This is a genomic window from Streptomyces sp. SP17BM10 (assembly GCF_036322405.1).
In the GTDB taxonomy this organism is placed as follows: domain Bacteria; phylum Actinomycetota; class Actinomycetes; order Streptomycetales; family Streptomycetaceae; genus Kitasatospora.
On record NZ_JAQYXB010000624.1, the window covers coordinates 1 to 57671 of the forward strand.

A 57671-nucleotide genomic window follows, 5' to 3' on the forward strand; every position below is an offset into this window, starting at 1 on the left:
AATAAAACGCACACGCCGAATACGCACCAGGCCGCGACAAGACAAGACGCGACCCGGCCCGAGCTGGGAAGTGGTGTTTCAGAGGATTGGCCGCCCCGGGACCGTCCGCGCCGATGCGTGTCCGGTGCTCCCTGCCAGGCAACTCGGAGAACTCTACGCGTGCCCGGCCCCCGATGCAAACGAAGTGCACGGAAGGGTGAAGCGGATGCGACGGAGCGCCGAACAACTGGGCGCCGAAGAAGAGCCGGCCGGGCCCTGGGGGGAAGGGCCCGGCCGGCTGTCCTGCGGAGCGGAGGCTCAGCTGTTGGTGGGGAAGCCGAGGTTGATGCCGCCGTGCGACGGGTCGAGCCAGCGCTGGGTGACGGCCTTGCCCCGGGTGAAGAACTGGACGCCGTCCGCGCCGTACGCGTGGGTGTCACCGAACAGGGAGGCCTTCCAGCCACCGAAGGAGTAGTAGGCGACGGGGACCGGGATCGGCACGTTGATGCCGACCATGCCGACCTCCACCTCGTACTGGAAGCGCCGGGCCGCGCCGCCGTCGTTGGTGAAGATGGCGGTGCCGTTGCCGTACGGGTTGGCGTTGATCAGGGCGACGCCCTCCTCGTAGGAGGACACGCGGACGACGGAGAGGATCGGGCCGAAGATCTCGTCGTTGTAGACGGACATGCCGGGCTGCACGCGGTCGAACAGCGTGGGCCCGAGCCAGAAGCCGTCCGCCGTCGGGGCGCCGTTCTCGTCCTCGGCGGTGATCGGGTGCTTCCGGCCGTCCACCGTGAGCTCGGCGCCGTCGGCGAGGCCGGACTCGACGTAGGAGGTGACCTTGTCCCGGTGGACGCCGGTGACCAGCGGGCCCATCTCGGAGTCGCCGTTGCAGCCGGGGCCGACCCTGAGCCGGGCCATCCGCTGCTTGATCTTGTCGACCAGCTCGTCACCGACCGGGTCGACCGCGACCAGGACGGAGACGGCCATGCAGCGCTCGCCGGCCGCGCCGAACCCTGCGTTGACGGCGGCGTCGGCGGCGAGGTCGAGGTCCGCGTCCGGCAGCACCAGCATGTGGTTCTTGGCTCCGCCGAGGGCCTGCACGCGCTTGCCGTAGCGGGTGCCGGTCTCGTAGACGTAGCGGGCGATCGGGGTGGAGCCGACGAAGCTGACGGACTTGATGTCCGGGTGCTCCAGCAGGCGGTCGACGGCCACCTTGTCGCCGTGCACGACGTTGAAGACGCCGTCCGGCAGCCCGGCTTCCTTCCACAGCTCCGCGAGGAAGTTCGCGGCGGACGGGTCCTTCTCGGACGGCTTCACCACCACGGTGTTGCCGGCCGCGATGGCGAGCGGGAAGAACCACATCGGCACCATGGCCGGGAAGTTGAACGGCGAGATGATCGCGACCGGGCCGAGCGGCTGGCGGATCGAGTAGACGTCGATGCCGGTGGACGCCTGCTCGGTGAAGCCGCCCTTGAGCAGCTGCGGGATGCCGCACGCGTACTCCACGACCTCCAGGCCGCGGGCGATCTCGCCGAGCGCGTCGGAGTGGACCTTGCCGTGCTCGGACACGATGATCCGGGCCAGCTCGTCGCGGCGGGCGTTGAGCAGCTCGCGGAAGGCGAAGAGCACCGTGGTGCGCTTGGCGATCGAGGCGGTGCGCCAGTCCGCGAAGGCCGAGGCCGCGGCGGCCACGGCCTGGTCGACCTCGGCGATCCCGGCGAAGTCGACCTGGCCGGTGACCTGGCCGGTGGCCGGGTCGAAGAGGTCGCCGCGGCGGGGGGCCGCGCCGGCGGTGGCGACGGGCTCGCCGCCGATCCAGTGGGTGATGTGCTTGCTCAAGGTCCGTCTGCCTCCGAAGTCCCGGGCGGCGTCCTGCCGCCGGTCCCTTGTCTGGCGCCGCCCGCGAGTGGGCTGGGCGACGGGAATCACGGGGCTACCGCGCTCGTCACCCAGTCTGGTGGCCGCCGGGCCCGGCCTCAACGAACAGGCTGACGGGGATCCGGGATTCAGCCTTACAGGTCGTCCGGTCGCTGGGCCGGACGGGGGAACCGGTCGGTGCGCGGAAGCGCTCAGCCCTCGTCGTCGGGCAGGTCGTCCAGGTCCGCGGTGTCGACCAGCTCCGGGTCCTCCAGGTACGGGTCGTGCAGCCCGTCCGCGGCCTCCTGCGTCTCCAGCAGGTCCAGCCGCAGGTCCTGCGCCCACTCCAGTGCCCACCGCTTCAGCCCGGGCACCGCGTCGACGGCGTAGCCCCGGGCGCGGAACCGGCCGTCCGCCGCCTCGGCCAGCGTCTCCAGCCGCTCGGCGAGCGCGGTCGGCTGGAAGTCGTTGTCCAGCGCGCTCGCCAGCGCCACCAGTTCGCCTGGGCGGTAGTTGGCGGTGAGGGCGTGGACGTCGATCAGGTCGCGCGGCATGCCCCGGTCGACGAGAAGCGCGGTGGTCAGCGCCGCTGCGTCCTCCAGGGCGACGACCGGCAGGACCACCGGCACCGGCACGTCCAGCGACGGGGACGCACCCGGCTCCCCCTCCGCACCCGGCCCGAGCACCAGCCGCACCGCCCGGTGCGCGAGCGGCTCCTTGCGCAGCTCGACCGAGTGGATCCGCCCGCCGAGCCCGAGCCGGACGGCGAGCTGTTCGAGCCGCGGTGTGCCGGGCCGCTCGGTGGCCTCGCCGCCCGCCGCCCGGTAGGCGGCGGCGAGCACCGCGGCCACCTCCGGCAGCCCGGCCCCGCCGCGTTCCGTGCCGTCGGTCACCAGGGTGAGCCCGTCCTGGTCGCAGGCCGCCACGCCGTGGGCGCGCAGCGCGTGACCGCCGGCCAGCGCGAGCCCGTACCGGTCGCACAGGGGCGCGGCCAGTTCGGCGAGCCGCAGCTGGGCCGGGCCCGGTCGGAGGACGGGATCGAGCGCGTCCGGGGCGGTGGTCACGCCTCCAGTCTGCCGCGACCGCCCCTCGCCCGCGCCACCTGCCGGGGCGCGGGGCCGGCCGGGCGGCGCCCGTCACCAGTCGCTGAGCCCCGCGGCGGCCTCGTGGAGGGCCAGCTCCAGCAGCACCGGGTCGTTGAGCCGTCCGGACCCGTCGGGCGGGACCAGCCAACGCACCCCCCGGCTCCTGCGCTCGGGGTGCGGGACGACGATCCAGGTGCCCTCCCCCGCGCACCGCACGCCGGTGCCGACCCAGCGCGCTGCGGTACCGACCGGGACGAGGAAGCTGACGTGCTCGTCCCCGAAGTCGGCGAGGGCCGGCCCGCAGAGGCCGCCGTCGAGGATGTCCAGGGCCGGGCGCCCGAGCCGGGCCGGGACGGACAGGACGTCCCAGCGGCGGCCGGCGGGCAGCAGCATCAGGCCCAGTCCGGTGCGCTCCCATTGCGCCCGGAAGCCCGCCGGGTCGGGTGCCGCCTGGGCGAGCCAGTGCAGTCCGGTGGTGCTTTCCATGTCTGTCCCCGCTTCGTGGCGCTCGTGCTGTCCAGGGCACGGCGGGGATACCGAGACCCGCCGCCACCAAGGAGAGGTGGACGGCGGGTCTCTCTTACACCGACTCGGACGGAAATCCGTGGATGTCGGCTCCGAGCGGGGTCAGCTGTCGAAACCGAGCCCCAGTCGGTCCAGCGTGCGCAGCCACAGGTCGCGGTGGCCGCCGTTGCGGTCCGCGCGCTGCAAGGAGCGGGTGGTGATCTCGATGCCGGCCCAGCGGACCGGTTCGGGCGGGAACGGCAGCGGCTTGCGGCGCACCATCTCCAGGGAGGTGCGCTCGGTGCGCTCGCCCGCGAGCAGGTCGAGCATCACCTCGGCGCCGAAGCGGGTGGCCCCGACGCCGAGGCCGGTGTAGCCGGCCGCGTAGGCGACCCGGCCGCCGTACGCGGTGTCGAAGAACGCCGAGAACCGGCTGCAGGTGTCGATGGCGCCGCCCCACGCGTTCGTGAAGCGCAGGCCCTCCAGCTGCGGGAAGCAGCGGAAGAAGTTGTGCGCCAGGGTCCGGAAGGTCTCCGGCCGCTGGTCGTACTCGTGCCGGACGCGTCCGCCGTAGTGGTAGACCGCGTCGTAGCCGCCCCACAGGATGCGGTTGTCGGCTGAGAGCCGGAAGTAGTGGAACTTGTTGGCGCTGTCGCTGAGCCCCTGCCGCCCGCGCCAGCCGATCGCGGCGAGCTGCTCCGCGCTGAGCGGCTCGGTCATCAGCGCGTAGTCGTACACCGGGACGACGTACGGGCGCACCCGCTTGACCAGCGACGGGAAGACGTTGGTGCCGAGGGCGACCCGCCGGGCGAACACCCGGCCGTACGGCGTGCGGACGGCCGTGCCGCTGCCGTACTGGCGCAGGTCGGTGGCCCGGGTGTGCTCGAAGATCCGCACGCCCTGGCCGAGGCAGGCCTCCTTGAGGCCCCACGCGAGCTTGGCGGGGTGGACCATGGCCACGCCCTCGCGGTCCCAGAGCCCGCCGAGGAAGGTCGGCGAGTCGACCTCGGTGCGCAGCTCGTCGGCGTCGAGGACGGTGAGGTCGATGCCGTGGGCACGCACGGCCTCGGCGATCTCGTGCAGTTCCTCGACCTGGTGGGGCTGGGTGGCGATGTCGATCTCGCCGGTGCGCTCCCACTCGGCGTCGATGCCGTAGCGCTTGAGGGTGTCCTCGATGCCGTCGAGGTTGGCGGCGCCGAGGCGTTCCAGCTGCGCGAGTTCGGCGGGCCAGCGCTGCAGGCCGTTGCCGAAGCCGTGGGTGAGGCTGGCCGCGCAGAACCCGCCGTTGCGCCCGGACGCGGCCCACCCGACCTCGTGTCCCTCGACCAGGACGACGTCCAGCGAGGGGTCGCGCTCCTTGGCGATGAGCGCGGTCCACAGGCCGGAGTAGCCGCCCCCGACGACCAGCAGGTCGCACACGGTGTCGCCGACCAGGGCGGGCTGCGCCGCGGGCCGGCCGGGGTCCTCCAGCCAGAAGGGGGTGGGCCTGGCGTCACTGAGTGCGCGGGCGGAGTCCATGCATTATCAGCCACTTTCTACGGATAGGTGATGGTTTGACGGGCCACCGCTGTCCGAACCCACGTCAGCGGTGGCCCTCCCCGCGTCAGGCGGTGGCCTTCCGGCGGTTGCCGAGCCACTGCCCGCCGACGGTCAGTGCGACGGCGGCGATGAACATCGCGGTGCCGATGACGTTCACCTGCACCGGGATGCCGCGCTGCGAGGCGCCCCAGACGAACATCGGGAAGGTGACCGTGGTCGGGCCCGAGTTGAACTGGGTGATGATGAAGTCGTCGAAGGAGAGCGCGAAGCTGAGCAGCGCGCCGGCCGCGATGCCGGGGGCGGCCAGTGGCAGCGTGACCCGCAGGAAGGTCTGGACGGGGGTCGCGTACAGGTCCTGGGCGGCCTGTTCGAGCCGTGGGTCCATGCTCATCACGCGCGCCTTGACCGCCGTCACCACGAAGCTGAGGCAGAACATGACGTGCGCGATGAGGATCGTGGTGAAGCCGAAAGGGATCCGCATGTTGAGGAACAGCGTGCCGAGCGAGGCGGCCATGACGACCTCGGGCATGGCCATCGGCAGGAAGATCATCGCCGTGGTGGCGGCGCGGCCGCGGAAGCGGTAGCGGGCCAGGGCGAAGGCGACCATCGTGCCGAGGACGGTCGCGCCGACGGTGGCGAGCACCGCGATCCGCAGGCTGAGCGAGAGCGACTGGCACATGTCGGCCACGCCGCAGGGGTTCGTCCAGGCGTCGGTGGAGAACTCGTTCCACTCGTAGTTGAACTTGCCCGCCGGCTTGTTGAACGAGAAGGCGAGCACCACGAGGTTGGGCAGCACCAGGTAGGCGAGCGCCGCCAGCCCGGCCAGCACGACCAGGTGGGCGCGGATCCACGTGAAGATGCGGGACATCAGACCAGCTCCTCCGTCCCGGCCTTGCGCATGTAGACCGTCACCATGACCAGGATCAGGGCCATCAGGATGAAGCTCAGCGCGGCGGCCGTCGGGTAGTCGAGCACGTTCAGGAACTGCTTCTGGATGCCGTTGCCGACCATCTGCTCGCTCGGCGAGCCCAGCAGCTGCGCGTTGATGTAGTCGCCGGACGCCGGGATGAACGTGAGCAGCGTGCCCGCGACGACGCCGGGCAGCGAGATCGGGAAGGTCACCTTGCGGAAGGTGGTGAACGGCCGGGCGTAGAGGTCGCCGGCGGCCTCGTGCAGGCGCGGGTCGATCCGCTCCAGCGAGGTGTACAGCGGGAGGATCATGAACGGCAGGAAGTTGTAGGTCAGGCCGCAGACCACGGCGAGCGGCGTGGCGAGCACGCGGTCGCCGGAGGTGAGCCCGAGCGCGTTGGTGACGTCCAGGACGTGCAGCGCGTTGAGCGCGCCGACGACCGGGCCGCCGTCGGAGAGGATCGTCTTCCAGGCGAGCGTGCGGATCAGGAAGCTGGTGAAGAACGGCGCGATCACCAGGATCAGGATGACGTTGCGCCAGCGCCTGCTCGCCTTGAACGCGATCGTGTAGGCGAGCGGGTAGCCGATGACCAGGCAGAGCACGGTGGCGACGGCGGCGTAGGAGAACGAGCGGACGAAGTGCCACTTGTACTCGACCAGGGCGTCCCAGTAGGTCGAGACGTGCCAGGTGACCTTGAAGCCCTCTTCGAGCGAGCCGGTCTGCAGCGAGGTGGACGCCTGGTACAGCATCGGCACGGCGAAGAAGACGACCAGCCAGGCGATGCCGGGCAGCAGCAGCCAGTACGGGGTGAGCTTGCGCTTCGGCTTCGGTCCGGGGTCCTTCAGCGGGATCGCGGCGGCCGGGGTGGTGGCGGTCACGCGGCCTCCTCCGCGGTGCCCGCGTCGATCGCCTGCGCGGCGTCCAGGGCGAAGGAGTGGGCCGGGTTCCAGTGCAGGACGACGGGGGCGCCGGGGACGATCCGGGCGTCGCGCTCCATGTTCTGCTCGAAGACCGTCACCTCCTGGCCGCCGTCGGTGCGCACGACGTACTGGGTGGAAACGCCGATGAAGCTGGAGTCGAGGACGGTGCCGGCCAGCCGGTTGCGGCCGTCGGCGACCTCGGCCGAGCCGTGCTCGATGGTGATCTTCTCCGGCCGGACGCCCAGGTGGACCTGCCGGGCCGCGGTGGAGCAGCGCGCCTTCGGCACGGCGAGCCGGGCGCCGGCGACGGTGAGCAGCAGGTCGTCGCCGTCGCCGCCGGTCACCTCGGCGGGCAGCAGGTTGGACTGTCCGAGGAAGTTGGCCACGAACGTGGTGGCGGGGTTCTCGTACAGGTCGGCGGGGGCGCCGAGCTGCTCCACCCGGCCGCCGTTCATCACCGCGATGGTGTCGGCCATCGTCATGGCCTCCTCCTGGTCGTGGGTGACGTGGACGAAGGTGATGCCGACCTCGGTCTGGATCCGCTTGAGCTCCAGCTGCATCTGGCGGCGGAGCTTGAGGTCGAGGGCGCCGAGCGGCTCGTCGAGGAGCAGCACCTGCGGGTGGTTGATCAGGGCGCGGGCGACGGCGACGCGCTGCTGCTGGCCGCCGGAGAGCTGGTGCGGCTTGCGCCGCGCGTACGGGCCGAGTTCGACGAGTTCGAGCATCTCCTCGACCTGCTTCTTCACGTCCTTCTTCCCGCGGCGGCGCAGGCCGAAGGCGACGTTCTCGAAGATGTCGAGGTGCGGGAAGAGCGCGTAGCTCTGGAAGACCGTGTTGACCGGCCGCTTGTACGGGGGCAGGGCCGTGACGTCCTGGCCGCCGATCAGGACGGTGCCGCTGGTGGGCTCCTCCAGCCCGGCGATCATGCGCAGGGTGGTGGTCTTGCCGCAGCCGGAGGCGCCGAGCAGGGCGAAGAAGGAGCCCTGGGGCACGGTCAGGTCGAGCGGGTGGACGGCGGTGAAGGAGCCGTAGGTCTTGCCGATGCCGGTGAGGCGGACGTCGCCGCCGGCCGCGTCGCGCTGCTGGTCTGTCATCTGGGGTGTCTTCCTGGTTTCTGCGGTCTCGGCCGGGGGCTGGTCAGGCACCGATGAGCTTGGAGAACTTCTCCTCGAAGTCGCTCTCCTCGCCCTCGGTGAGGGTGCGGAACACGTGCGCCTTCGTCGCCATCTCGGGGGTGGGGACGACCAGCGGGTTGGCCGCGGTGTCCGGGGCGAGCGTGGCGAGCTCGTCCTTCATCCCGGTGACGGCCGAGACGTAGCCGATGCCCGCGACCAACTGCGCCGCGATCTTGGGCTGATAGTAGAAGTCGATCAGCTTTTCCGCGTTCGCCTTGTGCCGCGCCTTCGCCGGGACCAGCAGGTTGTCGGTCGAGGCGACGTAGCCCTTCTCGGGGATGACGAACTCGATGTCCGGGTTGTCGGCGCGGAGTTGGATCAGGTCGCCGCCCCACGCGACGCACGCGGCGATGTCGCCGGAGGAGAGCTCCTGGCCGTAGTCGTTGCCGGTGAAGCGGCGGATCTGCTTGTCGTCGACGCCCTTCTGCAGCCGGGCGATGGCGGCGGCGTAGTCGTCGGCGGTGAACTTCGCCGGGTCCTTGCCCATGTCGAGCAGGACCATCCCGATCGTGTCGCGCATCTCGGAGAGGAAGGTCACCCGGCCCTTGAGTTCGGGGTCGGCGAGCAGTTGGGAGACGCTCGTGACCTCCTTCCCCTTGGTGGCCTTCTTGTTGTAGGCGACGACGACCTGGATGCCGGCCCACGGGTAGGTGTAGAGCCGCCCCGGGTCCCAGTCGGGGGCGCGGAAGCGCGCCTCGACGTTGGTGATGGCCGTGGTGACGTTGGCCGGGTCCAGCTTCTGCGCCCAGCCGAGCCGGATCAGCCGGCCGCACATCCAGTCGGTGAGCACCACCAGGTCGCGGCCGGTGTCCTGGCCGGACGCCAGCTGCGGCTTGACCTTGCCGAAGAACTCGACGTTGTCGTTGACGTCCTCGGTGTACTTGACGGTGATCCCGGTGGCCGCGGTGAAGGCGTCCAGGGTGCCGTGCTTCTGCTTGTCCTTCTCGTCGGTGTCCACGTACAGCGGCCAGTTGGAGAAGGCGACCTCCTTCTCGCCGGCCGAGTGGTCCTCGGCCGCGTTGGCGCTCGAGTCGCCGCTCACCCGGGGCGCCGCCGGGATGCCGCAGGCGGCCAGGGCGCCGGTCCCGGCCGTCAGCGCGGCGGCGCGCAGCAGGGTGCGGCGGCCGATCGCGGCCCTGCCGCTGGTCAGGCTGCGTTCCCAGGCCCTTCGGACCGGTTCGGGCAGACCGTCGGTGAGCTCGTTGAACGCCATGGAACGGGCCTCCTGGGGGAAGTCGGGGGTGTGGGGGGGCACCCGCCGGCCGGGGGTCATCTGTCGCCGAAGACGGTGCGGTGCCAGTCCTTGCGGGCCACCGCGGTGGTGTCGAACATGACGTGCTTGACCTGCGTGTACTCGTCCAGCGAGTACTGGGACATGTCCTTGCCGTAGCCGGAGGCCTTGTAGCCGCCGTGCGGCATCTCGCTGATGATCGGGATGTGGTCGTTGACCCACACGCACCCGGCGGCGATCTCCCGGGTGGCGCGCAGAGAGCGGTGGACGTTGGTGGTCCAGGCGGAGGCGGCCAGGCCGTAGGGGGTGTCGTTGGCCAGCCGCAGGCCCTCGTCGTCGGTGTCGAAGGGCAGCACGACGAGCACCGGGCCGAAGACCTCGCCCTGGACGACCTCGCTGTCCTGGGCGGCGTCCGCGATCAGGGTCGGCGGGTAGTAGGCGCCGCGGGTGAGGTCGGTGCCGTCGTGGCCCTTCGCGGGGATGCGGCCGCCGGTGACGACGGTGGCGTACGCGCGGGCGCGCTCCACGAAGCCGGCCACGCGGTCCCGGTGGGTGTACGAGACCAGCGGGCCGAGGTCCGTGCGGGGGTCCAGCGGGTCGCCGACGCGGACGGCGGCGTACAGCTCGGCGACGCCGGCCACGAACGCGTCGTACAGGGGGCGCTGGACGTACGCGCGGGTGGCGGCGGTGCAGTCCTGGCCGCCGTTGATCAGCGACGCGGCAACCGCGCCGTGCACGGCGGCATCGAGGTCGGCGTCGTCGAAGACCACGAACGGTGCCTTGCCGCCGAGTTCGAGGTGGGTGCGCTTGACGCCCGCGACGGCGAGTTCGGCGACCCTGCGCCCGACCGCGGTGGAGCCGGTGAAGGACACCATCGCGACGTCCGGGTGGGCGACGAGGTGCTCGCCGGCCGTGCGCCCGGCGCCGGTGACGACGTTGACGACGCCGTCGGGGATGCCGGCCTCGGTGCACGCCTTCGCGAACATCAGCGAGGTCAGCGGCGTCAGTTCGGCCGGCTTGAGCACGATCGTGTTGCCGGCCGCGATCGCCGGAAGGACCTTCCAGGCCGCCATCTGCAGCGGGTAGTTCCACGGCGAGATCGAGCCGACCACGCCGACCGGCTCGCGCCGCACGTACGAGGTGTGGTCGCCGGAGTACTCGCCGGCCGCCTTGCCCTCCAGGTTGCGCGCGGCCCCGGCGAAGAAGGCGGCGTTGTCGACGGTGCCGGGCACGTCGAACTCGGTGGCCAGCCGGACGGGCTTGCCGGTCTGCGCGGTCTCCACCCGGGCGAGGTCGTCGCCGGCCCGGGTGAGGACGGCGGCCAGCCGGGTCAGCGCCTCGGAGCGGGCGCCGGGGGTCGCGGCGGCCCAGCCGGGCAGGGCGGCCCGGGCGGCGGCCACGGCCGTGTCGACGTCCGCGGTGGTGGCCAGGGCGACCTGTTCGACCACGCTGCCGTCCGCGGGGTTGACGACCTGGAAAGGCTCGCCGTTCCCCGGGCGCTGGCGGCCCGCGATGTACTGCGCGCCGGCGCCGAAGTCGGTCAGGTCCATCTGGTTCCTCCAAGGTGGTGCCGGTGGTACGACCGCATGCGGCGCGGCGCGCCGTCGCGGTGGGGGAACCCGGTCCGTCGATCACGGTGGTCACGCGATCCTGGCGGTCCCACGGGGTTCCGACGGGGGATTCCGGCGCCGCGTGGGGTGGTCGCGACGGATTCCGGCCCGGGATTCGTTTTTCGCCACGGCCGACCCGCTGACCATGCCGGTTGGCGCGTCGGCGTGACAAGGCTCACTCCGGCAGTCTCGACACGAAGCGCCTTACAAGGTGCAAGGGTTCGCGCAGGGCAACAGGTCGTCGCCACGATGGATGATTTACCTGACACTCTGGATTCCCGAGCGGCCCCTGAAGGGCCGGACAGCCCGGCTGGAGGCCCCGCGATGCTCCCCACCGTCGCCCGCGTGCTCGACCTGGAGGTGATGCGGCGCGGACTGCCCCAGGTCGTCGCCGGCGCCGACCACCTGGAGCGGCCGGTCCGCTGGGTCCACGTCAGCGAACTGCCGGACGTCGCCGGGATGCTGCGCGGCGGCGAGCTGGTGCTCACCACCGGCATCGCACTGCCCGAGGACCGCGAAGGTCTCGCCCGCTACGTCCGCGAGCTGGCCGAGGTCGGCGTCGCCGGACTGGTCATCGAGTTCGGCCGGCGCTACTTCGACACGCTCCCCCGCGCCCTGGTGCACGCCGCCGAGCAACGCGGCCTGCCACTGGTCGCGCTGCGCCGCGAGCTGCGCTTCGTCGCCGTCACCGAGGCCGTCCACGCCCTGGTCGTCAACGCCCAGCTCGACCAGCTGCGCGCCTCCGAGGCCGTCCACCAGGTGTTCAACGAACTGGTCGTCGAGGGCGCCGAGCCCCCCGAGGTCATCCGCCAGGTGGCCCGGATCGCCGGCGCGCCCGTCGTCCTGGAGAACCTCGCCCACCAGGTGCTGGCGCACGACGCCGCCGCCCGCCCGGAGGCCGAGCTGCTGGAGGACTGGGAGCGCCGCTCACGCGGGGTCCGCCCGCCCGGCCGCACCGGCCACGACCCGCGCAGCGGCTGGCTGGTGACGACGGTCGGCGCCCGCGGCCAGGACTGGGGCCGACTGGTGCTCGTCCAGGAACCCGGCGAACTGCCCGCCGGCGAGGCGCACCCGCACGCCATGCTGCTGGAGCGCGGCGCCTCCGCCCTCGCGCTCAACCGGCTGGTGGTCCGCGACCGGGAGAGCCTGGAGCGGCAGACCCACCGCACCCTGCTGTCCGGCATCCTCACCCACGCGCTGACCGTCTCCGAGGCGGCCCTGCGCGCCCAGGCGCTCGGCGTCCCGCTGGAGGGCCGCCGGCTGGTCGGCGTCGTGCTGCGCCAACGGCGCGGGCCGATCCCGGCCGCCCTGGAGGCGCAGGCCCGGCTGCGCGACTTCACCGAGCTCGCCGCCGGCGCCGTCCGGGCCTGCCGGCTGTCCGCCCTGGTCGGCGCGCTGGACGACGAGGGCGTCGGCGTCCTGATCGCGCTCGGCGCGCAGCAGGACGAGCACGCCGCGCTGGACTCCTTCTCGGCCACGCTGCGCCGGATGGCGGCGGAGGCCTCGCGCGACGCCTCCCCAGGGCCGGGACCGGTGGTCGCGGTCGGCTCCTCGGTCGGCTCGGTCCGCGACGCCCGGCGCACCCTGCTGGAGGCCACCCAGGTCGCCGACGCGGCCCTGCACGACGCGCCCGGCGCCCGGGCGTCGTCCTACTACCGGCTGCCCGACGTGCGCCTGCGCGGCCTTCTGCACCTCCTGCGCGACGACGCCCGCCTGCAGACCTACGTCGAGCGCGAACTGGGCCCGCTGCTCGCCCACGACGCCGAGCACAACGGCCAGTTGGTGCGGATGCTGCGGATCTACCTGGAGCAGGGCCGGAACAAGTCCGCCGCGGCCGACGCCGCGCACCTGTCCCGGCCGTCCTTCTACGACCGCCTGCACAAGGTCGAGCGGATCCTCGGCGTCGACCTCGACCAGGTGGAGTCCTGCCTCTCCCTGCACGTGGCGCTGCTCGCCCTCGACGCCGTCCGCCGATAGGCGGCGGTCACACCCCGGTGATGCGCCCCCAGACCTTGTGCAGCGCGGGCCGCTCGGCCGAGGTGACGTCGCGCATGGTGCGCAGCCGGGCGCGCATCTCCTCCGTGGGGAAGACGAGCGGGTTCTCCGCCAGCTCGGCCTTGTCCTTGTCGCCGCTCGCCGCGAGGACCTCGCGCGCGGCCGGCACCGGGCAGATGTACTGGACGGCGGCGGCGAGTTCGGCGGCCACCTCCGGCTGGTAGTAGTAGTCGATCAGCAGCTCGGCGTTGCGCTTGTGCTCGGCCCGGTTGGGGATCATCAGGCTCTCCGCCCACAGCTCGGCGCCCTCCTCCGGCACGAGGAACGCGATGTCCGGGTTCTGGGCGGTGAGCTGGACGGCGTCGCCGGAGTACGCCTGGCAGGCGAGCGCGGCACCGGAGGCGAGGTCGCTGGTGTAGTCGTTGCCGGTGAAGCGGCGGACGTGGCCGTTGTCGACCATCTTCTGGACGAGGTCCATCGCGCGGTGCGCGTCGTCGTCGGTGAACCGGGAGACGTCGGCGCCCTGGGAGAGCATCAGCAGCCCGAGCGCCTCGTCCAGCCCGGCGAACAGCGTCACCCGGCCCTTCAGGTCGGGCGCCCACAGGTCCGCGGTCGACCTGAGCTCCCGGCCGAGCGCCTTGCGGTTGTACGCGATGCCGGTGATCCCGGACTGCCACGGCACGCTGTGCCGGCGCCCGGGGTCGAAGGCCGGCTGGGCGAGCTGCGGGTCCAGGTTGGCCGTGACGTTGGGCAGGTTGGCCCGGTCCATGGCCTGCACCCAGCCGAGCGAGACGTACCGTCCGGCCATCCAGTCGCTGATCACCATGAGGTCCCGGCCGGGGTCGGCGCCCTCGGTGAGCACCGGGCTGATCTTGCCGAAGAACTCGTCGTTGTCGTTGATGTCCTCGGTGTAGGTGACCGCGATCCCGGTCTTCTCGGTGAAGGCGTCGAGCGTCGGCCGCCGGCCCTGGTCGTCGACGTCGATGTACTGCGTCCAGTTGGAGAACGCCATCCGCCGCTCGCGCTCCGAGCGGTCCGGCGCCGAGCGGCGGTCCTCGGCCACGTACGCGGACGGGATGCCGCAACCGCTCAGCGCGCCGGCGCCGAGCAGCGCGGCCCCGCCGCCGAGCACCGAACGTCGGCGCAGCGCACGGGAGTTCAACGGACGGCGGAGCGTGGTGGTGCTGGGCATGGTGGGGCCTCCGGAGCGTGGGACGGCCCCGGGCGCACCGAGGCGCCCGGGGCCGTCCGATTCGTTACGTCAGACAGTGTGCGCGTCGGCGAGCGACAGCACCTCGTCGAGCACCGCAAGGCCGGACTTGGCCTCCTCCTCCGTCACGGTGCACGGGGGGACGACGTGGAAGCGGTTCATGTTGACGAACGGCCAGAGCCCGCGCTGCTTGCAGGCGGCGGCCAGCTCGCCCATCGGCGCGTTGGCGGGGCCGGCGGCGTTGTAGGGCACCAGCGGTTCGCGGGTCTCGCGGTTCTTGACCAGGTCGAGCGCCCAGAACACGCCGAGGCCGCGCACCTCGCCGATCGAGGGGTGCCGCTCGGCCAGCGCGCGCAGACCGGGGCCGAGCACGGTCTCGCCGATGTGCTTGGCGTGCTCGACGATGCGCTCCTCGGCCATCGCGTTGATGGTCGCGACGGCGGAGGCGCAGGCCAGCGGGTGGCCGGAGTAGGTGAGCCCGCCGGGGAAGGGCCGCTCGTCGAAGTCGGCGGCGATCGCGGCGCTGATCGCCACGCCGCCGAGCGGCACGTAGCCGGAGTTGACGCCCTTGGCGAAGGTCAACAGGTCCGGGATGACGCCCCAGTGGTCGGCGGCGAACCACTCGCCGGTCCGGCCGAAGCCTGCCATCACCTCGTCGAGGATGAACACGATCCCGTAGCGGTCGCAGATCTCCCGCACCCCGGCGAGGTAGCCCGGCGGCGGGATCAGGATGCCCGCCGTGCCGACCACGGTCTCCAGGATGACGGCCGCGACCGTGCCCGGCCCCTCGAACGCGATCACCTGCTCCAGGTGCTCCAGCGCGCGCTCGCACTCCTGCGCCTCGGTCTCGGCGTGGAAGTTGGAGCGGTAGGCGTACGGGCCCCAGAAGTGCACGACGCCGGAGACGCCGGTGTCGTTGGCCCAGCGGCGCGGGTCGCCGGTGAGGGCGATCGCGTTGGCGGTGGCGCCGTGGTACGAGCGGTAGGTGGAGAGCACCTTCTGCCGGCCGGTGTGCAGCCGGGCGAGCCGGATGGCGTTCTCGTTGGCCTCGGCGCCGCCGTTGGTGAAGAAGATCTTGTCCAGGTCGCCGGGGGTGCGCTCGGCGATCAGCCGGGCGGCCTCGCTGCGCGGCTCGACCGCGAAGCCGGGAGCGATCGTGCAGAGCTTCGCCGCCTGCTCCTGGATCGCGGCGACCACCTTCGGGTGCTGGTGCCCGATGTTGGTGTTCACCAGCTGCGAGGAGAAGTCGAGGTAGCGGTTCCCGTCGTAGTCCCAGAAGTAGGAGCCCTCGGCGCCGGCCACCGCGAGGGGGTCGATCAGCGCCTGGGCGGACCACGAGTGGAAGACGTGCGCGCGGTCGGCGGCCTTGACGACCTGGCCTGCGGCTGAGTCAGCGGTGGGGATGCTCATGCGGTAAGGCTAGGGAGTCCGGTGACCGAAGTGCAGTTCCATCTTGTCAGCCGGTCACGCGAACGGCCGACAGGGTGCAAAGACACGGGCCCGGGTCGAAGGGACCCGGGCCCATTGTCGGTTTACACAACTGATCAGTAGCTCGTCAGATCGCGGTCATACAGCGCCCGACTGTCATGACCCGCTAGATCGCGGTCATACAGCGCCCGACTGTCATGACCCGCTAGATCGCGGTCATGACGTGCTTCACCCGCGTGTAGTCCTCGAACCCGTAGGCCGAGAGGTCCTTGCCGTAGCCGGACTTCTTGAAGCCGCCGTGCGGCATCTCGGCGACCAGCGGGATGTGGGTGTTGATCCACACGCAGCCGAAGTCCAGGCGGCGCGACATCCGCATGGCGCGGGCGTGGTCCTTGGTCCACACCGAGGAGGCCAGCGCGAACTCGACGCCGTTGGCGTAGTCGACGGCCTGGTCCTCGTCGGTGAACCGCTGCACGGTGATGACCGGGCCGAAAACCTCGTTCTGGATGATCTCGTCGTCCTGCTTGAGGCCGGAGACCACGGTCGGGGCGTAGAAGTAGCCCTGCTCGCCGACCCGGTGGCCACCGGTCTCGACCTTGGCGTGGGCGGGCAGCCGCTCGATGAAGCCGGCCACCTGCTTCAGCTGGTTGGCGTTGTTCAGCGGGCCGTACAGCACGTCCTCGTCGTCCACGCCACCGGTCTTGGTCTCGGCCGCGGCCTTGGCCAGCGCCTCGACGAAGGCGTCGTGGATCGAGTCGTGCACCAGCACGCGGGTGGCGGCGGTGCAGTCCTGGCCGGCGTTGAAGAAGCCCGCCACCGAGATGCCCTCGACGGCCTCGGCGATGTCGGCGTCCTCGAACACCACGACCGGGGCCTTGCCGCCCAGCTCCAGGTGCACGCGCTTGACGTCCTTGGAGGCGGACTCGGCGACCTGGATGCCGGCCCGGACGGAGCCGGTGATGGAGGCCATCGCCGGGGTGCGGTGCTCGACCATCAGCTTGCCGGTCTCGCGGTCGCCGCAGATGACGTTGAAGACGCCGGCCGGCAGCTCCAGGTCCTTGAGGATGCCGCCGATGATCTCGGCCAGCAGCACGGTGGAGGCCGGGGTGGTGTCCGAGGGCTTCAGCACGACGGTGTTGCCCGCGGCGATCGCCGGGGCGAACTTCCACACGGCCATCATCATCGGGTAGTTCCACGGCGCGACCTGGGCGCAGACGCCGACCGGCTCGCGGCGGATGATCGAGGTCATCCCGTCCATGTACTCACCGGCGGCCTTGCCCTCCAGAAGGCGGGCGGCGCCGGCGAAGAAGCGGATCTGGTCCACCATCGGGCCGATCTCCTCGGAGAGGGTCAGCGCGCGGGGCTTGCCGGTGTTGCGCACCTCGGCGTCGACGATCTCGTCGGCGCGCGCCTCGACGGCGTCGGCGATCTTCAGGAGCAGCTTCTGGCGGGTGCTCGGGGTGGCATCGCGCCAGATCGGGAAGGCGGCGGCGGCCGAGGCCATCGCGGCGTCGACGTCCGCGGCACCGGACAGCGGGGACGTCGCGTAGACCTCGCCGGTGGTCGGGTCGACGATGTCGAGCGTGCGGCCGTCGGCCGCGTCGACGAACTCACCGTTGATGTAGTTGCGCAGCGTGCGAAGGTCGCTCACGGGGTCTCTCCTCGGTCTGGTCCTGCGGCGTTGCAGAGTCCGGCGCCATGGTACGTCCGCGGCCGCGGCGTACGAAGGGTGCCGAGTGGCCGGGCCCGGGCGGCCGCGGTCCACTGGTGGGGGAACGCGCGCTGCGCTGCGTCGCCGCGCGCGTACCGTGCCAGGGTAGCCGGAAGACGGATGGGATCGACAGCCCCGAAGCAGTCAGGCGATGAAATCCGTACGCGATTTCGGAGATCGCGACGAAATCAGCAGCTTCCACGGTTGCGAACACGGGAACGATCAGGCACAGTTGCGGCGTGGCCAACCGCGACCGGAACGCCAGCGTTCCCCTCGACGCCGCCTCCAAGGCGATCATCGAGCAGCTCCAGGAGGACGGGCGCCGCCCGTACGCCGCCATCGGCAAGGCCGTCGGCCTGTCCGAGGCGGCCGTGCGCCAGCGCGTCCAGAAGCTGCTCGACCAGGGCGTGATGCAGATCGTCGCCGTCACCGACCCGCTCACCGTCGGCTTCACCCGCCAGGCGATGGTCGGGATCCGGGTCGAGGGCGACATCGAACCCGTCGCCGACGCACTGGCCGCCCTCGACGAGGTCGACTACGTCGTCTGCACCGCCGGCTCGTTCGACCTCCTGGCCGAACTGGTCTGCGAGGACGACGAGCACCTGCTCGAAATGATCAACAAGCGCATCCGCGCGCTTCCCGGCGTGCGGAGCACCGAGAGCTTCGTTTACCTGAAGCTCCGGAAACAGACCTACACCTGGGGCACCCGATGACAGCCGACCCGGCCCAGAAGGACCTTTCCAAGACCGCCTACGACCACCTGTGGATGCACTTCACCCGCATGTCGTCGTACGAGAACTCCCCCGTGCCGACCATCGTCAAGGGCGAGGGCACGTACATCTGGGACGACAAGGGCCGGAAGTACATCGACGGCCTCGCCGGCCTGTTCGTCGTGCAGGCCGGTCACGGCCGCACCGAGCTCGCCGAGGTGGCCGCCAAGCAGGCCAAGGAACTCGCGTTCTTCCCGATCTGGAGCTACGCGCACCCCAAGGCCGTCGAGCTGGCCGAGCGCCTCGCCAACTACGCCCCGGGCGACCTGAACAAGGTCTTCTTCTCCACCGGCGGCGGCGAGGCCGTCGAGACCGCGTGGAAGCTCGCCAAGCAGTACTTCAAGCTGATCGGCAAGCCGACCAAGTACAAGGTCATCTCCCGCGCGATCGCCTACCACGGCACCCCGCAGGGCGCCCTGTCGATCACCGGCCTGCCGGGCCTGAAGGCCCCGTTCGAGCCGCTGGTGCCGGGCACCCACAAGGCCCCGAACACCAACATCTACCGCGCCCCGCACTACCTCGAGGGCCCCGACGGCACCGTCGACCCCGAGGCGTACGGCCGCTGGTGCGCCGACCAGGTCGAGGAGGCCATCCTCTTCGAGGGCCCCGAGACCGTCGCCGCGGTGTTCGTCGAGCCGGTGCAGAACGCCGGTGGCTGCTTCCCGCCGCCGCCCGGCTACTTCCAGCGCCTGCGCGAGATCTGCGACCGCCACGACGTGCTGCTGGTCTCGGACGAGGTCATCTGCGCCTTCGGCCGCCTCGGCACCATGTTCGGCGCCGACAAGTTCGGCTACGTGCCGGACATGATCACCTGCGCCAAGGGCATGACCTCGGGCTACTCCCCGATCGGCGCGACGATCATCTCCGACCGCATCGCCGAGCCGTTCTACAAGGGCGACAACACCTTCCTGCACGGCTACACCTTCGCCGGCCACCCGGTGTCCTCCGCCGTGGCGCTGGCCAACCTCGACATCTTCGAGCGCGAGGGCCTGAACCAGCACGTGCTCGACAACGAGTCGCGCTTCCTCGCCACCCTGAGCAAGCTGCGCGACCTGCCGATCGTCGGCGACGTCCGCGGCAACGGGTACTTCTACGGCATCGAGCTCGTCAAGGACAAGGTCACCAAGGAGTCCTTCAACGACGAGGAGACCGAGCGCGTGCTCTACGGCTTCCTCTCGAAGGCGCTCTTCGACAACGGCCTGTACTGCCGCGCCGACGACCGTGGCGACCCGGTCGTCCAGCTGGCCCCGCCGCTGATCTCCGACCAGTCGACCTTCGACGAGATCGAGCAGATCCTGCGGACCAGCCTCACCGACGCGTGGGCGAAGCTCTGATCGTCTGATCCCCTTTCCCACCCTCCGCCGAAGGGCGGCCCCGCTCCCCGCGGGGCCGCCCTTCGGCGCGTACGGCTGTCGACCCGGTCGATTCCGGTCGGCGTTCACACCCAACCATGCCTGATTGCGGGTGATATGCCCGCGATGGACCAGTGTGCCGCAACCGCACGGGGTCCCGGTCGTTCTAATCTGACGACTGTCATATCCCTGCGGCCATCCAGGATGGAACCTCATGTCAGCGGCACCGCCTGACAACGACGTGCTGTGGGCCCGGGGGATCGTCAAGTCCCATCACGGCACCCCCGCCCTGCGCGGCATCTCGATCGGCGTCCGCGAGGGCGAGGTCCTCGCCGTCACCGGACCCCGCGGCTCCGGCAAGAGCACCCTGCTCGGCTGTCTCTCCGCCCTCCTCCCGGTCGACCAGGGCGAGGTCTGGTTCAACAGCTCCCCCGTGCACACCCTCACCCGGGCCGGACGCGAACGGCTGCGCCGCGACCGCTTCGGCTTCGTCGGCTCCGAACCCCACCTGGTGCCCGAACTGACCGCCCGGGAGAACGTCGCCCTGCCGCTCCTGCTCGCCGGCGCCGGCAACAAGGCCGCCTACACGGCCGCCGACGAGTGGCTGGAACGCCTCGACGTCGGCGACATCGCCCGGCACCGCCCCGACCGGCTGCTGCAGAGCCAGCGCCAGCGGATCGCCGTCGCCCGCGCGCTCGCCCCGCTGCCGCCCGTCGTCTTCGCCGACGACCCCACCGCGCCGCTGCACCGCGAGGCCGCCGACCAGGTCCTGCGGATACTGACCAGCGCGGCCCGCTCCCACCAGCTCACCCTCGTCCTGGCCACGCACGACCCGGAGCTCGTCCGGTTCGCGGACCGCGCCGTCGCCCTCGTCGACGGACGGCTCACCGCCCCCGCCTCCCCCGTCCCGCGCGGCGCCGCCGCACCGGGCACCACCGGCGCCTCGGCCGTCTCGGCCACCCGCCGCTGACGACGAGCCGCTGAAAGAGTCGACGTGTTCTATCTCCGCCTGGCCCGGGGCTACCGGGTGCCCGACCTCGGTCGCTGGCTGCTCACCGCCCTCGCCTCCGCCGTGGTGTCCGCCTTCCTGCTGCGCGCCCTCGGCCGGGCCATGAGCGACAGGCCCGGTGACGCCGACGCCCTCGTGCGGCTGCTGTGGTGCCTGCCCCCGCTGGCCGCCGTCGCCTGGTTCGCCGCCGTCGCCGCCCGCGCGGTGCCCGCCCAGCGGCCCGAACGGATCACCGGCCTCACCGCCGCCGGGGCCGGCTCCGGCCGGATCCGCGGCCTGATCGCCGGCGAGGTCGCCCTCGCCTGCACCCTCGGCAGCGTGCTCACCCTGCTCGTCTTCCTGGTCCTGCGCAACGACATCGCCGGGCCCTCGCTCGCCCCCGACCTCGGCATGGGCGTGCCGCTGCCGGCCGCCGCCCCGGTCGCCCTGCTCGCGCTCGTGCCGATCACGGCCGGCATCGCCGCAGCGTTCGCGGTGCCGTTCGCCGAGACCCTGCCCGGCGGACGCCGCACCACCCCCACCGGCTTCGGGCCGCTGCGGATCGCCGTGCCGATCGGCCTGGCCGTGGTCGGCCTCGCCCTCGAACTGGTCGCCCTGCGGCCCGGCGCCCCCGCCGACGGCCGCCCGGTCCACCTGCCCGCCGGGCTCGGCAGCACCAGCGTCGCCGCACTCGGCGGCTGGGCCGCGAGCGCCCTCGGCCTCGCCCTGATCACCGGCCCGCTGCTCGCCTGGACCGGCCGTCTGCTCGCCCTCGGCCGGCCCACCCCGCTGCGCCTGCTGGCCGGCCGCGGACTCACCGCCCAGGCTCGCCGCCTCGGCGCGCCGCTGGCCGTGCTCACCCTCGTCGTCGCGATGGTGCTCACCACCGTCCGCTACTGGATCGGCACCCCCGGCAGCGCCGACGCCCTGCCCGCCGTCGAGGCCTGCCTGGTCCTCGGCTGCGCGGCCGCGGCCGTCGCCGCCCGCCTCGCCGAGGTCCGCACCGACCGCCGGGACGTCACCGACGCGCTGCTGCGCCTCGGCGCCTCACCCCGGCTGCTGTTCGGCGCGGTCGCCCTGCGCACGCTGGCGGTCGGCACGGCGCTGCTGGTCACCGGCGGGGCGACGGCCGCACTGGCCGCCGCCGGACTGCGCTAGTCGGTCCTCAGCCGGCGGCCGCGAGCTGGCCGCAGGCGCCGTCGATCTCCTGGCCGCGGGTGTCGCGGACGGTCGTCGGCACGCCGTGCGCCTGGAGCCGGCGGACGAACTCGCGCTCGTCCTCGGGCCGGGAGGCGGTCCACTTCGAACCCGGCGTCGGGTTGAGCGGGATCAGGTTGACGTGCACCCGGTTGTTCTTGATCAGCCGGCCGAGCAGGTCCGCCCGCCACGCCTGGTCGTTGATGTCCTTGATCAGCGCGTACTCGATGGAGACCCGGCGGCCGGACTTCTCCGCGTAGTTCCACGCCGCGTCCAGCACCTCGGCGACCTTCCACCGGGTGTTCACCGGCACCAGCTCGTCGCGCAGCTCGTCGTCCGGGGCGTGCAGCGACAGCGCGAGGCGGCAGCTGAGGCCCTCGTCGGCGAAGCGGTTCATCGCCGGGACGAGGCCGACCGTGGAGACCGTGATGCCGCGCTGGGACAGGCCGAAGCCGTCCGGCGCCGGGTCGGTCAGCCGTCGGATCGCGGCCAGCACCCGGTTGTAGTTGGCGAGCGGCTCGCCCATGCCCATGAAGACGACGTTGGACAGCCGCGCCTCGCTGCCGGGACCGCTCCCGTCCTCGGCGGACGAACCCCCGCGCGCCCCGAACTCGCCGGCCCTGAGCGCGCGCATCCCGGCGGCGATCTGCTCGACGATCTCGGCGGTGGACAGATTGCGGGTCAGACCGGCCTGGCCGGTCGCGCAGAACGGGCAGTTCATGCCGCAGCCGGCCTGCGAGCTGATGCACATGGTGACCCGGTCGGGGTAGCGCATCAGGACGGACTCGACGAGCGTGCCGTCGAACAGCTTCCACAGCGTCTTGCGGGTCGCGTCGTCGTCGCAGGAGACGTGCCGGACCACCGACATCAGGTCCGGCAGCAGGCTCCCGGTGAGCTTCTCCCGGCTGGCGGCGGGGATGTCCGTCCAGCCCGCCGGGTCGTTCGACAGCCGGCCGAAGTAGTGGTTCGAGAGCTGCTTGGCGCGGAACGGCTGCTCGCCCAGCTCGGCGACGGCCTCCTTGCGCTCGGTGGGGCTCAGGTCGGCGAGGTGTCGCGGGGGCTTGGCGCCGCGCGGCGCGACAAAGGTGAGTTCTCCGGGCTTAGGCATGGTTGTTCCAGTGTCGCAGACGCTCGAGGCCCCGGACGTCGGGACGTCCGGGGCCCTCGGGTGCGTGCGTGCGGGCTAGCTGCCGACGAAGGCGGCGAGCAGCAGCCAGACCACCGGGGCGGTCGGCAGGAGCGAGTCCAGCCGGTCCATGATCCCGCCGTGGCCGGGCAGCAGCGTGCCCATGTCCTTGATGCCGAGGTCGCGCTTGATCATCGACTCGCCCAGGTCGCCCAGGGTCGCCGTGACGGCCGCGCAGCCGCCCAGGATCAGGCCCTGCCACCAACTGCCGCCGTCGATGATCAGCTGCATCAGCAGGGCGCCGGCCAGCATCGACAGGCCGATGCCGCCCGCCAGGCCCTCCCTGGTCTTGCCCGGGCTGATGGTCGGGGCCAGCTTGTTCTTCCCGAACTTGTAGCCCACCGCGTAGGCGCCGGTGTCGCTGCAGATCGTGACGATCAGGAAGAGCACGATCCGCTGGGGGCCGTCATCGGCCGCCAGCATCATCGCCACGAAGGTCGCGAGGAACGGCACGTAGAAGGCGGTGAAGACGCCCGCCGTTATGTCCCGCAGGTAGTTGTCCGGCGGCTCGGCCATCCGCCAGACCATCACCGCGAGACCGGTCAGCGCGAGCGAGGCCGCGGCCCACTGGACCCCGGCCCAGTAGCCGGTGGCGATCATGGCGATGCCGCCCGCGACCAGCGGGACCAGCGGCGCCTTGATCTGCTTGCGCTCGGACAGCCGGCTCGTCAGCTCCCAGACGCCGACCGACGCCGCGGCCATCACGACGACCAGGAACAGCGCCTTCACCACGAACAGCGAGGCGATGATCACCGCGCCGAGACCGACCCCGACCCCTATCGCGGCCTGGAGGTTACGGCCGCCGCGCTGCTTGCGGGGCTGGGGATGCGGCTCGGGCTGGGCCACGGGCGTCTCCTGCCCTGGGTGGGACGACGGCACGAAGGGGGGCTGCCCGGCCGCCGGGTGGCTCGACGGAGGCGCGGGGTGCACCGGAGCCCCCGGGTACGGCGCGCCGCCGTGACCGGGGGCGGGGGCGACGTCATCGGTTATCGCGCGCAGCACGACGGTCTCCGACGCGCCCGGCACCGCCGCACCGGGATGCTCGTCCCGGAACAGCGGACCGCTCAGCCGGCCCGCCTCCCGAACCTGGCCGGCGTCCTGGTGGGCCGCCGGGTCCGCTCCGGCCGACGGGCCCGCGGACGGAGCGCCGGGCAGGCCGGGGCCGACGGGCGGGACCGGATCGGCCGGCACGGGAGGCATGACCTGAGTCTCCTCCGCGTCGGGGCCCCAGTACACCGGAGGCTGCGGCGCGTGACCCGTTCGGTCGCCCTGGTCACCCGGGACGGCGCCGGGTGCGCCCTGGGCGGCCGGCGGGCCGGCCGCGGCGGGGTCGCGGTGGCCCGGCGCCGAGGGAGCACCGTGCACCGGCGCCGCGGGATCGGCGTACCCCGGCGCCGCGTGCGACGGCTGCCGGGGGGCCTGCGGCTGCGGCGCCGGGCGGTAGGGCTGGAACTGCTGGTCGGATGGGCCCCAGTAGCCAGGGGCGTCAGGGGCGTCGTTCATCAGACTTCGAGCAGCTCGGCTTCCTTGTGCTTGAGCAGCTCGTCGACCTGGGCCACGTACTTGGCCGTGGTGTCGTCGAGCTCCTTCTCCGCGCGGCGGCCCTCGTCCTCGCCGACCTCGCCGTCCTTGACCAGCTTGTCGATGCCGTCCTTGGCCTTGCGGCGCACGGAACGGATCGAGACCTTGGCGTCCTCGCCCTTGGTGCGGGCGATCTTGATGAACTCCCGGCGGCGCTCCTCGGTGAGCTCGGGCAGCACCACCCGGATGATGGAGCCGTCGTTCGAGGGGTTGACGCCCAGGTCGGAGTCGCGGATGGCCTGCTCGATGGCCTTCAGCGCGGTCTTGTCGAACGGCGAGACGACCGCCATCCGGGGCTCCGGCACCGAGAACGAGGCCAGCTGGTTGATGGGGGTCACGGCGCCGTAGTACTCGGCGACGATCTTGGCGAACATCGCCGGGTGGGCCCGGCCGGTGCGGATGGCCGCGAGGTCGTCCTTGGCGACGAGGACGGCCTTCTCCATCTTCTCCTCGGCCTCGAGGAGGGTCTCTTCGATCACTGTGGTCTCCCTGTCCGGTTCATCTGCTGTTGTCCCGACCGGTGCCGGCGCGGCGCCCGGTCACGGCGCCGACGCCGTCCCGTACGGCTGGTTGCTGCTCAGGCCCGGACGGAATCCTGGCTGATGAGTGTGCCGATCTTCTCACTCTTCACCGCGCGCGCGATATTGCCCTCCGCGAGCAGCTCGAACACCAGCATCGGGAGGTTGTTGTCCTTGCACAGCGTGATGGCGGTGAGGTCGGCGACCTTGAGGTCGCGGGCGATGACCTCGGAGTACTCAAGAGCGTCGAACTTGACCGCGTCCGGGTTGGTACGCGGGTCCGAGTCGTAGACGCCGTCCACGCCGTTCTTGCCCATCAGCAGGACGTCCGCGTGGATCTCCAGTGCACGCTGGACGGCCGTGGTGTCGGTGGAGAAGTACGGCATGCCCATACCGGCGCCGAAGATCACCACGCGGCCCTTCTCCAGGTGCCGGACGGCCCGCAGCGGCAGGTACGGCTCGGCGACCTGGCCCATCGTGATCGCGGTCTGGACGCGGGTCTCGATGCCCTCCTTCACCAGGAAGTCCTGGAGCGCGAGGCAGTTCATCACCGTGCCGAGCATGCCCATGTAGTCGGACCGGGCCCGGTCCATGCCGCGGACCTGCAGCTCCGCGCCGCGGAAGAAGTTGCCGCCGCCGATGACCACGGCGACCTCGGTGCCGGCGCGCACGACCGTGGCGATCTCCCGGGCGATCGCGTGCACGACGTCCGGGTCGACGCCGAGCCCGCCGCCACCGGCGAAGGCTTCACCGGACAGCTTCAGCAGCACCCGGCGGCGCGAGCCGTCCCTGGGGTCCTGCGCGGTCTCCTGCGTCTCCTGCATGGGACTTCTCCTTCTGCACCTACTTGGTTCACAGACGCGGGTGTGCGGGTGCCCGGTCTGCGCGTACACGCGAGGAGGCCACTGCCGCGGGAACCGGTTCGGTGTCCTGCACGGCAATGGCCTCCTCGTCGTTCATGGTGCCGACGCGGCCCGCCCGTGGCGGTTTTCGCTGGGTGAGCCCGTTCGGCGTTCCTCCCGCCCGGGTCAGCGGGCGGGGGCGATTCCCAGCGTAAGCGCGCCGGGGACCAGGGGGAACGTGGCTCAGGCGCCGACGCGGAAGCGGGCGAAGCGCTTGAGGGCGACGCCGTTCTCCTCGAGGACCTTGGCGACGGACTTCTTGTTGTCCTTCGCGAAGGCCTGCTCCAGGACGGAGTTCTCCTTCACGAAGCCGGTGACGCGACCCTCGACGATCTTCGGCAGGGCGGCCTCCGGCTTGCCCTCCTCGCGAGCGGTGGCCTCGGCGACGCGGCGCTCGTTCTCGATGTCCTCGGCCGGGATGTCCTCGCGGGACAGGTACTTCGGCGCGAAGGCGGCGATGTGCTGCGCGACGTCCTTGGCGACCTCGGCGTTCTCCTTGTCCAGCTCGACCAGGACGCCGACGGCCGGCGGCAGGTCGGGGCTGGTCTTGTGGAGGTAGACCGCGACGAAGCCGTCACCGTCGAACTGGGCGAAGCGACGGAAGACGATCTTCTCGCCCAGGGTCGCGTTGGCCTCGTCGACGAACTGCTGGACGGTCTTGCCGGCCTCGATCTCGGAAGCCAGCGCGGCGTCCAGGTCGGCCGGGGCGGTCTTGGCCACGTGGGCGGCGATCGCGTCGGCGACCTTGACGAAGTTGTCACCCTTGGCGACGAAGTCGGTCTCGCAGTTGAGCTCGACCAGCACGCCGGACTTCTTGTCCTCGGCGATCAGCGCGGCGACGGCGCCGTTGGAGGCGTCACGGCCCTCGCGCTTGGCGACGCCCTTCTGGCCCTTGATGCGCAGGAGCTCGACGGCCTTCTCGACGTTGCCCTCGGCCTCGTCCAGGGCCTTCTTGCAGTCCATCATGCCGGCGCCGGTGAGCTCACGGAGCTTCTTGACGTCCGCGGCGGTGAAGTTCGCCATGGTGTGAATCTCTTCTCGCGTCTCGCGTGTCTGCGTGGGGATGTGCCGGGACCGTCGTCCGGTCCCGGCACGGGAGAGAGGGGCACCTACCGGTGTCGTACCGGCGGGTGCCCCTCACCCTTGGTACGTCAGGCCTGCTCGGCCGGAGCCTCGGCGGCCGGAGCCTCGGCGGCGGCGGGGGCCTCCTCGGCCTTCTTCTCGCCCTCGATGAGGTCCTTCTCCCAGTCGGCCAGCGGCTGGTCGGCACCCGGCTCGGCCTTGGCGTCGCCCTTGGCGACACCGGCGCGGGACTTGAGGCCCTCGGCGACGGCGTCGGCGATCACGCGGGTCAGCAGGGTGACGGAGCGGATCGCGTCGTCGTTGCCCGGGATCTTGTAGTCGACCTCGTCGGGGTCGCAGTTGGTGTCGAGGATGGCGACGACCGGGATGTTGAGCTTCCGGGCCTCGCCGACCGCGATGTGCTCCTTCTTGGTGTCCACGATCCACACGGCGCTGGGAACGCGCTGCATGTCACGGATACCGCCGAGGGTCTTCTCCAGCTTGTCGTGCTCGCGCTGGAGGACCAGGAGCTCCTTCTTGGTGAGGCCGGAGCCGGCCACGTCCGAGAAGTCCAGCTCGCCGAGCTCCTTGAGGCGCTGCAGACGCTTGTAGACGGTCGAGAAGTTGGTCAGCATGCCGCCGAGCCAGCGCTGGTTCACGTAGGGCATGCCCACGCGGGTGGCCTGCTCGGCGATGGCCTCCTGGGCCTGCTTCTTCGTGCCGACGAAGAGGACGCTGCCGCCGTGGGCAACGGTCTCCTTGATGAACTCGAAGGCGCGGTCGATGTAGTTCAGCGACTGCAGGAGGTCGATGATGTAGATGCCGTTGCGCTCGGTGATGATGAAGCGCTTCATCTTCGGGTTCCAGCGGCGGGTCTGGTGACCGAAGTGGACGCCGCTCTCCAGCAGCTCCCGCATCGTGACGACGGCCATAGCCGTTCTCCTCAGGTGTTACGGCCCGGCTGCCGCGCAGGTCGTCCCGGGGCTCGCGCGGTGGCGCTCCCCGTTCGGGTGACTGCGTGTACGGCCGGGTCAGGCTCGGTTTGTCCGTGACGGTCAGGTGACAGCCACGCCTGACGCCCCGAACGTGCCGAGCCGCTTGAACCCGCTCGGTCGGAGACCGGGACGGGCTCGGCGGACCGAGCGGCACTCGCACCTGGCGGGGGCCGCGGCAGAGCCGCTTCCGTCCACCGGTGGCGGGGCGTGCGAAGTCGACCCGGCGGACCGGGTCGCGTGTGAAGTGTACGGGAAGCGCCGAGTGGGGGGCGACTCCGCAGGTGGCGTAGGGGCGGCGGACGGGCGGCCGCTCAGTGGCAGGGGCGCCGCCGGCGCGGGTCGGAGCGCGGCCGCCGCGCTGGTGCTGGAAGGCGCTTGTACACCGGATGGCGGCGTTCGTACACCCGCCAGGGGGATACCGCACGTCCGCGGGGACGGTTTGTCCACAGGAATCCCTATAGGGGTGGTGCGGGCGCTTCGCGACCTGGACCCTCGGGCGCATGACTGCTCGCGGTGGGGTGCGGAGGGTGTCGTTCGTTCTGTTCGTGTCGTTCGTGCTGTCCGTGGTGCCGTGCGCTGTGGTGATGCTCGGGCCTCCCGCTGCGGCGGGGCAGTCGGGGCCGGGTGGCTCCGGAGCCGGCACCTCTGCCGGACCGGCGCCTGGACGGGCGTGGCCGGTGGGTGGACCCAGCGGGGTGGTCGGACGGTTCGTGGCACCGGCGAAACCGTGGTCCGCCGGGCACCGAGGGGTGGACCTGGCCGCTGCGCCAGGATCGGAGATCAGGGCCGCGGCCCCGGGAGTGGTCACGTTCTCCGGGCTGGTCGCCGGCCGCCCGGTGGTGACGGTGACGCACCCCGGCTCGGGGACTCCTGCCCTGCGGACCACCTATCTCCCCGTCACCGGCACCGTGCCCGTGGGCAGCACGGTCGGTGCCGGGCAGGTGCTCGGACGGCTCGCCCCTCTCGCCGGGGAGGGGCGGCACTGCGCCGGGCGGGATTGCCTGCACTGGGGGCTGCTGCGCGGCAGCCGCTACCTCGACCCGCTCGCCCTGTTCGGCGCGGGCGCGGCGCGACTGCTGCCGACGGGTTCGCGGGCGGGTGCGCCGATCGGTTCGCCTGCGGATATCGCGGCTCGACCGGGGCGAGCGGTCCCGGCTGGCGGTCCGGCCGCGCGAGCGCCTGCGGTTCAGCCGCGGGAGAGGCCGTGCAGGGCCATCGCGACGGCGGCATCGGCGACCTGCTCAGGGCCCTCGGCGAGGCCCGCGGGTACGGCGCCGGCCGCCGCCAGCTGCTCGCCGTGGCGGACGGCCGCCTCGACGATCCCCTGGAGCAGCGCCGCGGTGAGCCGCGGCTGGGTGTGGCCCAGCTCTTCCAGGGCCTGGGTGACCAGACCGACCAGCTTCCCGTGCGCCGCCCGGATCCGCTCGCGCGCGGCCTCGTCGAGCTCCAGCGCCGAGATCGCCACGACCGCCCGGTGGCGCGGATCGGCGGCGAGCGCCAGCTGGCCCCGCACGTAGGCCTCGATGCGGCCGGCCGCCGTGTCGCAGCTCTCCATGCCGGCCTCGATCTCGGCCGCCCAGAGCGGGAAGTCCACCTCGCACAGCGCCTCGACCACCGCGGCGCGGGAGCGGAAGTACTCGTAGACCGAGGAGCGCGCCAGCCCGGTCCGCACCGCGAGGGCGGGGAAGGTCAGCGCTTCCATGCCCCCCTCGGTGAGCAGGACGCGGGCAGCGTCGAGGAGAGCTGCCCGCTGCAGCTGGCGATGCTCGGCCACCGTGGCCGCTCGGATCTTCGGCACCCTCCCACTTTACGGAGACCTACACGCGGCCGATACGCCGCCGCGCAAACCGCAGGGGGCCCGGCCGGAACCGCACGCCCGAACGACCGGCGGCACGCACGACCGGATCACGCGACCCGTTGCCCGCTCTACCGGTGCACGCTCTACTGGTTGCCCGCTCTACCGGATGTCCGAGAGCTTGGCGCGAAGCTGCAGCACCGACTTGGTGTGGATCTGGCTCACCCGGCTCTCCGTCACCCCGAGGACCTGGCCGATCTCGGCGAGGGTCAGGCCCTCGTAGTAGTAGAGCGTCACCACTGTCTTCTCGCGCTCTGGAAGGGTGTTGACCGCCTGGGCGAGCAGCCTGCGCAGCTCACGGTCCTCGGCGACCTCGACGGGGTTGTCGGCGCCGTGGTCCTCCAGGGTGTCCATCAGGCTCAGCCGGTCGCCGCCCTCCCCCACGGGGTGCAACAGCTCGTCGAGCGCCACGACGTTGGCGAGCGACAACTGGCTGAAGATCGCGTGCAGGTCCTCGATCGCGATGCCCATCTCCGCCGCGACCTCGGGATCGTGCGGGGTCCGGCGCAGCCGGGCCTCCAGCGTCGCGTACGTCCGCTCGACCGCCTTGGCCTTCTGCCGCACCGAGCGCGGGATCCAGTCGAGCGCCCTCAGTTCGTCGATGATCGCGCCGCGGATGCGGCTGATCGCATAGGTCTCGAACTTGATGGCACGGTCGATGTCGAACTTCTCGATCGCGTCGATCAGCCCGAAGACCCCGGAGGAGACGAAGTCGGCCTGCTCGACGTTGGAGGGCAGACCGACCCCGACCCGGCCCGCCACGTACTTGACGAGCGGTGAGTAGTGCAGGATCAGCTGTTCCCGCAGCCTCGGATCGCCGGTTTCCTTGTAGGAGCGCCAGAGCTCCTCCAGCGCGCTGCGCGCAGGGCTGCCGACCTCCGGTCCGCGTCGAGGCGAAGGCGCCGACGGAATCGGGGACGGCGCCTGAGGCAGCGCCTGGACCGGGGGCGGAGCCTGGGTCGGAGCCTGGGTCGGCGGCAGTGCTGAAGGCGGGGGCGCCGGTGGGGGCACCGCCTCGGGCGCCTCCGTGGCGACGCTCGCCCCGGTCGGGCCGCCGGCGGGTGCCCCGATCCATGTGCCCGTACCGACCGCGACCTCGCCACCACCGGGGCCGGCGTCAGCCCCACCGACCGGGTCTGGACCAGCTGCGGCGAGCCCGACGGCATCGGGACCGTTCACGGCGGGACCGGCGGCCCCGATGTCGGCACCGCGGACGGTGTCGCTGCCGCCGACGGCGTCGGCGGGCTGGCCGGGCACCGACGCCGGCCGACCGCCCTGCCGCGACAGGCTCCCCATCGCCCCCGTCGCCTTGGGCGGGTACTCGGTCACGGGGCGCCGCTCGGTGCGCGGTCCTCCCGAGGACCGGGCGCCGCCGGTCACTCTGTGTCCGGGAATGTGTGTGGGCATGCGTTGGTCTGCGCCGTTCTGCCGAGTCATGTGCTGATAGGGAAGGCATGTGGAGCGTAGCGTGACCGACTCGCTGCAATGCGCTACCGCCACTCGGTCGTCCCCCGATCCGGTGGCGTTCTCATCACCGGATCCGGGCACCCGCAGTGGACGAACCGGTTCGGCAGGTCAACCCCCGGCTCTCCCGTCACTCCTTCTTGCAGCCCCCGTCAGTGCACCTGTTCGTCTCCTCCGCGATCACCTCCTCCGCACGATTCGCCAGTGGGCACCGTGCCGTTCCACGAAGCCGAGCGATCCCAACTCGTAGAGCCGCTGGAGCACTTCGTCCGGCGGCAGCCCAGACTGCCGGGCCAGCCACTCGACCGGCGCGCCCTCGGCCGCGGCCGGCACCGCCTCCAGCACCCGTGCCACCGGCGGCTCCAGCAGGTCCCGCGGCAGGACCGGTCCGGTCCGCGGCGGCGCGAGGTCGTCCCCGATCGCGCCGATCAATTCCGTCACCTCGGCCGCGTCGGTCACCAGCGTGGCGCCTCCGCTGCGGATCAGGGCGTGAACCCCTGCCGAGAGCTCGGAGGTGACCGGCCCGGCCACGCCCATGGTGTGCCGGTTGAGGTCCCGCGCCCGCCTGGCCGTGCTCAGGGCCCCACTGCGCACGGCCGCCTCCACCACCACGGTGCCCCGGGTCAGGGCCGCGATGACCCGGTTGCGCAACACGAAGCGGAAGCGGTTCGGGTGCTCCCCGGGCGCCAGTTCGCTGACCAACAGGCCCTGAGCCCCGATCCGTCGGATCAGTTCGGCATTGCCCTTGGGATAGGCGACGTCGACCCCGCAGGCGAGGACACCGACCGTCAGCCCGCCCACCGCCAGGGCTCCGCGATGGGCGGCGGCGTCGATACCGTAAGCAGCTCCGGACACCACCACCCAACCCCGCTCCGCGAGTTGGGCCGACAGCTCCCCCGCGACGTGCGCGCCGTACGCCGTGCAGGCCCGCGAACCCACCACCGCCACCGAGCGGAGGGCCAGCAGGCGCAGCGACCCGGTGCCGGTCGTCCAGAGCCCGACCGGCCGGCCGTCGCCCAGGTCGTCGAGCTGGCTGGGCCACTCCGTGTCCCCCGGAATGATGAAGCGTCCACCGGAGGCTCGTACGCGTTCCAGGTCCTCGGCCGGGTCCAGACCGGGGAGTCTGGCCTGGTAGCCCGCCAGGCGGGGCCCGTCGAGCCCGGGGTGGTCGGGCACGGCTCCCTCCCGGATCGCCCGGACCACGTCGGTGGCGGCGAGCTGGCGCAGCCACCGACCGACCACCGCGTCCCCTGGCTCGCTCAACCGATTGAGCAGCACCCGGGCGAGCCGCTCGGGCTCGGGCTGCACGGCCGTCGGCGGCTGCTGCTGAGGATCCGTCGTCATCCGGTTCATGCGTCACCGCCCGCCGGGTGGTCGTCCCGGGCTCCTGCGAACGGCCCCTGCCCCGGACCGCTCCGCTGGGCGGGGACGCCCCCGAGGCGCCCGAGGGCGCGTTCGGTGGGCGGAAAACCGTGCTCCGCGCCGGTGCGCAGGACCAGCGCCGTCCGCACGTCCCGCTGGTCCGGCCGGTCCCGGCCCGCGAGGTCCGCGACCGTCCAGGCGACCCGGAGCACCCGGTCCAGGCCCCGGGCGGTCAGCAGCCCTCGCTCCAACTGGCGTGCGGCGTCGTTCAGCGCGCCGGGCGCGAGCTGCCACCGCGTCCGCAGTTCATGCCCCGGGACCTCGGCGTTGACCCGCCAGGGCGTGCTGGCCAGCCGGGCGGTCGCCCGCTCCCGCGCGGCCAGCACCCGGGCCGCGATGATCTCGGTGGTCTCCGCCGTGGTGTCCCGCTCCATCAGCTCGACCCTGGTCACCGGGGCGACCTGGACCTGGAGGTCCACCCGATCGAGCAACGGCCCCGACAACCGCCCCTGGTAGCGGCTCACCATCGCCGGGGTGCACGCGCACCCCTCGCCCCGCCGCGAGTGGCGGCCGCACGGACAGGGATTGGCCGCCAGGCAGAGCAGGAACCGGGCCGGGAGCCGGAGCGATCCGGCCGAGCGCGCGATCACCACCTCGCCCGACTCCAACGGCTGCCGCAGCGCGTCGAGCACCCGGACGGGGAACTCCGGTGCCTCGTCCAGGAACAGGACGCCCCGGTGGGCCAGCGAGACCGCGCCCGGCCTGGGCAGGCCGCTGCCGCCGCCCACGATCGCCGGCATCGTGGTCGAGTGGTGCGGCGAGCAGTACGGGGCGCGGTCGATCAGCGGGCGGCCCGGCGGGAGCAGGCCCGCCACCGAGTGCACCGCGGTGACCTCCAGCGCCTCCTTCTGCGTGAGCGGCGGGAGCAGCGAGGGCAGCCGCTCGGCCAGCATCGTCTTGCCGGCCCCGGGCGGCCCCTTCAGGTACAGGTGGTGTCCCCCGGCGGCGGCGATCTCCAGGGCCCGCCGGGCCTCGTACTGGCCGGCCACGTCGGCCATGTCGAGGCGCGCGGCCTTGTCGTCGGACAGACCCCGCACACCCGCGGTCGGCAGCATGAGCCCGGCCATCAGGGGATCGGGACGGCCCGCGATCGGGTCGGGCGGCTCCTCCGGCTCGGGTGCGCCGGTGAGGACGGCGAGCAGCTGGCGCAGGCTGCGGACCCCGATCACCTTCACCCCGGGGACGAGAGAGGCCTCGGACGCCGTCTGCTCGGCGACGACGACCCGCTCGTACCCGGCGTCCGCGGCGGCCAGCACCGAGGGCAGCACTCCGCGGACGGGCCGCACCCGGCCGTCCAGCCCCAGTTCGCCGATGATCAGCAGGTCGGCGATGGTCGACGGGTCGAGGCGCTCGGCGGCGGCCAGCACGGCGCAGGCCACCGCGAGGTCGAAGCCGCTGCCGCTCTTGGGCACCGAGGCGGGGCTGAGGCCGACGGTCAGCTTGCGCTGCGGCCACGCCTCGCCGCTGTTCACGACGGCCGCGCGCACCCGGTCGCGGGCCTCGGACAGTGCCTTGTCGGGCAGGCCGACCAGGGTGAACGCGGCCACCCCGGGCTCCAGATCGGCCTGGACCTCGACGATCACCCCGTCGACGCCGACCAGCGCGACGGAACAGGTGCGGGCGAAGGCCATCTCAGACCACCCCCCGCAGGTGGTCCACCGAGGCGGCGCCCCGGGACCGGTTGATGACGGCGACCAGGTCGATCCGCACCCCGCCCGGCGGGGCGGGCGGCCACTGCGGATCCGCCGGGCCGGGGTCGTACCCGGGCCCGGCCAGCTGCGCGAAGTGCCCGGGCCAACGCTCGGCCAGCCACCGCTCGGCCAACCGCTGCAGCCGGGCCGCCTTGGCCTGGTCGATGGCCTCTGTCGGCTGCTGGAAGCCCCGCTCGGAGCGGGTCTTCACCTCGCAGACCGCCACGGTGTCGCCGTCGAGGGCGACGATGTCCAGCTCGCCCTCGGCGCAGCGCCAGTTGCGGTCCAGGATGCGGAGCCCGTCCTCCGCGAGGCGGCGGGCGGCGACCCGCTCGCCGTAGCGGCCGAGGCTGGTCTTGCTCGGCCTGTCCGGCCCGCCCTCGCGGGCCCGCCGGGTGATCGCGCCCTCCGCGGTCGGGTTCTGCACGGTCGTGTTCTGCACGGTGACCACCTCCGCCGTGGAGGTTGCACCGTCGCGCTCGACGCGAGCCGGTATTTCCCTTTTCCTGTGGACAACTCGCGCCTGTGGATAACTTCCGTCACCCGCAGGAGTGAGAATCCCCGATTGCGCGTAATTCCCCTGGACAACGCGGAACCGGGAGGTCCAACGTCAGTTCCCGAAGCCGGCGTCGTCCGAGGGCAGCTCCAGATCGCTCTTCGCGAGTTCCTCGATGTTCACGTCCTTGAAGGTCAGCACCCGGACCTTGCGGACGAACCGGGCCGGCCGGTACATGTCCCAGACCCACGCATCCGCCATCGACACCTCGAAGAAGACCTCGCCCTGGACCGAGTGCACCTGCAGCTCGTAGTCATTGGTGAGGTAGAAACGTCGCTCGGTCTCGATCACGTACTTGAACAGGCCGACGACGTCCCGGTACTCCCGGTAGAGCTTGAGCTCCATCTCGGTCTCGTACTTCTCGAGATCTTCGGCACTCATCCAGGCGTCCCCTCAACTTGTCACGTCCACCCATTGTGGACCACCGCACCCACGCTCAGAGCCGTACCGGAACGACCGGCGGGCCCTGTGCCAGCAGCCGCTCCAGGAAGTCGGCCAGTCCGGCCGGGTAGACCGTCTCGGCGGTCCGCCTCAGTTCCTCGAGCGTCCACCAGCGTGCCGCGAGCAACTCGGCGTGTTCCGCGTCGCCCATGCCCGAGTGGTCGAGGCCGGTGGCCTCGGTCCGGGCCAGGTGGAACCACTGCTCCTGCTCGTAGCGCTGTCCCCGGAAGGAGAACGACACCGTGCCGTACCCCACCAAGGGCCCCAGCTCCACGCCCCGCAAACCGGTTTCCTCCACGAGCTCCCGCGCGGCGGCGTCGCGCACGTCCTCCCCGGGCTCCAAACCGCCCCCCGGGGTGAACCACCAGGTCACGCCCGGCTCCGCCGGGTCCGCGCCCAGGAAGAGGAGGACGCGGTCCTGCCCGTCCAGCAGCAGGATCCGTGCCGCCTGGCGACGCCGCACCGTCATGGCAGCTCTTCACGCCCCTTCCTTCCGCGCCGGTGGTGATACCGATCCTGCCACCCGACGCGTCCATCCGGGGCGATGTTCGACAGAGCGGCCCGGCGGGCGGCGGACGCGCTCAGGATGCGCGCCCCCGGCGGAGCCGGCGGGCCAGGCCGGCCACGCCGCCCACCGCCGAGGTCACGACGATCAGCGCCGCACCGCCGACGGTGGCCACGGCCGCCGGGACCAGCGGACCGGGCTGAGCGGCCCGCGGACCGGCGAGGCCGTCGAACGCCGTGGTCCGGCTGAACCGCCCCATCCGGCCGAACGGCATCACGGTCGTCTCCACCCGGGCCTCGACGGCATCGGCCGCGACGGTCCCGCCGTCGACCGCCAGGTGGGTGCGGGAGTCGAGCGAGACCATCCGGTTGTCGCCGAGCAGGAAGAGCCGGCCCTGCGGCACCGTGACGCTGAAGGCCGCGCCCTGCGGCCCCTGCACCGCGAGGTAGGGCTCGGCGACCGGGGTGCCGTTCACGGTCAGCCCGCGGCCGTCCTCGGCGGAGGCCACGGTGTCTCCGCCCACCGCGACGACGCGCTTGACCATGAGCTCGCCGCCCCAGGCCTGGTCCCTGAAAACCACGACGTCCCCCCGGCCGACCGAGCCGCCGTCGGTCTTCCGGGCGAGCACCGTGTCCCCGACCTCGAGCGTGGGGGACATCGAGCCCGAGGGGATGTTGTAGGGCCGGTAACCGACCGCGATCACGGCGAAGCCGCCGACCAGCAGCACCAGCCCGAGTCCGATCAGGACGCCCTGGACCACGGCGGCCGCCCGGTGGCGCGACCGGGTGGGCGTCACCGGCCGGTCGGCGGTCTGTTCCACGACACTGCTCATCGACACCGTCCAGCTCTGACCTGCCGGAGCACGCCCCGGGTGCGCCGGAGGCACAGGCGGGGAACCCGACGGGCCGTGGCACGTCCGAGCAGATTACTCGTCGGTACCACGGCCCGCGCAAGAGCTGAAGAGGAGTTGCCGGAGCTCAGGAGTCCTTCCGGCGCTCCGACCGGTCCCGCACCCGGCGCACCAGCGGGAGCAGGGCCACCGCGCCCACCGCACCGGCCACCGGCGGCACCAGCGGCACGCCCGCCGCCAGGCCCTTCTGGTCGAAGGTGCTCGGCACCGGCAGCGTCGCCCAGCGGTCGATCGGCCAGGCCACCACGAAGGCGCGCCCGATCACGTCGTCCACCGGAACGGTCCCGCCGCCCGGCTGGTCCATGTGGAAGCGGGAGTCCAGCGAGTCGTCGCGGTGGTCGCCCATCACCCAGATCCGCCCCGACGGCACCTTCAGCGGTCCGAAGGTCCGGCTGCACGGATTGTTGCCCGGGAAGATGTACGGCTCGTTGAGCGCGACGCCGTTCACCTTGACCGGACCGCCGCTCTCGCACTCGACGGTGTCGCCGCCGACCGCGATGACGCGCTTGATCAGGTCCTTCTCGTTGGCTGAGGGCATCAGGCCGACGAAGCTGAGGACGTCCTGCACCCCCCGGAGGAAGGAGTTACTGCTCTGCTGGACGGGCTCGTCGTTCAGCCAGCCGCCCGGGTCGTGGAACACGACGACCTCGCCGCGCTCGGGCTCGGACCCGAACCAGGGGGTCAGCTTGTCCACCAGGACACGGTCACCGACCTGCAGCGTGTTCTGCATCGACTCCGACGGAATGGAGAACGCCTGGACGAAGAAGGTCTTGATCACCAGGGCCAGGACCAGGGCGATGCCGATCAGGATCGGCAGTTCCTTCCAGAAGGATCGCGGCTTCTTGTCCTTGCCGGACGCCTTGTCCTCCGACTCGTCCGCCGGTCCGGCACCGCCACGGAGCTCGCCCGGGGTACCGCCCGTCCCGTCGCCCGGCTCGTCGGCGGACTGGGCCGCCGCGTCCTCGACCGAGGCCGACGGCGCTGCGGACTCGGCGGACCGGTCCGCCCGGCTGCCGGAGCCCTCGGGCTCTCCGGCGCCTGAGCGGGCGCCGATCACCAAATCCCCCACAACGTCTCCTCCCTGCTGTGCGGACGCCCGTGCGCCCGCGCTCGGAGTGCCGCACAGCGGGCACCACGTTCACCACGACCATGAACGCCTCAGGGCTGCCCGCCACGGACGCCCCTGACACCAGCACGGTCTCGACGCTCAACCGGAACGTCCCGGCCGCGCCTGCACTTCTCTATCACTCCCAGGCATCCGGCTCGCGATCCCACGCGCGCGACCCGGTGGGTCGGCGGCCGGCGTGACCTACCGCAAAGGCCCGTCCGGCCTGCGAACGGCAAGCGGAAGGATGCCCAACACACCCATAACGAGCGGGGGTTCCATCGGAACCGGCCCAACGGGCACCGAATTCGGCGCCGTTCCGGCGGCCTGCGGAGCGCGCGCCAGGGAGGAGAGTGAACTCGGCTCGTCAAGTTGATGGAAGCGGTCCAGCGGCCAGGCGATCACGAAGGCCCGGCCGACCACGCCGCTCAGCGGAATCGTGCCCTGGCCCGGATTCCCCATGTGGAAGCGGGAGTCGGCGGACACGTCCCGGTGGTCGCCCATGACCCAGAGCCGACCCTGCGGCACCTTCACCTTGAAGGGCTGCCGGGACGGCGGGTTGCCGGGCGAGAGGTACGGCTCGTCCACCGGCGTGCCGTTGACGCTCAACCGCCCCTGCGCGTCGCAGCACTCCACCGTGTCCCCGCCGACGCCGATGACCCGCTTGATCAGATCCTGCTCGCTGTCCGACGGCAGCAGCCCTACGAAAGTGAGGACCTGCTTGGCCCCGCCCAGGATCGGACCGTCGTCCGACGGCTTGTGATCGTTCTCCAGCCAGCCGCCGGGGTCCTTGAACACCACGACGTCTCCGCGCGACGGCTCGTTGCCGAACCAGGGGGTGAACTTGTCCACCAGTACCCGGTCCCCGACCTGGATGGTCTGCTCCATCGAACCGGAGGGGATCACGAAGACCTGGATCATGAAGGTCTTCATCACCAGCGCCACCAGCAGGGCCACCAGGATGATCAGCGGGAACTCCCGCAGCAGCGAACGCTTGCGCCGCCGGGCCGCGCGCTGCGCGGTGCGGCGCCGATCGGCGCGGCCGCGGACCGGAACGCCGTCGGCGCCATCGGCACCCTCTCGCGCCACGTCGGCGGGGCGGTCGGCCAGTCGGCCCCTACCTCTGGTCCCCATGACCACCCGTCCCCGCTGTCGCGGCAAAGGCCGAAGGCCGGTCCAGGCTGTTCCAGTGCGCGAACGGGAAGACCACCCAGTCCGCCCGGCCGATCACCCTGCTCTCCGGCACGAACCCGCCGCCGGGCTCGCCGAGGTGGTCGCGGGAGTCCCGGGAGGCGCTGCGGTGGTCGCCCATCACCCACAGCTTGCCGGCCGGCACCACCACGTCGAAGGCCACGCCGGACGGCTCGTCTCCCGGGGCGAGGTAGGAGGACTCGTCGATCGGCACACCGTTGACGGTGATCCGCCCGCCGGGGCCGGTGCTGGTCACGCGGTCGCCGCCCACCCCGATCACCCGCTTGACGTACACCGTGTCGCCGGCCGGGGCCAACCCGAGGTCCCGAACGAGCGAGTGCAGCCCGTCCCAGGGGCCGGCCGGCTGGTCCGGCTCCGGCAGGAAGGAGCCCGTCCCGTCGAACACCACGACGTCGCCCCGCCGGGGGTGGTCGCCGAAGGCGTAGGCGAGCTGGTTCGCGATCAGCCGGTCGCCGGGGCGGAGCGTGTCCTCCATCGACCCGGACGGCACCGTGAACGGCCGCGCGACGAAGGCGTTCACCAGGAGCAGCGCGGACAGGCAGATGCCGGCCAGCAGCAGGAGGTCCCGCGAACGCGAACGCCCCGGTTCGTCGTCGTCGGCGGTCGCGTCGTCCATCGCGTCGTCCGCAGCGTCCTCGGACACGGACACGGACTCCGACACGGACACGGACGCGGCCCCGGACCCGGACGCGAAGCCGGGCCCGGACCCGGACACAGCCGCGGCCACGGGAGCGATCGCGGTGGCGGCCGCCGGAACGGTCCCGGGAACAGCCGCGGAAACGACCGCGGACCGCGGCGGCGAGTCCGCACCGGAGGGTACGGGACTGCCGTCGCGGTCCGCGGGTGGTTCGTGCGTGCTCATCGGGGGCTGAGCTTACCGTGCGGCAGCCGCGCCCCCGGGAGCGCTCCGATCCCCCGGCGAGGCCGGGGGCCGGTGGATCAGCGGTCGCGCTTCTCCTTGATCTTCGCGGCCTTGCCGCGGAGGTCACGCAGGTAGTACAGCTTGGCGCGGCGAACCGCACCGCGGGTCACGACCTCGATCTTCTCGACGACCGGGGTGTGCACCGGGAAGGTGCGCTCCACGCCGACGTTGAAGCTGACCTTGCGGACGGTGAAGGTCTCACCGACGCCCGCACCGTGGCGGCGGATGACGACGCCCTGGAAGACCTGGACACGGGAGCGGTTGCCCTCGATGACCCGGACGTGGACCTTCAGGGTGTCACCGGCGCGGAAGGCCGGGATGTCGCTACGCAGCGAAGCCGCGTCGACAGCAGCGAGCTTGTTGCTCATGTTGCTCTCCATCGCAGGCGCCACGGGCCGCCCACGGAAGTTCGTCACAATGGGGTCGCTGCGGGCCGCATCGGCTGGCGGCGATCCCCCCGTGGCGGGGGCGCCGGTCCACGTGACCCCCACGGGAGGGGCCCAGCGACAGACAGCAGCCGCCTATTCTTCCACACTCTCGGCCGCGGACCGAAATCGGCCGAGCTCCTCGTCCCAGGCCAGGCCGAGGACGGACAGCGCCGCCCGGTCCTTCTTGTCGAAGGAGTCGTACTGCCAGCGCTCCACCAGATCGGGGCGGTTCGCCAGCGTACGGGCGAAGGCCTCGTCCCGGCGCCAGCGCGCGATGCGGCCGTGGTTGCCGCTGAGCAGCACGTCGGGCACGGTCCGCCCGCGCCACTCGGCGGGCTTGGTGTAGACCGGGCCCTCCAGGAGGTCGGCCATCGCGCCGGGGGCGAAGGAGTCGTCCCGATGGGACTCGGCGTTGCCGAGCACCCCGGGCAGCAGCCGGGCGATCGCCTCGACCATCACCAGCACGGCGACCTCGCCGCCGGCCAGCACGTAGTCGCCGATCGAGGCCTCGACCACCGGCATCCGGGTGGCCGCCTCCTCGATCACCCGCCGGTCGATGCCCTCGTACCGGGCGGGCGTGAAGGCCAGCCAGGGGCGGCCAGCCAGTTCCTGGGCCAGTTCCTGGGTGAACGGGCGACCGCTCGGGGTCGGCACGACCAACGTCGGCACCTGCCCCTCGGGGCCGGCGGCAACCACCGCGTCGAGGGCCTCGCCCCACGGCTCGGGCTTCATCACCATGCCGGGGCCGCCGCCGTACGGGCTGTCGTCGACCGTCCGGTGGACGTCGTACGTCCAGTCCCGCAGGTCGTGGACGTGCACGTCCAGCTGGCCGCGGGCACGGGCCTTGCCGACGAGCGAGATGTTCAGGGGCTCCAGATACTCCGGGAAGATCGAGACGACGTCGAGCCGCATCCCGGTCCGGACGCCCTCCTCGGCCGTCACTTCTCGCCGCCCTGCGAGTCGCCACGGGAGTCCTCCGCGGATCCGGCGGATCCGGCGGACCCGGCGGACTCTTCGGGCTCCGCAGGCTCCTCGGACTCGGCAGCGGCGCTGCCCGCCACCTCGGCCCGGTCCGGGTCGATGAGCCCCCCCGGCGGGGTGATCACGGCGCGCTGGTTCTCCAGGTCGATGATCGGCACGATCTGGCTGACGAAGGGCACCAGCACCTCCGTGCCGTCGGCCTTCTTCACCGTGAGCAGGTCCTGGTACGGCAGGTGGACGACCTCGGTGAGCTCGCCGACCGGGGTGCCGTCGGAGAGCACCACGTCCAGCCCGATCAGCTGGTGGTCGTAGTACTCCTCCGGGTCCTCGGGGCTCTCGTCCGGGTCGACCTCGGAGATCAGCAGGGTGCCCCGGAGGGCCTCCGCCGCGTTGCGGTCCTTGACGCCGGCGAAACGCAGCAGCAGCCGCCCGCTGTGCACCCGGCCGGACTCGACGGTCAGCGGTCCGGCCGACGCGGGGTCGGTGAGCACGACGGCCCCCGGGCCGAGCCGAAGCTCCGGCTCGTCGGTGCGGACCTCGACGCTGACGTCCCCCCTGATGCCGTGGGCGCGGCCGATCCGGCCGACGACGAGCTGCACGGTGATCGTTCTCCTGGAGTTCCTGAGTGGGACGGGAAGCCGGCCGCGTGTGCGGCCCCACGGGGCACGGACACGGTGGCCGGATGCGAAAAAAGGCCGACCGGGACGCATGCGTCCCGGTCGGCCCCAAGCCCTGACGGCTGCACTGGCAGCTGCGTCAGCGGATGTTGTCCACGTCGACGAGGTCGACCCGGACGTTGCGACCGCCGAGGGCGCCGACCACGGTGCGCAGAGCGCGCGCCGTGCGGCCGCCCCGGCCGATCACCTTGCCGAGGTCATCGGGGTGCACACGCACCTCGATGGTGTTCCCCCGACGCAGGTTGCGCGAGCGCACCTGCACCTCGTCGGGGTGCTCGACGATGCCCTTCACCAGGTGGTCGAGGGCGTCCTCGATCACGATCAGGCCTCGGCGGCGGCGTCGGCCTCAGCCTCGGCCTTGTCCGACTTCTTGGCCTTCGGGGTGATGGCGACACCGGTGGTGGCGTCCTCGAAGCCGGCGACGGCCTTCGCGAACAGGTGCGAGAAGTCCTCGACCTTGGGCTCGGCGACCTTGAGCGGCGCCGGGGCCGGCAGGCCCTTGAACTTCTGCCAGTCGCCGGTCAGCTTCAGGATGGCGAGGACCGGCTCGGTCGGCTGGGCGCCGACGGACAGCCAGTACTGGGCGCGGTCGCTGTCGACCTCGATCTTCGAGGGGTTGTAGGTCGGCTGGTAGATGCCGATCTCCTCGATCGCGCGACCGTCACGCTTGGTGCGGGCGTCGGCGACGACGATGCGGTAGTGCGGGGAGCGAATCTTGCCGAGACGCTTGAGCTTGATCTTGACTGCCACGGGAGTGGATTCTCCTGGTGTTGACGTGGGTGAGCGATCGCGTCATCGCGTGGGGTTGCGGTGCGGACCGTTCAAGGGACACGCCAGCCGTAGGAGAGAGGGGTCCTGCTCGGCTGCCGAGTACTCAGCTGTCCATTCTGCCATACCGGCGCGAACCGCCTGGACCGGGCCTCCGGTGCCCGCCCCGTGGGACCGGACCGGACCGGGAGCCCCCGCTCCCGGTCGAGTCCACTGAATCCATCCACGAGTCTTCCGCTCACACCCGCCGGTTCCGCTGCCCGCACAGCCGACCGCCGGGTCCTGCCACCCGGTCACGCGACCCCGAACCGGTCACGTGAGCCTGATGGGCCCTGCCTTGCCTTGGCTTGCCTTGCGCCGCCTTGGCTTGCCCTGCCCTAGCGAATTTCTCGAACACGCTCGCCGAACTCGTCGAACGAGTCGAACTCGTCGAATCTGTCGAGCTCGTCGAAACCTGTCGAGCTTGCTGAAATTGCTGGAACCGTCGGACCCGACCGGCTCAGGCGATCTTGAACGGCTGCTGGCACGCGCCGCAGACGATGGACGCCTGCGCGAGCACCGACGGAACGACGCGGACGTTGCGCCCGCAGCCGCAGACCGCCTTGACCCGCACGCCGCCCCCGGAGGAACCGTGCCGGGCGGCCGGCCCGCGGAAGGCGCGCGTCGCGCCGTCGCCGGCCACCGCCTCCTGGTGCGCGCCCAGGGCGCGGTCCAGGCGTTCGATGGTCTCGGCGTACCGCTCCTGCGTCTCCTTGAGCATGGTCACCTGGGAGAAGCCGCTGCTGGCGTGCGGTTCCACCGGGTGCGCCAGGCCGAGCTCGGAGGCGAGCATCAGGAAGCGCCGGTTGTGGTAGCGGCCGGCCCGCGAGGTGTCCCGGATGTCCCGGGCCGCGGCCAGACCGTGGGCAGCCTCGTGGAGGAGCCGCTCGAAACCGAGCCGCGTGCCACAGGCCGAGGAGGACTCGCCGATCAGGGCCTCGGGCGAGGCCAGGTCCGGGAGGTCCTGGTGGTAGGCCTGGATGTCACTCCAGGCGGCGGCCAGTTCGGCCGCGAGGACGAGGGGCTGTGTCGTGCTCACGCTAGACCAACGATGGAGTGCGAGCCGATGTTCCGCCTGTTCCCGTTCTCCGGGAATTCCCAGGGAACTCCCAGGAATGCATGGTCGCGCGCGAATTGCGCGTTCCGGATCTGACGCAAGACCAACCCCCTGCCGGTTTCGGCCCGCAGCTCGGCGGGCCTGGTGAATTCCGTCCGGGGAGCGGGCTGTCGCACCCAGGACGTACGGCCCGTGGTCCTGCCGAAGTTGACAGGGCCACGGGCCGTACACCGTACCGCTATTCCGTTAATACCGGCAGTTGACCGGCCAGTAGGGATGTTGCGAGTCCGGAGCGGTCGGTGAGAGTTACCGGATTCTTACCACCCGCATTCCGGGCAAATGTTGCCGGTGACGGTCATTGCCCACCGCCGGTCGTACCGATGGTCGGGATCAGTACGCACGCGCGACGAGCGCGATATTGCCTTCCTGGTCGTCCGCCTGCGGCACCGAACCGTCGGCGGCGACGATGCAGCGCACCGAGACGCCCTGCTCGGCCAGCTTGGCCTCGCCCTCCGGGCCGAGCTCGGCCCAGGAGATCCGGCCCCAGCCGGTGGCGGCGGCCTCGACGGCCTCGTCGAGGTTCTTGACGTCCACGGTGCGCGACTCGCGGCGCTCGCGGGACTGGCGCAGCAGGAGCGCCTGGTCCTCCTCCAGGACGCCCGGGAGCAGCTCGGCCAGGGCGTCGATCGAGACCGGCTCCTTGCCGCCGGCGATGCGGCGGACCAGCATCGCGGTGCCGTTCTCCAGATCGCGCGGGCCGACCTCGATGCGGACCGGGACGCCCTTGAGCTCCCAGTCGACGGCGCGGCGGCCGAACGGGGTGTCGGTGCGGTCGTCGACGACCACGCGGACGCCGGCGGCCTCCAGACGGGCGCCGATCTCGCGGACCTTGGCGATCACCGCGTCGTCGCCCTTGATGGCGAGGACGACGGCCTGGACGGCGGCCAGGCGCGGCGGGACGCGCAGGCCGTTGTCGTCGCCGTGGGACATGATCAGGCCGCCGACCATGCGGGTCGAGACGCCCCAGGAGGTCTGCCAGACGTACTCGCGCTCGGCGCCCTGGAGCTGGTAGGTGGTGTTGAACGCCTTGGCGAAGTTCTGGCCCAGCTCGTGGCTGGTGCCCATCTGGAGGGCCTTGCCGTCGCCCATCATGCCCTCGAGGGTGAGGGTGTTGATGGCGCCGGCGAAGCGCTCCTTGGCGGTCTTGCGACCGAGCACGACGTCGATGCCGAGCACGTTGGTCATGAAGTCGCCGTAGACCTGCGTGTGGATCATGGACGCGTAGTCGCGGGCGTCCTCGTAGGTGGCGTGGGCGGTGTGGCCCTCCTGCCAGAGGAACTCGGTGGTGCGCAGGAAGACGCGCGGGCGCAGCTCCCAACGGACCACGTTGGCCCACTGGTTGATCAGCAGGGGCAGGTCGCGGTGGCTCTGCACCCACTTGGAGAAGTACTCGTTGATGATCGTCTCGGAGGTCGGCCGGACGACGACCGGCTCCTCCAGCTGCTTGCCGCCGCCGTGGGTGACCACTGCGAGCTCGGGGGCGAAGCCCTCGACGTGCTCGGCCTCCTTGGTCAGGTACGACTGCGGGATGAACATCGGGAAGTAGGCGTTCTGCGCGCCGGCCTTCTTGATCCGCGCGTCCATCTCCTGCTGCATCCGCTCCCACAGGCCGTAGCCGTACGGTCGGATGACCATGGTGCCTCGCACCGGACCGTTGTCGGCCAGCTCGGCCTTGTTGATGAGGTCCTGGTACCAGCGCGGGAAGTCTTCCGCCTGAGGGGTGAGAACGGGTGCCTTAGCCATGGCCCGAATGGTACGGGGAGCGGCCCCCCGACTTCGAATCGGTATCACACCCGCGGCGGACGTCCGCCCCGACCACGGGACGGACGGGACAGGGCCACGGGACGGACGGGGCGCGGACGCGAACGGACGGGGCGCGGGACGCGGGAGGACCCCCGCCGACAGCAGGGGGCGCACGACCGCGACACACGCGCACCACCCTGCACCCCTCTGGACGCCGCGCCCGAGCCGCTGTTCGCTGGAGTGGGGCGGGACTTTGGGGGAGCCGTAGCAGCACACCGAAGGACCGGATGGGAGGCCGCGATGGCTTCAGCTCGGACGACCGGCACGACCGAACGACCAGCGGGCGCACGACCGCACCAAGTCCACGCGGGGGGCGCGTGGCCCGCGCGGGCGCGCGACTGGGCTGAGATCCAGGAACGCATGCTGGTACCGCTCTACGAGGCGGTCTACGACCGGCTGGAGGTCGGCCCGGCCAGCAGCGTGCTGGGTCTCGGCTGCCGCTCCGGCCTGGCGCTCCTGCTGGCGGCCGGCCGGGGTGCCCAGGTCTCCGGCCAGGAGCCGCGGGACGAGCTGCGCGAGCTCGCGCGGGACCGCCGGCTGCGGGTGTGCGCGGGGGCCCGTCCGGCCACCGCGCTCCCCCGGTCGGCCCATTCGCTGGTGACGGTTTTCGACCAGCTCCCGGCGAGCGCCGAACCGCGCACGGTGGTCGCCGAGGCCGCCCGGCTGACGCTGCCCGGCGGGCACGTGGTGCTGGCCGCCTGGGGGCCGCAGGAACGCTGCGAGAGCGCCGCGGTGCTGGACGTGGCCCGCCGGATGGCCGGCCGCACCACCGCGCGCGACCCGTTCGACCTGAGCGCGCCCGGCGCCCTGGAGGACCTGATCGCCGCGGCCGGCCTGCGCCCGGCCGGCAGTGGCCGGGTGAGCTGCCCGTTCGCCTACCCGGACCTGGACAGCGCGGTGCGCGGCCTGCTCGCCACCGGGCTGTTCGAGGCCGCCGAGGAGTTCTCCGGCGGCGCGCTGGTGGCCAAGGAGCTGGAGGAGGCGCTGCAGCCGTACCTGCGCGCCGACGGGTCGGTCCGGATGGAGAACGTCTTCCGCTACCTGATCGCCGAACGTCCCCGCTGAACCGGTCGCCACAGCACGCACCCCGCACTGCCCCGGCCCACGCGTGGACGGCCCGCGCCTGGACGGCCCGGTGGACGGCCCGCACGTGAGCGGCACACCCGGCGCGCCGACCCCGGCGGCGCGAGGGACGCCGTGAGACGGACGAAACCGGGGGCGCCCGCCACCACGGCGAGCGCCCCCGGCCTCCTGCCCCCGTGCCCCGTCACGCTGCCCCCGAACGGCCCTACGGCGCCCGGTCCCCGGCTTCCCCGGTCGGCCCGGCCTCCCCGTCCACGGCCGCCTCCCGCGGCACCCCGGCGGCCCGGTAGGCCTGTTCCTCGTCCAGCGTCTCCGCCTCCAGCAGCGCCGCGGCCAGCGCGTCGAGCCGGGCCCGCTGCTCGGTCAGGATCCGCACGGCGTCCTCGTAGCACTCGGCGACGATCCGCCGGGCCTCCTCGTCCACCGCGTCGAGCGTGGTCGGCGCGGCGGAGAGCCCGTACGCCCCCTGCGGGTCGGCGGGCACGGCGGTGAGCCGCCCGACCCGCTCGCTCATGCCCCAGCGGCCGGCCATCCCCCGGGCGATGTTGGTGACCTGCTCGAGGTCGCTCTCCGCGCCCGTGGTGATGACCCCGTAGACGACCTGCTCGGCCGCCATCCCGCCGAGCGCGCCGATGATCCGGCCGCGCAGGTAGGGCTCGGTGTACGAGTAGCGGTCGTTCTCGGGCGTGGAGAGGGTGACGCCGAGCGCCCGGCCGCGGGGCACGATGGTGATCTTGCGGACCGGGTCGGCGCCGGGCTGGAGCATCCCCAGCAGCGCGTGCCCGCTCTCGTGGTACGCCGTGCGCTCGCGCTCCTCCTGCGGCATCACCAGCGGCCGTACGGCGCCCAGCTGGACCTTCTCCAGCGCGTCCGAGAGGTCCCGCTCGTTGACGGCGTCCTGCTTGCGCTTGACGGCCAGCAGCGCGGCCTCGTTGACGAGGTTGGCGAGCTCGGCGCCGGTCATCCCGGGGGTGACCTTGGCCAGTCGGGCGAGGTCGGCGTCGCCGGCCAGCGGGACGGTCCGGGAGTGGATCGCGAGGATCGCGGCGCGCCCCTCGCGGTCCGGCGGGCTGACGGTGATCCGCCGGTCGAACCGGCCGGGGCGCAGCAGCGCGGGGTCGAGGACGTCGGCCCGGTTGGTCGCGGCGATCACGATGACGCCCTCGGAGCCGGTGAAGCCGTCCATCTCGGTGAGGATCTGGTTGAGCGTCTGCTCGCGCTCGTCGTGCCCGCCGAGGCCGCCGCTCCCGCCGCGCTGGCGGCCGATGGTGTCGATCTCGTCGATGAAGACGATCGCCGGGGCCACCTTGCGGGCCTCGGCGAAGAGTTCGCGGACGCGGCTGGCGCCGACGCCGACGATCATCTCGATGAACTCGGAAGCGGAGGCGGAGAAGAACGGCACGTCGGCCTCGCCGGCCACGGCCCGGGCGAGCAGCGTCTTGCCGGTGCCGGGCGGGCCGCTCAGCAGCACGCCGCGCGGCATCTTGGCGCCCATCCTGCGGTAGCGCTGCGGGTTCTTCAGGAAGTCGACGACCTCGGTGAGTTCGGCCTCGACCTCGTCGATGCCGGCCACGTCGGCGAAGGTGGTGCGCTTGCCCTCCTCCGCGACCACCGGCTTGGGCGGCGCCTTGCGGCCGAGCGCTCCGGCACCGAGGCCGCCGGACATCCGGCGGGCGAGCAGCACCCAGATGAAGACCAGCAGCAGCATGGGGGCCAGCGAGAGCAGCAGGTTGGAGAGGAAGCTGCGCTGCTGGACGACCGGCGAGGTGGCGGTGACCTCGATGCCCTGCTGCTGGAGGGTGGCCCAGAGGTTGTCGTTGGCGAAGGAGGGCCGCTGGGTGGCGAAGTCGGTGTAGTCGCCCTTGGCGCCGTCCGGCCGGGGCTGGGCGGACTTGAGGGTGCCCTCGATCGCGTCGCCCTTGGAGTAGATCTTGGTGATGTTGCCCTTGTTCAGCTGGTTGTTGAACTCGGTGTACGAGATCGTCGTGGCGCCCTCGTTGCCGAAGAAGGACAGCAGCACGTCGGAGATCAGGAACACCACGAGCGCGGTGAGGATGAGGCCCATCCAGCCGCCGGGCATCCGGCGGCGGGGCGGCGGCGGGGGCGGGGCGCCCTCCGACCGCCAGGGCTGGTCGGGGGTCTGGCGCGGCGGGACGGGTTCGGTCACCTCTCGGACGATACGGACGCGCGCTCGGGTGGGCCAACCGCAACGCCGCGCCCCCGACCCGCCCCGAGCGACCCGCCAGACCGGCCCCGAGCGCGCCGCCAGGCCGCCCCCGACCCGCCCCTCAGGCGCCCGAGCCCGGCCACTCCTCGACGGTCATCGCGAACCGCTCGTGGTCGCGCCACGCGCCCTGCAGGAACAGCATCCGCGGCGTGTAGCCCTCGTGCCGGAACCCCAGCCGCTTCGCCAGCGCGATCGACCGCTCGTTGTCCGGCTGCACGTTGATCTCCAGCCGGTGCAGCCCGAGCCCGCCCGTCGACTGCGGGGCGAAGCAGCCGTCCACGACCAGCCGCATGCCCTCGGTCATCCGCCCGGTGCCGGCGAAGGGCAGGTAGGAGTCGTAGCCGAGGGAGGCGTTGCAGAAGCGGCCCATCACGATGTTGGCCACGTTCACCTTGCCGACCAGGCCACGGGTCTCGCGGTCGACGATCAGGAAGGTCCGCAGGCCGGCTCCCTGGCGCTCCAGCAGGTCGGGCAGCCCGTTCGGCTCGACCGGGTTCCATCTCCCGATGTGCTCGGCGGACCGTCGGACCGCCTCGGCGTACGCACCCTCGTCCTCGGCCCGCGGGGCCCTGATCGTCACTCGCACCCCACCATCATCGGACACGCGATCGGCCCGCCGCCCGGATAATCCGGACGACGGGCCGATCAGCGACGACGGTGGAGACGGTGGGGGCCGACAGGACCCGGCCCCCAAAACCGCTCGAAGGCCTACAGGAGGTCCTTGAACTCCTTGGGGAGCTCGAAGTCGGCCGGTCCCTTGCCCGCGCCGAGGCCGAACGCCCCGCCGTCTCCGGGGGCCTGGGCGCCGCCCGGGCCGAGCGCGCGCCGCTCGGCGGCGGCCGCCTCCTCCTGCGCGCGCTTCAGCGGGTTGCCACTCTTGCGCTTGCCCTTGGCCTGCGGGGCCTTCTTGGCGGACTTCTTCGCGCCGCCGCCCATGCCCGGGATCCCCGGCATGCCGGGCATGCCCTTGCCGGAGGCCATCGCGGACATCATCTTGCGGGCGTCGAAGAACCGCTCGACCAGGTTCTTGACCTCGCCGACCTGGACGCCCGAGCCCTTGGCGATGCGGGCCCGGCGGGAGCCGTTGATCAGCTCCGGCTCGGCGCGCTCGGCCGGCGTCATCGACTTGATGATGGCGCCGACGCGGTTGACGTCCTTGTCGTCGATGTTGTTGATCTGCTCGCGGATCTGGCCCATGCCGGGCAGCATGCCGAGCAGCTTGGAGATCGAGCCCATCTTCTGGACCTGCTCCAGCTGGGACAGGAAGTCGTCCAGCGTGAAGGCCTTCGGGCCGCCGCGCAGCTTGGCGGCGATCTTCTCGGCCTCGGCCTGGGAGAAGGTCTGCTCGGCCTTCTCGATCAGCGAGAGGACGTCACCCATGCCGAGGATGCGCGAGGCCATCCGGTCCGGGTGGAAGGCGTCGAAGTCGTCGACCTTCTCGCCGTTCGAGGCGAACATGATCTGCCGACCGGTGACGTGCGCGACCGAGAGGGCCGCACCACCGCGGGCGTCGCCGTCGAGCTTGGAGAGCACGACACCGGTGAAGTCGACGCCGTCGAGGAAGGCCTGCGCGGTGGTGACCGCGTCCTGGCCGATCATCGCGTCGACGACGAACAGGACCTCGTCCGGGTTCACCGCGGCGCGGATGTCCGCGGCCTGGCGCATCAGCTCGGCGTCGATGCCGAGGCGGCCGGCGGTGTCGACGATGACGACGTCGTACTGCTTCTGCTTGGCGTACTCGATCGAGTCCTCGGCCACCTGCACCGGGTCGCCGACGCCGTTGCCCGGCTGCGGGCCGTAGAAGGCCACGCCGGCGCGCTCGGCGACCACCTGGAGCTGGTTGACCGCGTTGGGGCGCTGGAGGTCGCAGGCGACCAGCAGCGGGGTGTGCTTCTGCTTCTTCAGCCAGTGGCCGAGCTTGCCCGCGAGGGTGGTCTTACCGGCACCCTGCAGACCGGCGAGCATGATCACCGTGGGGCCGTTCTTCGCGAACCGCACCCGGCGGGTCTCGCCGCCGAGGATCGCGATGAGCTCCTCGTTGACGATCTTGATGATCTGCTGCGCCGGGTTCAGCGCGCCCGAGACCTCGGCACCGAGCGCCCGGTCCTTGACCTGCTTGATGAAGGCCCGGACGACCGGCAGCGCGACGTCCGCCTCCAGCAGCGCGATGCGGATCTCGCGGGCGGTGGCGTCGATGTCCGCCTCGCTCAGGCGGCCCTTGCCCCGGAGGTTCTTGAACGTCGCTGCGAGGCGATCGGAAAGGGTGTCGAACACGTCGTCGCGGGTCCTCTGCGGCATCGGTATCGGTACGGTCGTCGTCCCCAAGGGTATCCGGCCACCCCGGGTACGGTCTCCACCCCCGCTCACTCCGGGCCCGGGGGCCGGTCAGCAGCGGGCTCGTGACCCGTTCAGCCCAGCGCCGCGCGGACCGCCGCCGCCACCTCCCCGGCCCGCCGGGCGGCCAGCGGACGGCCCTCCCCGTCGGTCAGGTAGAAGGAGTCGACGGCGTCCGCGCCGAGCGTGGAGACGTGCGCGGTGCGCACCCGGACGCCCGCCTCGTCCAGCGCCCGGCCGATCCGGTGCAGCAGCCCGGGGGCGTCGTGCGCGCGGACCTCCAGGACGGTCGCCGTCGCGGAGGCCACCGCGGGCGCGACCGTGACCAGCGGCGGCGGGGTCGGGATGCCCCGGCGCCGCGGGGCCGCCGCGTCCCGCTCGGCGAGCCGGCGGGCGACGTCCAGCGAGCCGTCCAGCGCCCGGCGCAGGTCCGCGCGCAGCCGGGCGGCCTCCGGCAGCTCGCCGTACTCGGCGGCCACCCGCCAGGAGAGCAGCAGGACCGGGCCCGCGCCGATCGGGTCCAGCTCGCGCAGGCCCGCCGAGCGGACGGTCAGCCGGTGCAGCGCGAGCACCCCGGCGACCGTGCCGAGCAGCCCCGGCCGGTCCGGGACGGCCAGCGTCAGTTCGACGCCCATCGGCTCGGTGCCGGGCTCCGCCGCCTCCGCCTGGGCCAGCAGCGTCAGCGCCGGGGCGTCGGTGCGCGCGGCCTCGACCGCGAGCCGCTCCTGCTCGGCCGTGGGCGCCGCCTCGGCCGGTGCGGCCGGCCCCCCGGACAGCTGGGCGGCGGCCCGCGCCACCAGGCCGTCCACCAGCGAGGCGCGCCAGGCGCTCCACGCCGCCGGGCCGGTGGCCAGCGCGTCCGCCTCGGTGAGCGCGTGCAGCAGCTCCAGGCGCGGCAGGGTGGTGACCACCTTGGTGATCGCCTCGACGGTGGCCGGGTCCTCCGGGTCCCGCCGGGTGGCGGTGTCGACCAGGGTCAGGTGATGGCGGACCAGCACGGCGAGGGTCTCGGTGTCCTCCGGGTCGAAGCCCATCCGGACGGCGACGTCGCGGACGATCACCTCGCCGGCCTCGCTGTGGTCGCCGGGCCAGCCCTTGCCGATGTCGTGCAGCAGCGCGGCGACCAGCAGCAGGTCGGGCCGGGCCACCCGGCGGGTCATCGCGGCGGCCCGCACCGCCGTCTCGACGAGGTGGCGGTCCACCGTCCAGCGGTGCACCGCGTTGCGCTGCGGGCGGCAGCGGACCCGCTCCCAGTCCGGCAGCAGCCGGGTGACGACCCCCTCGGCCTCCAGCGCCTCCCACACCGGCACGGCCGCCTCGCCCGCGCCGAGCAGGGTGACCAACTGCTCGCGCGCCTCGTCCGGCCACGGCACCGGCAGCGGACGGCACTCGGCGGCGAGCCTGCGGACCGTCGCGTACGAGACGGTGAGCCCGTTCTGCGCGGCGGCGGCCGCGGCGCGCAGCGGCAGGACGGGGTCCGCGGCCGGGCGGGCGCCCTGCGCGAGCACCGCCTCGCCGTCCTGCTCGACGACGCCCTCGGCGAGCGGTCGGCGCTCGACCGCGCCGCGCGCCACCGCGCCCGCACCGCGCCCGGCGCCGCTGAACGGGAAGGCCAGCCGCCCCGGCCGGCGGCCCCGGCCGGACCGGGCGGCGAGCACCCGGTCTACGGCCCGCCAGGTGACGTCGCTCGCGTAGGCGATGGTCCGGGCGGCCTCGTAGACCTGGCGCAGCAGCGTGTCGGCGTCCAGCACGCCGAGCCGCTCGGCGACCTGGTCCTGGTCCTGGAGGCTGAGCCGCTCGGTGGCCCGGCCGGTGGCCAGGTGCAGCGCGTCGCGGACGTCGGCCAGCCGCAGCGCGGCGACGTCGAGGCCGTCGCGCGGGGCGTCGGCGAGCCAGGTCGCGGCGACCGCGTTGAGCGCGACCACGTCGCGCAGGCCGCCCCGGGCCTCCTTGAGGTCGGGCTCCAGCAGGAACGACAGCTCGCCGTGCCGCTCGGCCCGCTCCCGGCCGAGCTCGCGCAGCTCGGGCAGCCGGGCCGGGGCGCCGGCCCGCCAGTCGCCGAGGACGGCCGAGCGCAGGGCCGCGGTGAGGGACTCGTCCCCGGCGACGTGCCGGGCGTCCAGCAGACCGAGCTGCGCCTTGAGGTCGGCGGCGGCCACGGACCGCGCCTCGGCGACGGTGCGCACCGAGTGGTCGAGGGAGGCCCCCGAGTCCCACACGGGGTACCAGATCCGCTCGGGCAGTTCCCGGTCGATCCGGCCGGAGTGCAGCAGGAGGACGTCGAGGTCGCTGCGCGGGGACAGTTCGCCGCGCCCGTAGCCGCCGACGGCGACCAGGGCGACGCCGGCGGGGGCACCGGCGGACGCGAGCAGGCCCGCCAGCCAGTCGTCGGTGAGCCGGGCCAGCGCGGCGCGGCGTTCGCGGCCGGCCGGGCCGGGGCCGGCGAGCAGCGCGGCCCTGGCCGCTGCGTAGCCGGCGGCACCGGGCCCGGAAGGACCGTGGTCGGAAGGACTGGTCTCGGTGGTCATGCGGGGTCCCGTCCGTCGGGCGGCTGTGCGGGGTGGCGCCGGCGGGCGGGCCGGGCGCCGATGCGCCACCGGGCGGGCCCGCGACCCCTGGGGATCGCGGGCCCGCCCGCGGTGCGTCACGTGCTCAGAGCGCGTCCGGTCCGCGCTCGCCGGTGCGGACCCGGACGGCCGTGTCGACCGGGATGCTCCACACCTTGCCGTCGCCGATCTTGCCGGTCCTGGCCGCCTTCACCAGGACGTCGATCAGCTGGTCGGCGTCGTCGTCCTCGACCAGGACCTCGATCCGGATCTTGGGCACGAGGTCCACGGTGTACTCGGCGCCGCGGTAGACCTCGGTGTGGCCGCGCTGGCGGCCGTAGCCGCTGGCCTCGGTGACGGTCAGCCCGTGCACCCCGAAGGCCTGCAGGGCGGCCTTCACGTCGTCCAGGCGGTGCGGCTTGATCACGGCGGTGATGAGTTTCATCGGGCGTCGACCTCGGTCTTCTCGGCAGTCTTCGGAGCGGCGGACTTCGGGGCGGCGGACGTGGCGGTACCGGCCTTGGCGGTGCCGGACTCGGCGGGGACCGCGGAGCCGACGGCCGGGGCGAGGGCCCTGGCCAGACCGGCGCCCACCGCGCTGAAATCGTAGGCGGACTCGGCGTGTTCGGCCTGGTCGATGCCGGCCACCTCGACCTCCTCACTGACCCGGAAGCCGACCGTCTTGTCGATCGCCTTGGCCAGCAGCCAGGACATGACGAACGAGTACGCCGCGACCACGGCCACGCCCATCGCCTGCTTGCCGAGCTGCCCGAGGCCGCCGCCGTAGAACAGGCCCTTGGCCGTCTGGCCGACGCCGCCGGTGGCGAACAGGCCGATCAGCAGCGAGCCGATCGCGCCGCCGACCGCGTGCACGCCCACCACGTCGAGCGAGTCGTCGAAGCCGAGGCGGTACTTCAGGGAGATGGCGGCGGCGCAGACGGCGCCCGCGATCAGGCCGATCGCCACCGCGCCGAGCGGGCTGACCGAGCCGCAGGCCGGGGTGATGGCGACCAGGCCGGCCACCGCGCCGGAGGCGGCGCCCAGAGTGGTGAACGCGCCGTGCTTGAGCTTCTCGAAGACCAGCCAGCCGACCAGCGCGGCGCCCGTCGCCACCTGGGTGTTGACGAAGGCCATCGCGGCGACGCCGTTGGCGGCCAGCGCCGAGCCCGCGTTGAATCCGAACCAGCCGAACCACAGCAGGCCGGAGCCGAGCATCACCAGCGGCAGGCTGTGCGGGCGCATCGGGTCCTTCTTGAAGCCGATCCGCTTGCCGAGCACCAGGCAGAGCGCGAGTCCGGCCACACCGGCGTTGATGTGCACGGCCGTGCCGCCGGCGAAGTCGATGACGCCGTTGCGGTCGCCGAGCCAGCCGCCCTTGCCGCCGTCCACCATGAACACCCAGTGCGCGACCGGGAAGTAGACGACGGTCACCCAGAGCGCGACGAACAGGCCCCAGGCGGCGAACTTGGCGCGGTCCGCGATGGCGCCGCTGATCAGCGCCGGGGTGATGATCGCGAACATCAGCTGGAACACGGAGAAGGCGGTGACCGGGATCGTGCCGGTCAGATCGTTCAGGCCGATCCCGCGCATCCCGAGGAAGTCGAGGTTGCCGATCAGCCCGAAGCCGGCGTCCGGCCCGAAGCTGAGCGAGTACCCGTAGAGGACCCAGAGCACGGTCACGATGCCGAGCGAGAGGAAGCTCATCGCCAGCATGTTCAGTGTGCTCTTGGCCCGGACCATGCCCCCGTAGAAGAAGGCCAGGCCCGGGGTCATCACCATGACCAGGGCCGCACTGATGAGAACGAAGGCGGTGTCGCCCGCGCTGAAGCCGTCCGGCATCGGCGTCTCCTCTGCGTCAAGGCCGATCCACCACCCGGGTACCTGTCCCGTGCCACCCGGGGTGTCGGCGATGAAGAGGAGAGTGCCGAAGGCTGGTTTCGGCCAGTGCGGCCGGTTGTTTCGCGGCCGTGACGCGTGCGACGCGCGGGTTACACCTGCGTGAACCGCGGCCCCGCCGGGGGTCCGGATGGGCTACCGTGCCTCCGCGCGCCACGCCCGGTGCCGCAACCGCCACCGACCGTGGCGGCGGCGGCCGTCACGGTCGGTGGAGTCCGGTGCGGGGGCGTGCTCAGACGACCGAGACGTACTCGGGGATGTCCTGGACGACCCTTTCCTTCAGGCGGCTCACCGCGTCCACTCCCTTGAATCGGACGGCGGCGGCCTCCGTGGTCTTGCGCACCCGCGAGTTCAGTCGCTCGGAGCGGACCTTCGTCGCGATGTCCACCGCCTGCTCGGCCATCAGCGCGGCCTGCTCGGCCTCCTTCTGCAGCAGGTGCACGCTGGCCATGCCGATCAGGTTGAAGGCGTACGAGCGCACGTGGTCGCCGTCCTGGCGGAACAGGTCCACCGCGCGCTCCATCACCGGCGCGGACATCGACGCGTACAGCTCGGCGTTGTCGGAGTGGTAGGCGAGGTCGCGGAAGGAGTGCGCGTTCTCGGCGTTCAGCTCGGCCGGCGAGAAGAACTTCAGCCAGTCCGGCTCCTCGTCCCCCTCGCGGATGTCGGTGAAGGTGTCCTCGGCCAGCCGCACCGCCCGGGCGCAGCGGTTCACCTCGCCGATGGTCGCGTAGGCGCGCGCCTCCATCGCGTACAGCAGCGCCTGCTGGCGCGGGGTGGCGGTGTCGCGGCTGCCGTACTGGGCCAGGTGGATCAGCTCCAGGGCGTCCTCGCCGCGGTTGAGGTGGATCATCTGGCGGCTCATGTCGGTGAGGATCAGCGCGCCGAACGGGCGGTCGCCGGCCTCCTTGGCGGCGTGCAGCGCAAGCACGTAGTACTTCTGCGCGCTCGGGTGCATGCCGACGTCGTAGGACATCCACCCGGCCAGGTGGGCGAGTTCGGCGGTGAGCCGGAACAGGCGCCGGGTGGTCTGCTCGGGGTAGCTCTCCTGGAGCAGGTCGGTGACCTCGTGCAGCTGGCCGACGACGGCCTTGCGGCGCAGGCCGCCGCCGTTCTGCGCGTCCCACTGGCGGAACATGACCGTCGTCTGCTCCAGCAGTTCGAGCTCCGGCTCGGAGAGCCGGCCGGTGAACGCCTCGCCGCCGTTGGCCGCGGTCAGGATCGGGGTGGGGGTGCCGTTCGGGCCGGGGGCGAGCCAGCGCTGCATCGGTTCGATCAGCGCGGCGCCCGCGGTCAGCGCCAGCGAGGTGCCGAGGAAGCCCCGACGGTTGAGCATCAGGTCGCTGCGGGAGTAGTCGCTGATCAGCTGGACGGTCTGCGGGGCGCTCCAGGGCAGGTCCACGCCGCCGCCGACGGTGGAGACCGGGATCGCGGCGCGCAGCCCGAGGTCCTCGATCGAGACGACCGAGCCGAAGCGCTCGGAGAAGAGCTCCGACATGATCTTGGGGATCGGCTCGCGCGGCTGCTCGCCGTCCAGCCAGCGCCGCACGCGGGAGGTGTCGGTGGAGACGTGGTGGGCGCCGATCTGCCGGGCCCGGCGGTTGACCTGGCGGGCCAACTCCCCCTTGGACCAGCCGCTGCGGGCGAACCACGTGGTCAGCTTCTCGTTGGGTTGCTTCTCTGCCATGGGAACGTCCCCATCCCGCCCGGCCCCGGAGGGCCCCGATCGTCATCGCCCGACGGTTGCGGGCTGTTGCCAGACGTGCCGTGCCGCGGTGCCGCCGCACCCCTTCGTCGTACTGGTGTGCCACGACTCCGGACGGAGCGTCAGTTCGCCCAACTCCCGCGCCCCTGCGGCTCGGAGCGGACTCCCCGACGACGTCCGTGTGCTGAACGTAATGCCCCGCCGAGGGTCCGCGGGACGGCCCCTGGCGAAACGCCACCTTTCGCCACCCCCAGGAGTGAACCGAACCAAGGGGGC

At 72.4% G+C, this 57671-nt stretch carries 49 protein-coding genes and 1 pseudogene; 7 read left to right on the forward strand and 43 right to left on the reverse strand.

Going from position 1 to position 57671, the window contains the following annotated elements; translation table 11 throughout:
- Positions 1–297 precede the first annotated feature (297 nt).
- The 9 genes from PUR71_RS26625 to PUR71_RS26665 form a co-directional block, all read right to left on the reverse strand.
- Positions 298–1821 carry a CoA-acylating methylmalonate-semialdehyde dehydrogenase gene (locus PUR71_RS26625; RefSeq protein ID WP_329929673.1) on the reverse strand — a complete coding sequence of 508 codons (1524 nt, stop codon included), beginning with the start codon at positions 1819–1821 and terminating at the stop codon, positions 298–300.
- A gap of 230 nt (positions 1822–2051) precedes the next feature.
- Positions 2052–2903, reverse strand: a complete 852-nt coding sequence (locus tag PUR71_RS26630) for a hypothetical protein (RefSeq protein ID WP_329929674.1) — start codon at positions 2901–2903, stop codon at positions 2052–2054.
- Between the two features lie 72 nt (positions 2904–2975).
- Entirely contained in the window at positions 2976–3410 is a 435-nt protein-coding gene (locus PUR71_RS26635; protein WP_329929675.1) for a hypothetical protein, read from the reverse strand.
- Positions 3411–3551: 141 nt separating this feature from the next.
- Positions 3552–4946, reverse strand: a complete 1395-nt coding sequence (locus PUR71_RS26640; RefSeq protein WP_329929676.1) for an NAD(P)/FAD-dependent oxidoreductase — start codon at positions 4944–4946, stop codon at positions 3552–3554.
- Positions 4947–5031: 85 nt separating this feature from the next.
- Entirely contained in the window at positions 5032–5835 is an 804-nt protein-coding gene (locus PUR71_RS26645; RefSeq protein WP_329929677.1) for an ABC transporter permease, read from the reverse strand.
- On the reverse strand, positions 5835–6755 hold the full coding sequence (locus tag PUR71_RS26650) for an ABC transporter permease (protein ID WP_329929678.1): 921 nt from the start codon (positions 6753–6755) through the stop codon (positions 5835–5837). The genes PUR71_RS26645 and PUR71_RS26650 overlap by 1 nt, the downstream gene beginning before the upstream one ends.
- The gene (locus PUR71_RS26655) at positions 6752–7891 is read right to left on the reverse strand and encodes an ABC transporter ATP-binding protein (protein ID WP_329929679.1); all 1140 of its coding nucleotides are present in this window, start codon (positions 7889–7891) and stop codon (positions 6752–6754) included. The genes PUR71_RS26650 and PUR71_RS26655 overlap by 4 nt, the downstream gene beginning before the upstream one ends.
- A gap of 43 nt (positions 7892–7934) precedes the next feature.
- Positions 7935–9185 (reverse strand): polyamine ABC transporter substrate-binding protein, encoded by a 1251-nt coding sequence (locus PUR71_RS26660; RefSeq protein ID WP_329929680.1) that lies wholly within the window; start codon positions 9183–9185, stop codon positions 7935–7937.
- Between the two features lie 56 nt (positions 9186–9241).
- Positions 9242–10753: a gamma-aminobutyraldehyde dehydrogenase gene (locus PUR71_RS26665; RefSeq protein ID WP_329929681.1), complete on the reverse strand. Its 1512-nt coding sequence runs from the start codon at positions 10751–10753 to the stop codon at positions 9242–9244.
- Between the two features lie 384 nt (positions 10754–11137).
- Between PUR71_RS26665 and PUR71_RS26670 the strand changes: the two genes are divergently transcribed.
- Positions 11138–12790, forward strand: coding sequence for a PucR family transcriptional regulator (locus PUR71_RS26670; RefSeq protein ID WP_329929682.1), 1653 nt, complete (start codon positions 11138–11140; stop codon positions 12788–12790).
- 7 nt (positions 12791–12797) lie between these two features.
- Here the strand turns inward: PUR71_RS26670 and PUR71_RS26675 are convergent, their stop codons facing one another.
- The 3 genes from PUR71_RS26675 to PUR71_RS26685 form a co-directional block, all read right to left on the reverse strand.
- Positions 12798–14000 carry a polyamine ABC transporter substrate-binding protein gene (locus PUR71_RS26675; RefSeq protein WP_329929683.1) on the reverse strand — a complete coding sequence of 401 codons (1203 nt, stop codon included), beginning with the start codon at positions 13998–14000 and terminating at the stop codon, positions 12798–12800.
- A gap of 69 nt (positions 14001–14069) precedes the next feature.
- The gene (locus PUR71_RS26680; protein WP_329929684.1) at positions 14070–15428 is read right to left on the reverse strand and encodes an aspartate aminotransferase family protein; all 1359 of its coding nucleotides are present in this window, start codon (positions 15426–15428) and stop codon (positions 14070–14072) included.
- A gap of 223 nt (positions 15429–15651) precedes the next feature.
- Complete coding sequence (locus tag PUR71_RS26685) at positions 15652–17097, reverse strand: gamma-aminobutyraldehyde dehydrogenase (RefSeq protein WP_329929685.1); 1446 nt, start codon at positions 17095–17097, stop codon at positions 15652–15654.
- A gap of 299 nt (positions 17098–17396) precedes the next feature.
- On the opposite strand from PUR71_RS26685, the gene PUR71_RS26690 reads away from it, so the two are divergent.
- From PUR71_RS26690 to PUR71_RS26705, 4 genes are all read left to right on the forward strand, one after another.
- Entirely contained in the window at positions 17397–17870 is a 474-nt protein-coding gene (locus tag PUR71_RS26690) for an Lrp/AsnC family transcriptional regulator (RefSeq protein ID WP_030306695.1), read from the forward strand.
- Complete coding sequence (locus tag PUR71_RS26695; protein WP_329929686.1) at positions 17867–19261, forward strand: aspartate aminotransferase family protein; 1395 nt, start codon at positions 17867–17869, stop codon at positions 19259–19261. Before PUR71_RS26690 ends, PUR71_RS26695 begins: the two co-directional genes overlap by 4 nt.
- Positions 19262–19493: 232 nt before the next feature.
- Positions 19494–20249, forward strand: a complete 756-nt coding sequence (locus PUR71_RS26700) for an ABC transporter ATP-binding protein (protein WP_329929687.1) — start codon at positions 19494–19496, stop codon at positions 20247–20249.
- Between the two features lie 24 nt (positions 20250–20273).
- Positions 20274–21425 (forward strand): hypothetical protein, encoded by a 1152-nt coding sequence (locus PUR71_RS26705; protein WP_329929688.1) that lies wholly within the window; start codon positions 20274–20276, stop codon positions 21423–21425.
- 7 nt (positions 21426–21432) lie between these two features.
- Here PUR71_RS26705 and rlmN read toward each other — a convergent pair whose 3' ends face one another.
- From rlmN to rpsB, 6 genes are all read right to left on the reverse strand, one after another.
- Positions 21433–22572, reverse strand: a complete 1140-nt coding sequence (rlmN, locus tag PUR71_RS26710; RefSeq protein ID WP_329929689.1) for a 23S rRNA (adenine(2503)-C(2))-methyltransferase RlmN — start codon at positions 22570–22572, stop codon at positions 21433–21435.
- 75 nt (positions 22573–22647) lie between these two features.
- Positions 22648–23850, reverse strand: coding sequence for a phosphatidate cytidylyltransferase (locus PUR71_RS26715; RefSeq protein WP_329929690.1), 1203 nt, complete (start codon positions 23848–23850; stop codon positions 22648–22650).
- A 302-nt stretch (positions 23851–24152) separates the two neighbouring features.
- Entirely contained in the window at positions 24153–24710 is a 558-nt protein-coding gene (gene frr / locus PUR71_RS26720; RefSeq protein ID WP_329929691.1) for a ribosome recycling factor, read from the reverse strand.
- A 98-nt stretch (positions 24711–24808) separates the two neighbouring features.
- Positions 24809–25573 carry a UMP kinase gene (gene pyrH / locus PUR71_RS26725; RefSeq protein WP_329929692.1) on the reverse strand — a complete coding sequence of 255 codons (765 nt, stop codon included), beginning with the start codon at positions 25571–25573 and terminating at the stop codon, positions 24809–24811.
- Between the two features lie 261 nt (positions 25574–25834).
- Positions 25835–26674: a translation elongation factor Ts gene (gene tsf, locus PUR71_RS26730; protein WP_280685338.1), complete on the reverse strand. Its 840-nt coding sequence runs from the start codon at positions 26672–26674 to the stop codon at positions 25835–25837.
- A gap of 128 nt (positions 26675–26802) precedes the next feature.
- Complete coding sequence (gene rpsB, locus PUR71_RS26735) at positions 26803–27645, reverse strand: 30S ribosomal protein S2 (protein ID WP_329929693.1); 843 nt, start codon at positions 27643–27645, stop codon at positions 26803–26805.
- A gap of 647 nt (positions 27646–28292) precedes the next feature.
- On the opposite strand from rpsB, the pseudogene PUR71_RS26740 reads away from it, so the two are divergent.
- Positions 28293–28691: pseudogene (locus PUR71_RS26740) on the forward strand (peptidoglycan DD-metalloendopeptidase family protein); the annotation flags it as partial.
- A 203-nt stretch (positions 28692–28894) separates the two neighbouring features.
- Here the strand turns inward: PUR71_RS26740 and PUR71_RS26745 are convergent.
- The 18 genes from PUR71_RS26745 to proS form a co-directional block, all read right to left on the reverse strand.
- Positions 28895–29482 (reverse strand): TetR/AcrR family transcriptional regulator, encoded by a 588-nt coding sequence (locus PUR71_RS26745; protein WP_329929741.1) that lies wholly within the window; start codon positions 29480–29482, stop codon positions 28895–28897.
- Between the two features lie 183 nt (positions 29483–29665).
- Complete coding sequence (gene whiG / locus PUR71_RS26750; protein ID WP_443077585.1) at positions 29666–30496, reverse strand: RNA polymerase sigma factor WhiG; 831 nt, start codon at positions 30494–30496, stop codon at positions 29666–29668.
- Between the two features lie 711 nt (positions 30497–31207).
- Entirely contained in the window at positions 31208–32371 is a 1164-nt protein-coding gene (gene dprA, locus PUR71_RS26755; RefSeq protein ID WP_329929694.1) for a DNA-processing protein DprA, read from the reverse strand.
- Positions 32372–32376: 5 nt separating this feature from the next.
- On the reverse strand, positions 32377–34080 hold the full coding sequence (locus PUR71_RS26760; RefSeq protein ID WP_329929695.1) for a YifB family Mg chelatase-like AAA ATPase: 1704 nt from the start codon (positions 34078–34080) through the stop codon (positions 32377–32379).
- A gap of 1 nt (position 34081) precedes the next feature.
- Positions 34082–34540, reverse strand: a complete 459-nt coding sequence (locus PUR71_RS26765) for a YraN family protein (RefSeq protein ID WP_329929743.1) — start codon at positions 34538–34540, stop codon at positions 34082–34084.
- A gap of 210 nt (positions 34541–34750) precedes the next feature.
- Positions 34751–35077 carry a DUF2469 domain-containing protein gene (locus tag PUR71_RS26770; protein WP_329929696.1) on the reverse strand — a complete coding sequence of 109 codons (327 nt, stop codon included), beginning with the start codon at positions 35075–35077 and terminating at the stop codon, positions 34751–34753.
- Positions 35078–35132: 55 nt separating this feature from the next.
- Positions 35133–35606 carry an NUDIX hydrolase gene (locus tag PUR71_RS26775; RefSeq protein ID WP_329929697.1) on the reverse strand — a complete coding sequence of 158 codons (474 nt, stop codon included), beginning with the start codon at positions 35604–35606 and terminating at the stop codon, positions 35133–35135.
- A 112-nt stretch (positions 35607–35718) separates the two neighbouring features.
- Positions 35719–36474, reverse strand: a complete 756-nt coding sequence (gene lepB / locus PUR71_RS26780) for a signal peptidase I (protein WP_329929698.1) — start codon at positions 36472–36474, stop codon at positions 35719–35721.
- A gap of 145 nt (positions 36475–36619) precedes the next feature.
- Positions 36620–37621, reverse strand: a complete 1002-nt coding sequence (gene lepB / locus PUR71_RS26785) for a signal peptidase I (RefSeq protein ID WP_329929699.1) — start codon at positions 37619–37621, stop codon at positions 36620–36622.
- A gap of 240 nt (positions 37622–37861) precedes the next feature.
- Positions 37862–38791 carry a signal peptidase I gene (lepB, locus tag PUR71_RS26790; protein ID WP_329929700.1) on the reverse strand — a complete coding sequence of 310 codons (930 nt, stop codon included), beginning with the start codon at positions 38789–38791 and terminating at the stop codon, positions 37862–37864.
- Entirely contained in the window at positions 38775–39485 is a 711-nt protein-coding gene (gene lepB / locus PUR71_RS26795; protein WP_329929744.1) for a signal peptidase I, read from the reverse strand. Before lepB (PUR71_RS26795) ends, lepB (PUR71_RS26790) begins: the two co-directional genes overlap by 17 nt.
- Positions 39486–39808: 323 nt before the next feature.
- The gene (rplS, locus tag PUR71_RS26800; protein WP_063347674.1) at positions 39809–40159 is read right to left on the reverse strand and encodes a 50S ribosomal protein L19; all 351 of its coding nucleotides are present in this window, start codon (positions 40157–40159) and stop codon (positions 39809–39811) included.
- Positions 40160–40312: 153 nt separating this feature from the next.
- A complete protein-coding gene (gene trmD / locus PUR71_RS26805) occupies positions 40313–41131 on the reverse strand; it encodes a tRNA (guanosine(37)-N1)-methyltransferase TrmD (RefSeq protein ID WP_329929745.1) in 819 nt (272 codons plus the stop codon).
- A 26-nt stretch (positions 41132–41157) separates the two neighbouring features.
- The gene (gene rimM, locus PUR71_RS26810) at positions 41158–41799 is read right to left on the reverse strand and encodes a ribosome maturation factor RimM (RefSeq protein WP_329929701.1); all 642 of its coding nucleotides are present in this window, start codon (positions 41797–41799) and stop codon (positions 41158–41160) included.
- A 157-nt stretch (positions 41800–41956) separates the two neighbouring features.
- Positions 41957–42196 (reverse strand): RNA-binding protein, encoded by a 240-nt coding sequence (locus tag PUR71_RS26815; protein WP_030056773.1) that lies wholly within the window; start codon positions 42194–42196, stop codon positions 41957–41959.
- Positions 42197–42198: 2 nt separating this feature from the next.
- Entirely contained in the window at positions 42199–42627 is a 429-nt protein-coding gene (rpsP, locus tag PUR71_RS26820; protein ID WP_045700219.1) for a 30S ribosomal protein S16, read from the reverse strand.
- Positions 42628–43144: 517 nt separating this feature from the next.
- Positions 43145–43723 (reverse strand): hypothetical protein, encoded by a 579-nt coding sequence (locus PUR71_RS26825; RefSeq protein ID WP_049650398.1) that lies wholly within the window; start codon positions 43721–43723, stop codon positions 43145–43147.
- Positions 43724–44131: 408 nt separating this feature from the next.
- Positions 44132–45544: a proline--tRNA ligase gene (gene proS / locus PUR71_RS26830; protein WP_329929702.1), complete on the reverse strand. Its 1413-nt coding sequence runs from the start codon at positions 45542–45544 to the stop codon at positions 44132–44134.
- A 300-nt stretch (positions 45545–45844) separates the two neighbouring features.
- Here proS and PUR71_RS26835 point away from each other — a divergent pair, with 300 nt between their 5' ends.
- Positions 45845–46669: a class I SAM-dependent methyltransferase gene (locus tag PUR71_RS26835; RefSeq protein ID WP_443077580.1), complete on the forward strand. Its 825-nt coding sequence runs from the start codon at positions 45845–45847 to the stop codon at positions 46667–46669.
- Between the two features lie 223 nt (positions 46670–46892).
- Here the strand turns inward: PUR71_RS26835 and ftsH are convergent, their stop codons facing one another.
- From ftsH to nsdA, 7 genes are all read right to left on the reverse strand, one after another.
- Positions 46893–48854, reverse strand: a complete 1962-nt coding sequence (gene ftsH, locus PUR71_RS26840) for an ATP-dependent zinc metalloprotease FtsH (RefSeq protein WP_329929704.1) — start codon at positions 48852–48854, stop codon at positions 46893–46895.
- 121 nt (positions 48855–48975) lie between these two features.
- Entirely contained in the window at positions 48976–49500 is a 525-nt protein-coding gene (locus tag PUR71_RS26845) for a GNAT family N-acetyltransferase (protein WP_329929705.1), read from the reverse strand.
- A gap of 122 nt (positions 49501–49622) precedes the next feature.
- Entirely contained in the window at positions 49623–51188 is a 1566-nt protein-coding gene (ffh, locus tag PUR71_RS26850) for a signal recognition particle protein (protein ID WP_329929746.1), read from the reverse strand.
- A 134-nt stretch (positions 51189–51322) separates the two neighbouring features.
- Positions 51323–53776, reverse strand: a complete 2454-nt coding sequence (locus tag PUR71_RS26855; protein ID WP_329929706.1) for a [protein-PII] uridylyltransferase — start codon at positions 53774–53776, stop codon at positions 51323–51325.
- A gap of 124 nt (positions 53777–53900) precedes the next feature.
- A complete protein-coding gene (locus PUR71_RS26860; RefSeq protein WP_218207157.1) occupies positions 53901–54239 on the reverse strand; it encodes a P-II family nitrogen regulator in 339 nt (112 codons plus the stop codon).
- Positions 54236–55633, reverse strand: coding sequence for an ammonium transporter (locus PUR71_RS26865; protein WP_329929707.1), 1398 nt, complete (start codon positions 55631–55633; stop codon positions 54236–54238). The genes PUR71_RS26860 and PUR71_RS26865 overlap by 4 nt, the downstream gene beginning before the upstream one ends.
- Positions 55634–55922: 289 nt before the next feature.
- Entirely contained in the window at positions 55923–57377 is a 1455-nt protein-coding gene (gene nsdA, locus PUR71_RS26870; protein ID WP_329929708.1) for a transcriptional repressor NsdA, read from the reverse strand.
- Positions 57378–57671: the final 294 nt, after the last annotated feature.

Excerpts from the sequence above, each read along its gene's own strand:
- PUR71_RS26635 (WP_329929675.1), bottom strand. The coding sequence starts at position 3,410 with ATGGAAAGCACCACCGGACTGCACTGGCTCGCCCAGGCGGCACCCGAC.
- PUR71_RS26640 (WP_329929676.1), bottom strand. The coding sequence starts at position 4,946 with ATGGACTCCGCCCGCGCACTCAGTGACGCCAGGCCCACCCCCTTCTGG.
- PUR71_RS26645 (WP_329929677.1), bottom strand. The coding sequence starts at position 5,835 with ATGTCCCGCATCTTCACGTGGATCCGCGCCCACCTGGTCGTGCTGGCC.
- PUR71_RS26655 (WP_329929679.1), bottom strand. The coding sequence starts at position 7,891 with ATGACAGACCAGCAGCGCGACGCGGCCGGCGGCGACGTCCGCCTCACC.
- PUR71_RS26660 (WP_329929680.1), bottom strand. The coding sequence starts at position 9,185 with ATGGCGTTCAACGAGCTCACCGACGGTCTGCCCGAACCGGTCCGAAGG.
- PUR71_RS26665 (WP_329929681.1), bottom strand. The coding sequence starts at position 10,753 with ATGGACCTGACCGACTTCGGCGCCGGCGCGCAGTACATCGCGGGCCGC.
- PUR71_RS26670 (WP_329929682.1), top strand. The coding sequence starts at position 11,138 with ATGCTCCCCACCGTCGCCCGCGTGCTCGACCTGGAGGTGATGCGGCGC.
- PUR71_RS26675 (WP_329929683.1), bottom strand. The coding sequence starts at position 14,000 with ATGCCCAGCACCACCACGCTCCGCCGTCCGTTGAACTCCCGTGCGCTG.
- PUR71_RS26680 (WP_329929684.1), bottom strand. The coding sequence starts at position 15,428 with ATGAGCATCCCCACCGCTGACTCAGCCGCAGGCCAGGTCGTCAAGGCC.
- PUR71_RS26695 (WP_329929686.1), top strand. The coding sequence starts at position 17,867 with ATGACAGCCGACCCGGCCCAGAAGGACCTTTCCAAGACCGCCTACGAC.
- PUR71_RS26700 (WP_329929687.1), top strand. The coding sequence starts at position 19,494 with ATGTCAGCGGCACCGCCTGACAACGACGTGCTGTGGGCCCGGGGGATC.
- rlmN (WP_329929689.1), bottom strand. The coding sequence starts at position 22,572 with ATGCCTAAGCCCGGAGAACTCACCTTTGTCGCGCCGCGCGGCGCCAAG.
- PUR71_RS26715 (WP_329929690.1), bottom strand. The coding sequence starts at position 23,850 with ATGCCTCCCGTGCCGGCCGATCCGGTCCCGCCCGTCGGCCCCGGCCTG.
- pyrH (WP_329929692.1), bottom strand. The coding sequence starts at position 25,573 with ATGCAGGAGACGCAGGAGACCGCGCAGGACCCCAGGGACGGCTCGCGC.
- tsf (WP_280685338.1), bottom strand. The coding sequence starts at position 26,674 with ATGGCGAACTTCACCGCCGCGGACGTCAAGAAGCTCCGTGAGCTCACC.
- rpsB (WP_329929693.1), bottom strand. The coding sequence starts at position 27,645 with ATGGCCGTCGTCACGATGCGGGAGCTGCTGGAGAGCGGCGTCCACTTC.
- dprA (WP_329929694.1), bottom strand. The coding sequence starts at position 32,371 with ATGACGACGGATCCTCAGCAGCAGCCGCCGACGGCCGTGCAGCCCGAG.
- PUR71_RS26760 (WP_329929695.1), bottom strand. The coding sequence starts at position 34,080 with ATGGCCTTCGCCCGCACCTGTTCCGTCGCGCTGGTCGGCGTCGACGGG.
- PUR71_RS26770 (WP_329929696.1), bottom strand. The coding sequence starts at position 35,077 with ATGAGTGCCGAAGATCTCGAGAAGTACGAGACCGAGATGGAGCTCAAG.
- PUR71_RS26775 (WP_329929697.1), bottom strand. The coding sequence starts at position 35,606 with ATGACGGTGCGGCGTCGCCAGGCGGCACGGATCCTGCTGCTGGACGGG.
- lepB (WP_329929698.1), bottom strand. The coding sequence starts at position 36,474 with ATGAGCAGTGTCGTGGAACAGACCGCCGACCGGCCGGTGACGCCCACC.
- lepB (WP_329929700.1), bottom strand. The coding sequence starts at position 38,791 with ATGGGGACCAGAGGTAGGGGCCGACTGGCCGACCGCCCCGCCGACGTG.
- lepB (WP_329929744.1), bottom strand. The coding sequence starts at position 39,485 with ATGGACGACGCGACCGCCGACGACGACGAACCGGGGCGTTCGCGTTCG.
- rplS (WP_063347674.1), bottom strand. The coding sequence starts at position 40,159 with ATGAGCAACAAGCTCGCTGCTGTCGACGCGGCTTCGCTGCGTAGCGAC.
- trmD (WP_329929745.1), bottom strand. The coding sequence starts at position 41,131 with ATGCGGCTCGACGTCGTCTCGATCTTCCCGGAGTATCTGGAGCCCCTG.
- proS (WP_329929702.1), bottom strand. The coding sequence starts at position 45,544 with ATGGCTAAGGCACCCGTTCTCACCCCTCAGGCGGAAGACTTCCCGCGC.
- PUR71_RS26835 (WP_443077580.1), top strand. The coding sequence starts at position 45,845 with ATGGCTTCAGCTCGGACGACCGGCACGACCGAACGACCAGCGGGCGCA.
- PUR71_RS26855 (WP_329929706.1), bottom strand. The coding sequence starts at position 53,776 with ATGACCACCGAGACCAGTCCTTCCGACCACGGTCCTTCCGGGCCCGGT.
- PUR71_RS26860 (WP_218207157.1), bottom strand. The coding sequence starts at position 54,239 with ATGAAACTCATCACCGCCGTGATCAAGCCGCACCGCCTGGACGACGTG.
- PUR71_RS26865 (WP_329929707.1), bottom strand. The coding sequence starts at position 55,633 with ATGCCGGACGGCTTCAGCGCGGGCGACACCGCCTTCGTTCTCATCAGT.
- nsdA (WP_329929708.1), bottom strand. The coding sequence starts at position 57,377 with ATGGCAGAGAAGCAACCCAACGAGAAGCTGACCACGTGGTTCGCCCGC.